Annotated in this window: 41 protein-coding genes, 1 tRNA gene and 1 riboswitch (1 of these 43 cut by a window edge); of the genes, 26 read left to right on the forward strand and 16 right to left on the reverse strand. The window is 38.1% G+C overall.

Translation table 11 applies throughout. From position 1 onward, the window contains the following. The 6 genes from murC to VKY50_RS02405 form a co-directional block, all read left to right on the forward strand. A protein-coding gene (gene murC, locus VKY50_RS02380; protein ID WP_324298465.1) for a UDP-N-acetylmuramate--L-alanine ligase crosses the window boundary here: on the forward strand, positions 1-995 show its 3' portion. The gene continues 358 nt to the left of window position 1, outside the view; only the last 995 of its 1,353 coding nucleotides appear in the window; its start codon lies beyond the left edge, outside the window; the stop codon is at positions 993-995. Further along, the gene (locus tag VKY50_RS02385; protein WP_324298467.1) at positions 979-1,698 is read left to right on the forward strand and encodes a cell division protein FtsQ/DivIB; all 720 of its coding nucleotides are present in this window, start codon (positions 979-981) and stop codon (positions 1,696-1,698) included. Before murC ends, VKY50_RS02385 begins: the two co-directional genes overlap by 17 nt. Positions 1,699-1,701: 3 nt before the next feature. Further along, a complete protein-coding gene (gene ftsA, locus VKY50_RS02390; protein WP_324298469.1) occupies positions 1,702-3,069 on the forward strand; it encodes a cell division protein FtsA in 1,368 nt (455 codons plus the stop codon). A 66-nt stretch (positions 3,070-3,135) separates the two neighbouring features. After that, complete coding sequence (gene ftsZ, locus VKY50_RS02395) at positions 3,136-5,073, forward strand: cell division protein FtsZ (protein WP_324298471.1); 1,938 nt, start codon at positions 3,136-3,138, stop codon at positions 5,071-5,073. 97 nt (positions 5,074-5,170) lie between these two features. Then, a complete protein-coding gene (locus VKY50_RS02400; RefSeq protein ID WP_324298473.1) occupies positions 5,171-5,620 on the forward strand; it encodes a GatB/YqeY domain-containing protein in 450 nt (149 codons plus the stop codon). 23 nt (positions 5,621-5,643) lie between these two features. Next, positions 5,644-5,717 (forward strand) — tRNA-Arg (locus VKY50_RS02405). A gap of 280 nt (positions 5,718-5,997) precedes the next feature. On the opposite strand, the gene VKY50_RS02410 is transcribed toward VKY50_RS02405, so the two are convergent. The 4 genes from VKY50_RS02410 to VKY50_RS02425 all read right to left on the reverse strand — a co-directional run bounded on the left by VKY50_RS02410 (position 5,998) and on the right by VKY50_RS02425 (position 9,995). Continuing rightward, positions 5,998-6,444, reverse strand: coding sequence for a DinB family protein (locus VKY50_RS02410; protein WP_324298475.1), 447 nt, complete (start codon positions 6,442-6,444; stop codon positions 5,998-6,000). A gap of 149 nt (positions 6,445-6,593) precedes the next feature. Beyond that, entirely contained in the window at positions 6,594-7,871 is a 1,278-nt protein-coding gene (locus tag VKY50_RS02415) for a retropepsin-like aspartic protease (protein ID WP_324298476.1), read from the reverse strand. 51 nt (positions 7,872-7,922) lie between these two features. Then, positions 7,923-8,462, reverse strand: a complete 540-nt coding sequence (locus tag VKY50_RS02420; protein ID WP_324298478.1) for a DUF6609 family protein — start codon at positions 8,460-8,462, stop codon at positions 7,923-7,925. A 1,215-nt stretch (positions 8,463-9,677) separates the two neighbouring features. Next, entirely contained in the window at positions 9,678-9,995 is a 318-nt protein-coding gene (locus tag VKY50_RS02425) for a winged helix-turn-helix transcriptional regulator (protein WP_324298480.1), read from the reverse strand. A 156-nt stretch (positions 9,996-10,151) separates the two neighbouring features. Between VKY50_RS02425 and VKY50_RS02430 the strand changes: the two genes are divergently transcribed. From VKY50_RS02430 to VKY50_RS12700, 3 genes are all read left to right on the forward strand, one after another. Continuing rightward, positions 10,152-10,700 carry an NADPH-dependent FMN reductase gene (locus VKY50_RS02430; protein WP_324298482.1) on the forward strand — a complete coding sequence of 183 codons (549 nt, stop codon included), beginning with the start codon at positions 10,152-10,154 and terminating at the stop codon, positions 10,698-10,700. Positions 10,701-10,843: 143 nt separating this feature from the next. Continuing rightward, on the forward strand, positions 10,844-10,930 hold the full coding sequence (locus VKY50_RS12695; RefSeq protein ID WP_414652275.1) for a hypothetical protein: 87 nt from the start codon (positions 10,844-10,846) through the stop codon (positions 10,928-10,930). Between the two features lie 124 nt (positions 10,931-11,054). Further along, positions 11,055-11,180 (forward strand): heme-binding protein, encoded by a 126-nt coding sequence (locus VKY50_RS12700; RefSeq protein ID WP_414652277.1) that lies wholly within the window; start codon positions 11,055-11,057, stop codon positions 11,178-11,180. Positions 11,181-11,184: 4 nt separating this feature from the next. Here VKY50_RS12700 and VKY50_RS02440 read toward each other — a convergent pair whose 3' ends face one another. After that, entirely contained in the window at positions 11,185-12,000 is an 816-nt protein-coding gene (locus tag VKY50_RS02440; RefSeq protein ID WP_324298486.1) for a DUF1853 family protein, read from the reverse strand. Between the two features lie 599 nt (positions 12,001-12,599). On the opposite strand from VKY50_RS02440, the gene VKY50_RS02445 reads away from it, so the two are divergent. Continuing rightward, positions 12,600-12,758, forward strand: a complete 159-nt coding sequence (locus VKY50_RS02445; protein ID WP_324298488.1) for a hypothetical protein — start codon at positions 12,600-12,602, stop codon at positions 12,756-12,758. A 435-nt stretch (positions 12,759-13,193) separates the two neighbouring features. Next, positions 13,194-14,192: a metal-dependent hydrolase gene (locus VKY50_RS02450; protein WP_324298490.1), complete on the forward strand. Its 999-nt coding sequence runs from the start codon at positions 13,194-13,196 to the stop codon at positions 14,190-14,192. Between the two features lie 93 nt (positions 14,193-14,285). Here the strand turns inward: VKY50_RS02450 and VKY50_RS02455 are convergent, their stop codons facing one another. Next, a complete protein-coding gene (locus VKY50_RS02455) occupies positions 14,286-15,086 on the reverse strand; it encodes a GIY-YIG nuclease family protein (protein ID WP_324298492.1) in 801 nt (266 codons plus the stop codon). An 839-nt stretch (positions 15,087-15,925) separates the two neighbouring features. On the opposite strand from VKY50_RS02455, the gene VKY50_RS02460 reads away from it, so the two are divergent. Then, on the forward strand, positions 15,926-16,090 hold the full coding sequence (locus VKY50_RS02460) for a hypothetical protein (protein WP_324298494.1): 165 nt from the start codon (positions 15,926-15,928) through the stop codon (positions 16,088-16,090). Here the strand turns inward: VKY50_RS02460 and VKY50_RS02465 are convergent. From VKY50_RS02465 to VKY50_RS02475, 3 genes are all read right to left on the reverse strand, one after another. After that, entirely contained in the window at positions 16,067-16,912 is an 846-nt protein-coding gene (locus VKY50_RS02465; RefSeq protein ID WP_324298496.1) for a phosphatase PAP2 family protein, read from the reverse strand. The two genes, VKY50_RS02460 and VKY50_RS02465, sit on opposite strands and share 24 nt — an antisense overlap. Positions 16,913-17,069: 157 nt before the next feature. After that, entirely contained in the window at positions 17,070-18,983 is a 1,914-nt protein-coding gene (locus VKY50_RS02470; RefSeq protein ID WP_324298498.1) for a sialate O-acetylesterase, read from the reverse strand. A 61-nt stretch (positions 18,984-19,044) separates the two neighbouring features. Further along, complete coding sequence (locus tag VKY50_RS02475) at positions 19,045-20,175, reverse strand: glycoside hydrolase family 43 protein (protein ID WP_324298500.1); 1,131 nt, start codon at positions 20,173-20,175, stop codon at positions 19,045-19,047. 286 nt (positions 20,176-20,461) lie between these two features. Between VKY50_RS02475 and VKY50_RS02480 the strand changes: the two genes are divergently transcribed. The 7 genes from VKY50_RS02480 to metE all read left to right on the forward strand — a co-directional run bounded on the left by VKY50_RS02480 (position 20,462) and on the right by metE (position 35,612). Beyond that, positions 20,462-23,545: a SusC/RagA family TonB-linked outer membrane protein gene (locus VKY50_RS02480; protein WP_324298502.1), complete on the forward strand. Its 3,084-nt coding sequence runs from the start codon at positions 20,462-20,464 to the stop codon at positions 23,543-23,545. A gap of 13 nt (positions 23,546-23,558) precedes the next feature. After that, positions 23,559-25,511 carry a RagB/SusD family nutrient uptake outer membrane protein gene (locus tag VKY50_RS02485; RefSeq protein ID WP_324298504.1) on the forward strand — a complete coding sequence of 651 codons (1,953 nt, stop codon included), beginning with the start codon at positions 23,559-23,561 and terminating at the stop codon, positions 25,509-25,511. 241 nt (positions 25,512-25,752) lie between these two features. Further along, positions 25,753-27,144, forward strand: coding sequence for a M16 family metallopeptidase (locus VKY50_RS02490; RefSeq protein ID WP_324298506.1), 1,392 nt, complete (start codon positions 25,753-25,755; stop codon positions 27,142-27,144). Continuing rightward, positions 27,141-28,529 carry a M16 family metallopeptidase gene (locus VKY50_RS02495; protein WP_324298508.1) on the forward strand — a complete coding sequence of 463 codons (1,389 nt, stop codon included), beginning with the start codon at positions 27,141-27,143 and terminating at the stop codon, positions 28,527-28,529. Before VKY50_RS02490 ends, VKY50_RS02495 begins: the two co-directional genes overlap by 4 nt. A gap of 135 nt (positions 28,530-28,664) precedes the next feature. Continuing rightward, positions 28,665-29,591, forward strand: a complete 927-nt coding sequence (locus tag VKY50_RS02500) for a malate dehydrogenase (RefSeq protein WP_324298510.1) — start codon at positions 28,665-28,667, stop codon at positions 29,589-29,591. A 157-nt stretch (positions 29,592-29,748) separates the two neighbouring features. After that, positions 29,749-32,736 carry a protein translocase subunit SecDF gene (secDF, locus tag VKY50_RS02505; protein WP_324298512.1) on the forward strand — a complete coding sequence of 996 codons (2,988 nt, stop codon included), beginning with the start codon at positions 29,749-29,751 and terminating at the stop codon, positions 32,734-32,736. Positions 32,737-32,973: 237 nt separating this feature from the next. Beyond that, a riboswitch (cobalamin riboswitch) is annotated at positions 32,974-33,156 on the forward strand. A gap of 140 nt (positions 33,157-33,296) precedes the next feature. Then, a complete protein-coding gene (gene metE, locus VKY50_RS02510) occupies positions 33,297-35,612 on the forward strand; it encodes a 5-methyltetrahydropteroyltriglutamate--homocysteine S-methyltransferase (protein WP_324298514.1) in 2,316 nt (771 codons plus the stop codon). Positions 35,613-35,696: 84 nt separating this feature from the next. Here the strand turns inward: metE and VKY50_RS02515 are convergent, their stop codons facing one another. Together VKY50_RS02515 and lgt are read right to left on the reverse strand one after the other, a co-directional pair. Next, positions 35,697-36,140, reverse strand: coding sequence for a DUF192 domain-containing protein (locus tag VKY50_RS02515; protein WP_324298516.1), 444 nt, complete (start codon positions 36,138-36,140; stop codon positions 35,697-35,699). Between the two features lie 44 nt (positions 36,141-36,184). Continuing rightward, positions 36,185-37,027, reverse strand: a complete 843-nt coding sequence (lgt, locus tag VKY50_RS02520) for a prolipoprotein diacylglyceryl transferase (RefSeq protein ID WP_324298518.1) — start codon at positions 37,025-37,027, stop codon at positions 36,185-36,187. Positions 37,028-37,324: 297 nt separating this feature from the next. Here lgt and VKY50_RS02525 point away from each other — a divergent pair, with 297 nt between their 5' ends. Both VKY50_RS02525 and VKY50_RS02530 read left to right on the forward strand, forming a co-directional pair. Beyond that, positions 37,325-38,773 carry an MBOAT family O-acyltransferase gene (locus VKY50_RS02525; RefSeq protein WP_324298520.1) on the forward strand — a complete coding sequence of 483 codons (1,449 nt, stop codon included), beginning with the start codon at positions 37,325-37,327 and terminating at the stop codon, positions 38,771-38,773. A gap of 11 nt (positions 38,774-38,784) precedes the next feature. After that, positions 38,785-39,744, forward strand: coding sequence for a hypothetical protein (locus tag VKY50_RS02530; RefSeq protein ID WP_324298522.1), 960 nt, complete (start codon positions 38,785-38,787; stop codon positions 39,742-39,744). On the opposite strand, the gene VKY50_RS02535 is transcribed toward VKY50_RS02530, so the two are convergent. Further along, on the reverse strand, positions 39,713-43,525 hold the full coding sequence (locus VKY50_RS02535) for a glycosyltransferase (protein WP_324298524.1): 3,813 nt from the start codon (positions 43,523-43,525) through the stop codon (positions 39,713-39,715). The two genes, VKY50_RS02530 and VKY50_RS02535, sit on opposite strands and share 32 nt — an antisense overlap. Beyond that, complete coding sequence (locus VKY50_RS02540; protein ID WP_324298526.1) at positions 43,522-44,811, reverse strand: glycoside hydrolase family 2 TIM barrel-domain containing protein; 1,290 nt, start codon at positions 44,809-44,811, stop codon at positions 43,522-43,524. Before VKY50_RS02540 ends, VKY50_RS02535 begins: the two co-directional genes overlap by 4 nt. A 248-nt stretch (positions 44,812-45,059) precedes the next feature. On the opposite strand from VKY50_RS02540, the gene argS reads away from it, so the two are divergent. Further along, positions 45,060-46,841, forward strand: a complete 1,782-nt coding sequence (gene argS, locus VKY50_RS02545) for an arginine--tRNA ligase (protein ID WP_324298528.1) — start codon at positions 45,060-45,062, stop codon at positions 46,839-46,841. Between the two features lie 139 nt (positions 46,842-46,980). Here the strand turns inward: argS and VKY50_RS02550 are convergent, their stop codons facing one another. After that, on the reverse strand, positions 46,981-47,331 hold the full coding sequence (locus VKY50_RS02550) for a DUF6686 family protein (protein WP_324298530.1): 351 nt from the start codon (positions 47,329-47,331) through the stop codon (positions 46,981-46,983). 394 nt (positions 47,332-47,725) lie between these two features. Between VKY50_RS02550 and VKY50_RS02555 the strand changes: the two genes are divergently transcribed. The 4 genes from VKY50_RS02555 (at position 47,726) to VKY50_RS02570 (ending at position 52,394) form a co-directional block, all read left to right on the forward strand. Next, complete coding sequence (locus VKY50_RS02555; protein WP_324298532.1) at positions 47,726-48,493, forward strand: membrane metalloprotease; 768 nt, start codon at positions 47,726-47,728, stop codon at positions 48,491-48,493. A 62-nt stretch (positions 48,494-48,555) separates the two neighbouring features. Continuing rightward, positions 48,556-49,926, forward strand: coding sequence for an MATE family efflux transporter (locus VKY50_RS02560; RefSeq protein WP_324298534.1), 1,371 nt, complete (start codon positions 48,556-48,558; stop codon positions 49,924-49,926). A 184-nt stretch (positions 49,927-50,110) separates the two neighbouring features. Then, positions 50,111-51,439 (forward strand): signal recognition particle protein, encoded by a 1,329-nt coding sequence (gene ffh / locus VKY50_RS02565; protein WP_324298536.1) that lies wholly within the window; start codon positions 50,111-50,113, stop codon positions 51,437-51,439. Positions 51,440-51,500: 61 nt separating this feature from the next. Beyond that, positions 51,501-52,394, forward strand: a complete 894-nt coding sequence (locus VKY50_RS02570; protein WP_324298538.1) for a bifunctional 5,10-methylenetetrahydrofolate dehydrogenase/5,10-methenyltetrahydrofolate cyclohydrolase — start codon at positions 51,501-51,503, stop codon at positions 52,392-52,394. A gap of 47 nt (positions 52,395-52,441) precedes the next feature. Here VKY50_RS02570 and VKY50_RS02575 read toward each other — a convergent pair whose 3' ends face one another. Continuing rightward, complete coding sequence (locus VKY50_RS02575) at positions 52,442-53,509, reverse strand: AI-2E family transporter (RefSeq protein WP_324298540.1); 1,068 nt, start codon at positions 53,507-53,509, stop codon at positions 52,442-52,444. Positions 53,510-53,738: 229 nt separating this feature from the next. After that, a complete protein-coding gene (gene rho / locus VKY50_RS02580; protein ID WP_324298542.1) occupies positions 53,739-55,502 on the reverse strand; it encodes a transcription termination factor Rho in 1,764 nt (587 codons plus the stop codon). Between the last annotated feature and the right edge of the window lie 52 nt (positions 55,503-55,554).

The following is a 55,554-nucleotide window of genomic DNA, read 5'->3' on the forward strand; positions in this document are numbered from 1 at the left end:
ATGGTAAAACAACCACTAGTACTATTTTGGCCCATTTGCTGCACGAGACTAAAACGCCTATAACGGCGTTCTTAGGAGGCATATCTGAGAATTTTAATAGCAATTTTCTCATTGAAGGATCACAATATACGGTCGTCGAAGCCGATGAGTTTGACCGCTCTTTTTTACAACTTTCCCCAACGGTAGCCTGTGTGACATCTATGGATGCCGACCATCTGGATATATATGGTGATAAGGAAAGTCTGACCAAGGCCTTTAATGAATTTGCAGCGCGATTAAAAGATGGGGGACAACTATTTGTTCGATATGGCTTACCGCTAAAGGGAGCGACATTTGGATTTGAAGATGAGGCTGACTATTCAGCTCAAAATATAACGATAACTGACTCAACCTACCAATTTGATTTTAAAACACCCTATGAAACATTATCAAGGGTGAGGTTTAACAAGCCTGGTAAGCATAATTTGTTAAACGCACTGGCAGCAATGGCAATGGCGACAACTCTAGGCACCCCCCTTGGTCACATTGCCAAAGCTTTAGAGACCTTTAAGGGAATTAAACGCAGGTTTACCTATCATATCAATGAAAGGGATCTTGTTTATATTGATGATTATGCACACCACCCCACGGAAATAGAGGCGGTGCATCAAGCTGTGAGATCCGCTCACCCCGATAAGAAGGTTACTGTGGTATTTCAACCACATTTATATAGTAGAACAAAGGATTTTGCCCAAGAATTCGCCAAGAGCTTAGCCGATTTTGATGAAATAATCTTACTGGACATTTACCCTGCCCGAGAGCAACCCATAGAGGGCGTAGACTCCGATTGGCTCCTTAACTTAATCAACCACAGTTGTAAGCATAAGGTTGCAAAGGAGCAACTTTGCGAGGTACTGCATAAAAGTACATCCAAAGTTTACCTCACTTTAGGCGCAGGAGATATAGGACAAGAAGTTAATTCCATAAAAAAAGTGTTAAGTGAAAAAGTATATTGATTTTATAAAAATATCCCTTGCAGTTCTCGGACTTGTATTTCTGTTTTCTTTCTCAAATATAAGAAATAATAACAGGGTATTGCCGATGAAAACTTCGGTGGAATTTTTAAATGATGACGCTCACTTTATTACCCGTAGTACGGTTAATAAATTGTTGATACAAAATAGGGACTCTGCTTCGGTGATAACCAAAGATCAATTAGTTTTGAGTAAAGTAGAAGAATCGCTCAATGCTCATAGTATGGTAGAACATGCCGATGTGTATGTGACTATAAATGGGGAGATTGGAGCCAAAGTACGTCAACGCACCCCAATTGCAAGGGTCATTGGCGAGCAGGGGTATTATATGGATTCGTATGGAGAAAAGATGCCATTATCACCAGTGCATTCGGCAAGAGTTCCACTAATTACTGGGGATGATGTTGATAAGTCATGGTCATCTTTGTATGAATTGGTGAAATATATCCATGAAGATGATTTTTTGAAAAAGACAATAACGGGGATTCATTTAAAAGACCAGCATTTTGAATTAGCGCTTAGAGAGGAAGATTTCACTCTTTTTATCGCTAGAGTAGATAAATTGGATTTAAAGTTTAACAACTTTAAAGCCTTCTATCAAAAGGGTAGAAATGACAAAACTCTAGCAAAGTATAAAATGGTAAATCTCAGTTTTGATAATCAGGTAGTGTGTACCAAAAAGTAAGATATGGAAAATACTAAATACGCGGTAGGATTAGATATTGGAACCACAAAGATTGTGGCGATGATAGGTCGTGAGAACGAATACAGTAAGATTGAAATACTTGGTATTGGAAAATCCAAAAGTTTGGGTGTTCATAGAGGGGTGGTTAATAATATAACGCAAACCATTCAGTCTATTCAACAAGCAGTGCAGGAGGCAGAAGGTGTTTCAGGATTAAAGATTAAGGAATGTGTGGTTGGCATAGCTGGTCAACATATCCGCTCTTTGCAGCACAGCGATTATATCACGCGACCAGATTCTGAGGAGGTGATCAATGAAGGTGATCTTGATAAGCTTTGCAACCAGGTCTATAAACTAGTAATGTTGCCTGGTGAAGAAATCATTCACGTCTTGCCACAGGAGTATAAAATTGATGGACAAGCAGAGATCAAAGAGCCTATGGGGATGTACGGGGGTCGTTTGGAGGCAAATTTCCATGTGGTGGTTGGACAAATCTCCTCTATCCGAAATATTGGCCGCTGTGTGAAAAGTTCAGGGCTAGACTTAGCCGGTATTACCTTAGAGCCGTTATCCGCAGCAAACGCTGTTTTAAGTCAAGAAGAAAAGGAGGCAGGAGTTGCTTTAATAGATATAGGCGGGGGAACAACAGACCTGGCAATTTTTAAAGACGGTATTATTCGTCATACCGCAGTGATACCATTTGGTGGAGGTGTTGTGACGGAAGACATTAAGGAAGGCTGTTCTATTATCGAAAAGCAAGCAGAGCTGCTAAAGATAAAATTTGGGTCTGCCTGGCCAGGGGAGAATAAAGAGAATGAAATTGTTTCGATTCCTGGATTAAGAGGAAGGGAGCCAAAAGAGATCTCACTTAAAAACTTGTCAAAGATTATTCATGCACGTGTAGTGGAGATTATCGAACAAGTGTATGTGGAAATTAAGAACTATGGTCATGAGGATCAGAAGAAAAAATTAATCGCTGGAATTGTATTAACTGGTGGTGGAAGTCAGCTAAAACATTTAAAGCAACTAGTGGAATACATCACGGGGATGGATACTAGAATAGGGTACCCGAATGAACATCTAGCAGGAGATTCAGATACGGAAATTGCGAGTCCTGTATATGCCACAGCTGTAGGATTGGTGATGAATGCACTCCAGCAACAAAAGCGAAATGCAACGATTAAAGCAGGGGCTACTACACTTCAACCACAACAGGAAGAGCAGCATGATCCTAGTGACGACAATCTGAGCAACCAAGAACATATTGATACGAAATCACCCCCCAAGCCTACCGAGCCACCACGAGAACGTAAATCGTTCCTAGAAAAGTGGTCAGAGAAGTTAAAGGATTTTTTAGATAATGCAGAATAAGTCATTGTCAAAAAAATTGTAAAAGAATTAAGTAGAAAATAGCAAAATAGGGTAAAACAACTTATTATGAGTAGCAAAACAACAGACTTAGGGAATATCTCGTTCGATTTGCCGAAGAATCAAAGTAATGTAATTAAGGTCATTGGCGTTGGAGGCGGCGGTAGTAACGCTATTAATTACATGTTTCAACAAGGAATTAATGGTGTGGACTTTGTGGTTTGTAACACAGATTCACAAGCGCTTCAAAATTCTGGTGTACCAAATAAGGTTCAGTTAGGGGTCTCTTTGACAGAAGGACTAGGGGCTGGTGCAAATCCAGAGGTTGGTGAGAAAGCCGCCATTGAAAGCCTGGAAGAGTTACAATCGATGTTAGATTCCAATACTAAAATGGTTTTTATTACTGCTGGTATGGGTGGTGGTACTGGTACAGGGGCGGCACCAGTAATTGCCAAATTGGCCAAGGACATGGACATCCTTACTGTGGGTATAGTAACGATTCCTTTTCAATTTGAAGGAAAAATGCGTAATGAGCAAGCACAACGTGGGGTTGAGAAATTAAGAGCTCATGTGGACTCGCTCATTATGATAAACAATAATAAATTAAGAGAGGTTTATGGTAACCTTGGTTTTAAAGCCGGGTTCTCTAAAGCAGATGAGGTATTGGCTACTGCTGCCAAGGGGATAGCAGAGGTAATTACTCACCACTACACCCAAAACATTGACCTTAGAGATGCCAAAACTGTACTATCTAACAGTGGGACAGCCATCATGGGATCTTCTCAAGCCTCGGGTGCCAACAGAGCATCCGATGCGATTATGAAAGCATTAGACTCCCCATTATTAAATGATAATAAAATCTCAGGAGCACAAAACGTACTGCTACTTATCGTTTCTGGTGCCGATGAAATTACCCTAGATGAAATCGGTGAAATCAACGATCATATTCAAAATGAGGCTGGTCATAATGCCAACATCATTATGGGTGTTGGTGAGGACGATAGCCTTGGAGATGCTATTGCCGTTACTGTAATTGCAACTGGTTTTAATGCTGAACAACAGCATGAGATTGTCAATACAGAAGCTAAAAAAATTATCCATACCCTAGAAGATGAACAAAAAGCGGAACGTAATTTGTTTTCCAAAAATCCAATGGGTACTTTAAATAGTGTACAGGAACCAGAAACACCTCCCGCTCCAGCTCCTGAGCCTAAAGAGGAAGAGCCGGTTGTGCGTCATACCCTTGAACAAGAAAATGATTTGGAGCTAATTTCTACATCTGAGATTATCAAGAATATGAATGTGATCTATGAGGAGGTTAGTATAGAAAATGAGGAAGACTTTATTATCATCGATACCACACCTAAGATTCGTGAAATAGAGGTTTCTGAACCAGAAATTGTCAAGCCTGTTACACAACAGCAAACAACCCTGGCTTTCGATATGCCTCTTGATGATCATTCTCAAGAGGAAGAGAAAAGTAAAACAGTAACCTTTGATATGGAGGATAATGTTTCCCATTACGAGGTTAAGGATGCTGTTGAAGTAGTTCCGGTTACTGAGGTGTCTCAGGATGGCACAAAACGATATAGCCTTGATGATTACATGGAGGTTGAGGACCGACTAAACAATGCGAAACCATCCGTTCAAAAACAGGAGCCTACAATTGAGAAAGAGCTCCAGTTTGAAAAGAAAGTTATCGAGCAACAACCAACTGAGGAACTGGAATCTGAGGAGATTGATCCGATGAATAGTTCTATTGAAGAAAGTCTAAGAAGTAGAGCTGATGAGCGTCGTAGAAAACTAAAAGATTTTAATTATAAATTTAATAAAAACAGTCACTGGGTTGAGGAGATAGAGAAACAGCCTGCTTATAAGCGAATGGGGATTGATATAGACTCTAGAAGGACTGATGACCATTCTTCTAGAATGAGTGTTGGCTCAGATAGCAATGATGAAATTCAACTTAGAAGCAATAATTCATTTTTACACGATAATGTAGATTAAGATTTAAATACAGTTTATAAATTACCCGAATCTTAGTTAAGAATTCGGGTAATTTATTTATCTTCGCACAGCATTTTTTACATTATATACCATCGTTATGAGTTTACAGGAAAAAGTAATGGCAGAGATGAAATCTGCAATGAAGGCAAAAGATTCAGTAGCTCTTGAATCCTTGAGAGCTGTAAAATCAGAACTACTTCTTGCAAGTACTAGTGCTTCATCTAAAGATGGTTTAACAGAAGAGGAAGAGCTTAAGCTTTTGCAAAAACTTGTTAAGCAGCGTAAGGATAGTGCAGCGATATATAAGGAACAAGGACGGGAAGATCTCGCTGCTCCTGAGCTTGCTCAAGCGGAGATTATCTCGAAATTTCTTCCTGAGCAATTGAGCGAAAATGAGATCGAGTCTGTTGTTGAAAATGTTATTTTACAGCTAGGTGCTAGTGGAATGAAAGATATGGGTAAAGTAATGAGTGCCGCCAACAAAGCGCTTACTGGACGTGCTGATGGTAAAACCATATCTAAAATCGTAAAGGCAAAATTGAGCTGATAAAATAGCTTAATAATATACTAGGCCCCTTAGCTCAACTGAATAGAGCACTGGATTTCGGCTCCAGCGGTTCGGGGTTTGAATCCCTGAGGGGTCACTTGACGGGACAAGGTGGAAAAATCCATTTTTGTCCCGTTTTTATTTTAGGGTAATTCATTGTTAATGTGGTAGATAAGTCGTACAACTTTGTTAACCCCAGCGATTCGAAAAGTAATATTATAGACAAGCAAAAAAATGCGTATTTGTCCTGGTTTCATACAAATAACCCAACTCTGAGAGATTACTCTGTTTCAAGTATCCACCCCCACAAAATGTAGGTGAGGGGTGGATGTTTGACACTTTTTGGGATATTCCTAGGTGTTTTTTATGAGGGTATTTTACTGGCGCTTATAAAATATGTAGTCAGTGTTTAAAGGATCAAGCCCTTTTAGCCTAAACTCTGTTGTAATTTGCCCTCTGTGATATGTAGAATGGTTAATAATATGGAAATAGATGTCCTGGATTCTATTGTTAAAGGTGTGTCCTTTCGTGTTTGAATACCCAATAGAGTCGTCCAAGACAAATTTTTCAAGAATTCGCAATGATTGCTCGTAATTTATTCTATCAATGTTCTTTATGTCTTGGTTATCGTGCAGTTCCCAAACACCAAATGAAGCCTGTTCATGATGAATTCTGTTGTTCCAAATTTGATGGGCATTCAAAATATGATTAAATAAATTCACCGCCTTTTGCGATGTCTTGTCAGGGTTCTCTATAAAAATGTCTGATAACATTTGGTTAAAATGGTGATTATATTCAAATAACTCCTTAAAAAATCGTTTCATCGTGTCTACTTTATTGATTTTAACCTACTTATACTATTGACCTCTTTCCAACAATGCTATTATGGATTTCTCTTATGAAACGTTACTGTTTCATAGATGATTCATTGCTATGTTATTTTAATATTCGTGGGTTAAGTAGATATGGAGTTTTAACGAAATAGCAGTGATGTATATTTAAAACTGATGACCATTGTGTCGAACTGTTGAATAAAATCTTGTCCCAGATTACCGTCCATTCTATCTACATTTCCAATTTTATCAGGATATAACTGCACACTGTCCAAGGTTGCTTGGGAATCACCTATGCTTAGCTTAAAGTTGTTGATAACATAACCCTTCATTTGAGAATGTCCTCCAGCACCTCCAGTTTTCAGAGTTACTTTTTTATATTTTGATTTAATCTCTTGATTATATTTCTTAAAAAATGAAGAAAACAAAGCTGTTTGTTGTGCACCTGTATCGAAACTAAAACGTAGCTCATCCCCTTTGTATATTGTCTTTACAATTGGCACATACTCATTTAAAGCAAAATTGTTTAAATTATATTGTGTAGGGCTTTTTGGGACAATTAGTTGTCCATTCATTTTTATTTGGATTTCTTCTAAAGCGCGAATTACAGGAAACCCAATTATCCCCTTAATTTCATAATCAATGGAAGGGAATGAAAGTGCTGCATCATCGAAGACCAGAAAAACTATATTTTTTAAAGTGATAGTACCTAGTTCTAATTTTTCAGCAACTGCCAGGTCACTTTTTACTTCTAACCCCGTAATCGCTTCAACATTGAAATTGGCAGGAATTATTTTCATCCCTAACCCTTGTGCCACAGATCTTTGAATAACTGAAAAATTTGCACCCGTATCAAAGACAAAATTCATAGTAGCATTCCCGAAATTGGTCGTAATTGTTGAAAGTCCTGCTTTGTCTTTTTGTATAGGCAAGCTTACATCCATTTTTTTAATGATCTCCTGAGGGGGTACATCTTTTAAGGCGTCCCATATTTTGTAGGTGTTATTCAAGTCCTCCAATGCTACTGAATCCATGTAGGGTACATATTTTTGTCGAAGGATCTCATTTACCTCCTTTGCTTTAGCATATTCAGAAAGATGAATGTAGTTATTCAGTTTTATTTGAAGTAATTTTATGCCTAGGGAGTCATTTTCAAGTGAATTCTTAAAAAATTCATCGATTAGCTGATTTGATTGTTTTGGCCGATTAAAAGCATTTTCCAAAATTGCCTCAAAATACAAAGCATCCGTTTTTGGGAGAGTATTCTTGCATGAGCTGAATTCCTTCTTCAGCCTAAAGTAATCTAGTTTTTCGATTAATTGGTGTAAGGACTCCGTTTCTTTTGAAATGTCTCCTATTTTATCCGTGGTATTACATCCACTAGCTATTATAAACAGTATCCAAATTATATTTTTCATAGTACTCTTTTGCTTTTATTTTTGAACACTTGAGGGAATCAAATGTCCGTATTATCTTCTTTTAATACCAGTGAATAAAATTCCGCCTATCTCCAGTTTTAGCATTCCATCAATTATTCCAAATACTTCGTAAGGAAATTGTGGTATCAATAAACCAAGAGTAGCATTTACAAGACACCCCGTACCCAAAATAAGCATTATACTTCCAAAGCTATAGGCCATTGGTAAAAAATGGATTCCGACAATTATAAAACCATACAACCACATATTCCTTTCGCTTGTACCTTGAGGCACTATATTTATTAACAATATTGATAATATGAGTTCCAACAAAAGTGCAAAACCTAAGGCAATAATTTGATGTCTTGAGGGTCTTCCATGCGAAAAATATTTAACCGTAAAAAACGATAAAATCGATATTGTTATTCCAATCACAAAAATCATTTGGTTTACAAGATTCCCATCTGCGAACACCAGTGACAATAATAGTGTGATTCCTACCAGTATAAGAAATAGCCCGCCAGAACGCCTTATAGGGTACTTGTTCAATAACGCTTTGTTAGAGGTAACTGTTGGTTTTATTTTTAGCACCAAATTACTTTTTTATCAAGTTATACCGCAACTACCTTGTAAAACCAACCCATTTGGCTTCAGCTATTTTAAGATCTACACGGTTTTGTCTTTCCTATCGAATAATCGGATTCCACTTCCCATGAAAATTGATGAGATGGGAATAAAGAATTCAACAAAGTCTTGTTATAAGAAATTGTTACATCGTGATTATTCGAACATCATTTTTATAGGTAATATAACACAAAAATATAAAAATCAATATCTTTAGCTACTTCCTATTTTGAATTCTAAAAATCGACATGAATTCGACTTCAAGGAGTTTAATTTTTATTATCAAAAATTTGTGTACTGTTTATCGCTTCTCTACATTTTCATTGCCTCTTTTTAATTGAGTTTAAATAGGGCAATTCTGTTTAAAAAAACCGATTTTTATTTCCTCTTTCACTAGAGGTATTTAAGATATGGAATGAAACGGTCGTAGAAACCAGGTTTTCGTTTGTAGCCCTATGACGAGTATTTCTCAAAAGGATGAAAAAAAACTCACCTCTACTTCCGCTAGCCGAAAAGTGGATTGATTTTTTTTCAAAAATCACAACGTAGCGTATAATCAGCTGATATTCAACAGGTAGTGTTTGTGATGTCGATTAAAGATAGCGATTTAGGCCGTTTACTGCACTATTTCGACTTAATTGAGTGTCCACCTTTTCTCTGCGAGTCGCTCTTAGCGAAAGTATAATCATTTTTTAAGCACAAACCTCTTTATTCTTCAGTATCTGGCACTTACTCTTTTAAACCTGCCCTGATATATCTGATTATAACTCTTTTCAGAAATCCATCTACTGGTGTACGTGCTTCAATTTTATTGTTGGCTTCAATTCCATCAACATATTGATCCCATTGTGGAGTCCTTATTGGTAATAAGGAAGGGAGGTCATCTAGAGCAACTTAATTTTCCTTATCTGCAGTAAAAGCAAAGACTCTCAAAGAAATTGCCGATGTTACTACTAAAATTATAAAGTCTGCTCATTTAATGATTGTCTTTCTTTGTGCTCATAATAGAATTAGATTATCATTGCCGCAACAATACTTGAAAAAAAACCCTCTTATTAACAACCATAAACATTTCAAAAACGACAAAAGTCTGGGATCATATCAATAAAATAAAAATCCTTTGCCCATGATTCCGACCTAGCAAAAGGTGATTTAATTCCTCTTAAATAAATATAAATGAACTTAAGCGTACTTTTCTGCCCATGAGCCAATTTCTACAATAACATTTTCAAGTGCTTTGCCTTTTTCAGTAAGTGAGTATTCCACTGTAGGCGGGATGGTAGCATAGGCCTTTCGCCTAACAATTTTTTCTTTTTCTAAAAACTTTAGTTCTTTAGAAAGCATACGGGTATTAACTCCAATAACTTCTCTTTCTAATTCTTTAAAGCGCTTCGTTCCATCTAAAAGTGTGTGAATAATACACATAGACCATTTACCCTTTAATAAAAAAATTCCTTTTAGGGCTGGACATAAATCTTCAAAATTTAATTTCTTTTTCATCGCTAAACCATTGCTTTATCACATTACTTTACAAAAGTAAACTAATTTACAAAGTTGTAACTACTTTCAAAAGTATATTTTTTAAAATATCTTCGTTGCAGATTAAAACCAGAATTACGCAATTAGTAATAACGAACTAAATTTAAATTATCAATCATGAAGATTACAATTATTTTAGCATCTGTACGAAGCGAACGACAAACGGATAAACTGGCAAAATATATATACAGTAAATTAAAAGAACGTACAGATGTATATTTATTGGATTTAAGATATGAGGTATTACCCCCATTTGGTTACCCATATCAAAAGGATAATATTATAGAAGAAGTACAAATGCTTTTAGAGGAGTCAGATGGATTTATATTTGTGAGTCCTGAGTATCATCAAACCTATTCCGCAGTTTTAAAAAATATGACAGAGTACTATTGGCGCGAATTTAATAAAAAGCCAATTGCTGTTGCTGCTACATCTGCTGGTAAATTAGGGGGTGTTCAAGCTTCTATACAAATGCAATCTTTAGTATTAGCATTAGGAAGTTATCCTATTCCACAAAGATTATTGATATCTGAGGTGCACGATGGATTTGACGAAAATTCGAAACCTTTAAATGTCCACATTGAGAATGATGTAAAGACATTTCTAGATGATTTCATTGATTTTTCTACGGCTTTATACAATTATAAAACGAATCTTACTGCATAGAAATCATAACTTGTTCTTCATTAATAATAAGAAAGATGTGATTTATAAATAAAAATAAATTTTAACTAATAACTTTAAAAATGAATATTCCTTAAAATCAAGCCGAAAGTATTATAACAAAAGCCATAGAAGAAAAAATAGATATTTCGGTCGTTGATGCAGGGGCAAATCGAGCGGCATTTGTTAGAATGGACGGTGTATGGATGGGTAGTGCAGATATTGCCTTCTAAAAAAGCGAAGACGGCCTTTTTTTTGACATGTCAACGGGACAAATCGGGAAACTTTCCCAGCCAGGAGAGAGCCTCTTTACAACATAGAACATTCCAATGGCGGACTTATTTCATTTCCAGGTGGGTGTTAATTAAAAACAGTAAAGGTGTAATTATAGGTGCTATCGGAGTCAGTGGTAGTAGCGCAGAAAAGGATCACACAGTTGCAGTGGCAGAATCAAGGCACTATAAATATTTAACTTTTGAGTGACCAGTTACCACCAAACGACAAAGAACTTTTCCAAGGTTCCGTTAGGATATTTTATCCAACACAGTGGTGACATTCTTTGACAGGTGAGCTCGGTTACCTCCTCATAAAAAGAGTGGTAGGTTAACCAATCCACCTGCGGATGGACATCTATTAGCCAATCCCTTTTTGATGGTATGTAGAATTTACAATTAGTAAACTGATCAATTTCTGATATATTAACATAAAACCCATATATGCAGGCTTTATTTAATTGCTCAAATTTGATGGAATCCATTTTATGAGGGACAAACAATTGTGCTTTAAATAACACCAGTTGTTCTATGTTTTCAGCTTTTAAATGGAGCTCTTCTAAAACTGTTTTAGTATGTGGATTAAATAGTAGTGGTAGCTGCTTTTCTTTGAGTTTGATAAGTTTCTTTAACAAGGTGTCTTTTCGATTTGGGCCTATCCAGTGCCCAATTTCTGAATCCCTTTGAGCAACGTCATATAAGTAAAATTTATAAACGACTTCTACATGAATAGGGGTCTTGTTATATTCCAAAATACAGTCTAATTCGCCAATAGTTTGTTTTCCATTCTGAATTTGAACATTTTCCAGTAGAATAGAAATTTCTTTAACTGCGCTGAGTTCTGCACTTACAAATTGTTCTACCAATTTTCCAAGGCGTATATTCTTAGTTGTCCTTCTATTAAAGATGCTTGTCCTTTGCTTGGGTACTTGTAACTGATGTAAGCCGAAAATAGATTTTTTATCCCATAACAAAGGTGTTTGGAGGTATCCCTGGTATTGTTGCTGTAATTGTCTCGATTTGGTATCCATTAGTACGAATGTACATAATTTGCTAGATGTTTGCCAGTTTTAGGATTCCTGGTACTTTAAGCGGACACTTTGGAATAAGTTGGCATTTTAATATTCCATAAATGGCATAATGTTTAAACTAAATCGAATTTTTTACTTGGATAAATATTATAAAGAACCTGAAGCATCACATTTTAATTCTTATAAAAGTGGTAAGGATAAGTGAGGTTGTTTTTTTACTTTTAGTAGGCGCCATACCGCATACAATTGGGCTCGTTTTTATGACAAGGCTACAACCGCTTTGAAAAGGGGTGGGTGTAATTATTACTTTTAGATTTATCAGGCATAATATACACTTTCCAAGGGCCAATCGTTAAGGGAAAAAAACTGGTAATTAATAAAAGTTATTTAAGACTTCTACTCACTTTCGTTTTTGGAAGCCGGTCCGTTTTTAAAGAGGGCTAAGGGTTATTAATGTGTAGTGAAATTAAAAATTGACATCTTGCGAATGACTCATAAAGCACTCCTATAGAAAAGAATGGCCAAATCTCAACAAACATACAATAAGAGAGAAAAAGAAAAAAAACAATTAAAAAAAGCGTGAAGACAAAAGAAGGACGATGGCCGCCCGAAAAACTAAATCTAAGGATTCTGATAAAAAAGGAAATCAATTTGCCTTTGTGGACCACAATGGAAATTTAACAGATACACCACCAGATTCATCACTAAAAGTTGAAGTTGATATTGAAGGCAGTGAGATTAGCGTTCCTAGAATATAAGAAGAACATCTTGAGAAATTTGACCCTTTTCGAAAGGGAACGTTAGCTTTCTTTGATACATCGAAGGGATTTGGTTTTATAATTGATGACTAAGACCAAGAGAAATACTTTTAAAAATGTAAGTGGCATTACTGATGAAAATTGATAAAATGATAAGATTACCTTTGAACTTGAAAAAGGACCTAAAGGCCTAGATGCCGTCGAGCTTGGGCATCAATAATAATTCGAGTGATGGGGACTTCCATAGCGCACCCTGGTTAATTTTTAGCCCTCGAACTCACAAGTCTTATTACCACTTAATTTAAGTTACTCGATTATTTTATTTACTTGATCAAAGTTAGCTTATCTACTGTGGTGAGCACAATTAAAATAAAATCATGGTATTCGATTTCGGATGAATATATGTAGGATACATAGCCTATATTTGTAAAACATATGGATTCACTCACTCAGATTGTATTAGGAGCAGCCGTTGGAGAAGCTGTTCTGGGAAAGAAAATTGGTAATAAAGCGATGCTCTATGGGGCGATAGCAGGGACTATACCCGATTTGGACGTATTTGTAAATTCTTTTACTGATACGGTAAGCGCTTTAGAAATCCATCGAGGGGTCACACACTCTATACTTTTCTCGATATTTTTTGCCCCAATTTTTGGTTGGCTAGTGTCTCGCTTTGAACGCTATAAAAATGTAAAAGACTGGTCATGGCTATTCTTTTGGTGTTTGCTGACACATCCACTTTTGGACGCTTTTACTACCTGGGGTACACAACTATTTTGGCCCTTAAATATAAGAGTTGCATTTAAGACTATATTTGTTATCGATCCGCTTTATACGGTACCTTTTATGGTGTTTTTAATTCTAGCAATGTTCCAAAATCGAACTTCGAAAAAGCGACGCTTTTATAATAATATGGGTCTTGTATTTAGTACTGGCTATCTGGCCATTACATTGCTCTTGAAATGGTATACATATACAAAATTTGAGGAAGCCTTAAAGGAGCAAGACATTGCCTATACGCAAATTGATACTAGACCATCGCCTATGAATACCATTTTATGGAGTGCGAATGTGGCTACCGAAGATGCATTTTTAATCGGGAGTTACTCCTTATTTGATTCCCAGCCTATTGTTTTTAATTCCTATCCAAAGAACCATGAATTGATAGCTGATTTCGCAGATCACGATAAAATGCGACGGATGATTTCCATATCGAAGCAGTGGTATTTAATTACAAAGAAAAACGACGCATTATATTTTAATGATTTACGTTTTGGTTTATTGAGTATGGAGCCTGATGCGCAAGATTTTGTGTTTCAGTATAAGGTGGAAACTAATACTAATGGTGAGCTTTATTTTACAGAAACTCAAAAGGATAGAGGTGATGCTGAAAAGCTATTAAAGCAACTATGGGAGCGAATAAAAGGAAATTGAGTTATTGTGACTAACAGTCATTTAAAAAAGTGAATTGATCGCTACTGTTAGAAATATATTATGAGTGGTTTAAAATAAATTACCTCCACTTCTTTATACTTCTGAACTATGGATTTTTTCTCGAACTAAATACCGTTTAAGGATTCTACGGATATCTCTATTATCCTCCTTGTAGGATATGAATTCTATAAGTTTCTTTTTAGGGGTGTCGATTGGACAAAATCCAAATCCCTTGTACACACCGTTTTCTATATATACAATACCTATTTCACTTTCTCTTCTTCCTGGCAGTTTGCAGAGTTTGGTATCCATCTTTGGGTAATAATCAAAGATAAAGTTGTCAACTCTTTGATTGTATAATTCTGCGGGTTCTTCATTTATACATGCACCATGGCATGTATGTATTTGATATTGAAAACAAGAAGTAGAGGATTTATAAAGGCCGTTGATTTTTTGACACAGCTTATAGTTCTCCGTGATCTTATATAACGCATCTTTACCTTCTGCAAGAGAAGTGAAGGTGGTGAGCTCCTCTTTATCTTGATTGATTTTTTGGATATTTAGACCTTTATATCCATTTATCCAGTTGATATACAGACCATACTGGTATAGCGTACGACGTTGTGCTCTGTTATAAATAGGTTTGTGTTTTTTAATTAGATCGGATTCGTAGAGAAGCGCAATGAGTTCACTCCCTGTGATCTCACAGTGGATCCTTTTAGTGAAATGTTGAATTTTAATGGACTTCCTATCCTTGCCACTGAAATGCTGTTTTACCCTTTTTCGAATATCAATGCTTTTTCCAATGTAAATAAGGCGATCCTCCTTATCGTAAAAATAGTATACTCCAGGGAGGCTCGGAAGGTCTGATATTTGTGAATTTATACTAATCAAAAATATTTTGGGAATGTAGATTATCTCAATTGCAAAGTTAACTTTTTCCTTTTTAACGACCATTGTTGTTATCCACTACGATCATCCCAATTGGTGATTATTGAGAACGGTAATTGGAATATCTTTCGACTATAAGCTAATCTTGTAGTGTCAGCACAAAGTTTTAATCAACCTAGGACAAGTTAAAGCAAATGGGGGGTACTCGATGTGGAAAGCTACTATAGGAACGCTAAGGCTTACAATTATATCACACAAAGCTATCTAAGATGCCCAATATTTTTTTAAATTGTTGTCGCTAGATTTAATTTGGTTTATAAAAGAATTAAGGGCCATCACTCTAATCGAAACCTTGATAGCACACGTGCTTGTTAAAGAACATCTTAAAAGGAAAGTTCGAAAATGGTCAACATTCCATCAACTACGGTTGTTAGTTTTCGTACAAGACCAGTGCTCTTTCTTTAGTTTATTTTATAATATGGAGAAATCGATACCTTAGAAGCAGAAGTCTGACAGGTTTTCCTTTGGTGAATTTAGATTGAAATACTTAGTAGTACCTAATACCTTTCTTATTGGGTAATATTATGTTTTCCGTTAACGGAAAATAACAATTAATAACGATCATTATCAACCAAAAACTACCGAAAAATAACATAGTTGTTACCTCATCCGAAGATCGATATAGGCAACGTTAATTTTTTGAAAAATAAATTATTTCTTTACCATAACCATATGCTCGGGTTTCCTTTACCAAGGCTTAGGACAGCATATTACCTTTAAAGGATGTAAAAATATAGAACCCAGTCCTACGCAAGTACTAACAAAGACTGGTTCGATTATCGATGTCGGAATTACACGATGTTCTTATTAGGAGTGATCCTGACCATAGCGAGTATGGAGAAGCCATGATTATTCAATGGAATGCCACCGAGGATAGATGGGAGGTTCTTCGCAAAACTATTGATTCTGAAGGTTATGAGTTTTTAAAAGTTTACACTCACCCCTAATTGTCCCGGAGCGAACTGAAGATTCCAGGTATATTTCTTTTGATTTTGATTGTACTTTTGATCATATCGACTGTCTAAATACTTATCAATCGCCTCCACAGTCGCGATACTTATGGCGACACCTACAACCACATCTGTGAGCCAGTGAGCTCCCTCCCATAGTCTTGAAACCCCAGGGACTAGTCCGACAGCATATAGGCCACCTTTAACCCAAGGACTTTTGAATTGTTTCGCTATAGCATAGGCATTGGTAAAGGCTAGAATAGCATGTCCAGAAGGGAATGAGTGGTAGTCCTTATCGGATGAAAAAGGATAAAAACTGTTATAATTATCACCGCTTCGAGGTCGTGCTCTACCCAAGGCATATTTACTGGCTTGTTGTAGTAGTCCAGCAGCAGAGGCAGAGGCGATTAAAAGCACTCCAGTTCTTCTTAGTTTTTCATTTTTAAGAGCCAATCCTGTGGCATATACCCCAGCGGTGAGCATGTAGTTATTCTGTGGACTTCCGTAGTACCAACCGTAATCACGAACTACTTGAGGGATGTCATCTGCTTGATCCATGAAAAATTCGGTGGTTTGATCGTCAAATAGGTATAAAATTGAAGTGCCCGCCGCTACACCCCCAAATTGCATCCACTGTTTCTTTTTCCAGTGAAACGGTCGACTGTATGAATGGATAATCCCCCCAAAAATACTTCCAGTATCATATTTGAGCATTTGCCAGCGGGTGGCATCCTTAGTAGGTGCATTACTGTACTGTGCTCGAAGCCCAAGTGAGGTTCCAAAGAGCAATATAACCAAGGGTAATAGGAGATTTTTCATAACCGTTGCGTTGAGACTGCAAATTTAGCAATATTCCTAGAACCCCTTATATTAATTTTCACCAGTCTAAACTGGTTTATAATTGTTTAAAAAAATAATATAAGGGGCTTATGCAATCGATTGTGTAAAGTAACTCTTTTCTAATAAAAATAGTTGTTTAATCTGTTTTAAATGGACTCGCTGGAAGCCCTTGCTCATTGTACAAATTTGCATGCTCTGGATTGTCTGCCCATGCATATCGAACATATTTTGGATGGGTAATCTCAGGGCTCCAGACCTCAATCTTATCTCCTTTAATTTCGGCTTTGGCCCACACAAATTTCTTATCCTCTCCAGCAATGGCAAATTCTTTAAGACGCCCTTTGGAAGTAAGTCCCGAACCTATATGGTCAAAGCTTAATATGATTTTCTGCCCATCGATTCTTTGGGATTTAAACTGCGGACCACTATAGATAATATTCTTTTCTCCATAGGCTAGGTGTTTTGCAGCAAGGGCAAGGCGATGTCCGACATCTTTTTTATTTAAGGGGTGGATATCATTCCATTCTCCAATATCGATAGCTACTGCCATTGCTGTGTTATCTACCTCCAGGCTTTGAAGTTGAGCATCTCTTAATGCGGCCCAGTTACTTTGAGAAGGCTGGTTTTTGGCTTTCATAAAGTTTGCCAACTGAACATATAGGAAAGGAAACTCGCCTTGATTCCAATCTTCTCTCCAAGTTTTAATTAGGGTAGTGAATAATTCCTGATACTTTTCCGGCTCATCAGTGTCTGACTCTCCCTGATACCATAAAGTTCCTTTAATTCGGTACTTAAGTAAGGGTGCAATCATTGCATTGTACAATCCTCCTGGTTCCCAACGGACGAAGGTTTGTCCTGCTAGAGGCGTAGCTTTGGCCCCTTGTCGAATGCGCCAAGTACCCTTAAGATCTACTTCTTGGTTTCCAACCACAATTTTGTAATCTTTCTCAGGTGTAAATCCACCATGACCTCTTTCGTTAATCACCTTTATTGCAATGGTATTGATTCCTTCTTTTAAGAGGTTCTTAGCAATGGTGTATCGTCTAGGAGGATATTGATAGGTGGTATGTCCGACATAGTTTCCGTTGATAAATACCGAGTCCGCGTCAACTATGGTCCCTAAAAGTAATTTAGCTTCTTTGCCTGAGGATGCTTTAGAAATTTCAAATTCTTTTCTTAACCATACAACTCCTTGTTGTAATTCTGGGTAAGTGGTAGTCCAAAATCCTGGCATTTGAATTTTGTCCCAGTTCTCAATGTGGAGGTTTTTCGCTTCCCAGTGGTCTATAGTACCTCTATCTCGTGTATTTACAGATTGATACCAGTTTTGAATTCGTTTTTGGTCGGCTAGTTTTATGGAATCGACGTAATGGTCTTGTTGAAAAATTTTGTATTGTTTGTGTGCCTCTGGAAACTTTTTAAGCGCTTTTTCGCTCAGCCACGCGTTCACTGGAGAACCTCCTAAGGCTGCGTTTATCAGGCCAATAGGAATGTTGTAGGAGTTGTGAATTTCGTGGGCAAAGAAATATGCTACTGCAGAAAATTTTAAGACGGTTTCAGGGGTGGTTTTCGTCCATTGTCCGCCTTCAATACGTTTTTGAGGCGCCTTAAAATTATATGTTTTGGGTACTTCAAAGTATCGGATGTTATTGAAATTTGCATTTTTGATCTCCTTTGGATATATGGGGCTTGTTCTGTCAAGGGATATCTCCATATTGGATTGTCCCGAACACAGCCAAACATCTCCAATTAGAATATCCTCGATGGTTACACTACTATCTGAACTGCTAATAGTCATTTGAAATGGGCCACCAGCTTCGATTGGAGGCAGTGTAGTAGCCCAATTACCTGTATTATCGGCTATGGCTTGGTAATTACTATTGTTGAACTTTATCTCGATGGTGTCTTGTGACTTTGACCAACCCCATATTTTCAAGGGAATCTCACGCTGTAATACCATACCATCACTAATGAGTTTTGGTAATTCCAATTGACAATAAGCATTGATACTGCATATAAACAGCAGACACGTAATCTGTAATGACTTCATCAAAAATATAGTTTAGCTGGGCCTTAGCCCAGCTGTTAGTTTAATTGGTTAAAGGGGGAGACTATGGCTGTTCAACCATAGCATCGATGGTTTTAATTGTACCATCTGCGTTATACTCTAATGGAGCAACTTTCATACTTCTTAGGTACGTTTTTCCACCTGAGAGTGAACTATCGTGGAAGAATAAATACCACTGTCCATCGAATTCAACAATGGAATGGTGATTAGTCCACCCCAATACAGGCTTTAAGATCACTCCTTGATAGGTGAAAGGCCCATAAGGAGAATCGCCAATACCATAGGCGATGTTATGCGTATCACCAGTGGAGTATGAGAAGTAGTATTTTCCGTTGTATTTGTGAACCCAAGCAGCCTCAAAGAAACGACGATCGTTATCTCCCGTTAATAATGGATTCCCGTGCTCATCAAGTATCAGAACATCTTTAGGCTTTTCAGCTAAAGTGACCATATCCTCATTTAACTTGGCAATTTTAGCAGTAAGTGCTGGCTGGTCATCTGCTGGATAAGTGTCGGTTCCAACATAAGTTCCGTTATCCCAGCGTTGCAGTTGACCACCCCAGATCCCTCCGAAGTACATATAATAATCATCGCCATCTTTAAAAACGGCTGGGTCGATACTATAGGTGTCCGCAATCGGTTGATCTAATACTGTAAATGGCCCATGTGGCGTTGGGCTCGTTGCGACTCCCATTCTAAAAACTTCTGAAGAGTCCTTGGCTGGAAAGTAAAGATAATAAGTGCCATCTTTCTCAGCGGCATCAGGTGCCCACAATTGTTTTTTAGCCCATTTCACATCTTCTAAATCCAATACTTTTCCGTGGTCCTTTACAGGCGCACCAACGCTATCCATTGAATACACGTGGTAATCCTGCATGTTGAAATGATTTCCAAGATCATCTTCAGGAACACCAGAATCCCAGTCGTGAGAAGGGTAAATGTATATTTTGTTTTCAAATACATGGGCCGATGGATCTGCTGTATAATGATCCGTTATAAGAGGTGGGTATTTATCTTTTTGTTCACGCTCTGCCGTGATGGCTTCTGAGGCTTCGGTAGTGCTTTTAGACTCCTTTTTAGTGTTGGTATTGCAACTGAAGCAGATGGCGGTAAGTGCCAGGGCTGCAAAGAAATGCCTCGGGTGTTGCTTAGTCAGAAATACTGATTTGTCCATGAGTTGGTTTTAATTTTTGGTTGTACTTTTATTGAATTATCTGCACGAATATATAAAAAAATAATCTCAATCGTTTTCTAAAGTAAATTTTATTTTTAATAAACTGATTATAAGTTATTTAACACCCACAAATTTTTTTGTAAATTTCTTTTTTTACTCCATATTTATAAAAATATTGCGCAACCGATTGCGCAAATCGAATATTTACGTATATTTAGCCAATCAATTTTAGAATAAATTAACCAATTACACATTAAACTAACTTATTCATTAAACATTCTACAAAATGACTCACCAATTTTTATTTAAAATTCATTATGAAAGAAGAATGCTATTCTGTTTTCTTCTGTTCTTGTTCTTTGTATTTGGTAATGAGCTTTACGCACAAAACCAAAATGTTTCTGGTGTGGTTTCTGATCAAGTGGGGCCGATGCCAGGTGTAACTGTAATCGTCTCTGGAACTAATTCTGGAACCACAACGGATTTTGATGGAAAGTACTCGCTTTCTAATGTGCCTGCCGATGCAGTTTTAGAATTTAGTTACATTGGTTTTGCCGTTCAACGAGTAAATGTTAACGGTAGAAATCAGATCAATGTGACCCTTGAACAAGACACCCAGCAATTAGACGAGGTTGTAGTAGTGGGATATGGTACCCAAAGGCGCGAAGCCGTTACCGGTTCTGTAGCTTCTATTAAATCAGAAGCCATTACAGAGGTACCTTCTCCAAATATATCCCAAGCCCTACAAGGTAGAATTGCCGGGGTTGAAATGACACAAACCTCTTCCAAGCCAGGGGCCTCGATGCAAATTCGAATTCGTGGTACACGTTCTTTGAATGCAAGTAACGATCCATTAATTGTACTTAATGGTATTCCATTTGCAGGTTCTATTGGAGATATCAATCCAAATGATATTGAAAGTATCGATATCTTGAAGGATGCTTCTTCATCTGCTATTTATGGTTCTCGTGGTGCCAATGGGGTCATCCTTATAACTACTAAAACAGGTGCTGTAGGGCAAAAGGCTACCTTTACTTATAATGGGTACTCGGGTATCTCCACCTTGTTTTCAGAATTTCCGATGATGAACGGAGAAGAGTTTGTGAAACTTAGAGCCGCTGCAGGACAGTATCAGAACACACTTGATGAGTCTGATGATATTTATACAGACTGGCAAGATCTGATATTCCAAACAGGGACATTAACCAGTCATGATGTGGGTGTTACTGGAGGAACTGAAAGTGGAAGTTATAATTTTGGATTGGGATATTACAAAAATGAAGGTGTTGTTCCCTTACAGGAATATGAGCGTATTTCCATGCGAGCTAATTTTGATCAAAATATAGGATCCTTATTACGAGTTGGACTTACTACAAATAATAACTATGCCATTACTGATGGTAGTAGTGTGCCTGCAGTGGGAATGGCCCTTGCACGCTCTCCTATTGCCAATCCATATAACGAGGATGGTAGCTTGAAAGAGACTATTTTAGAGCAGACATCGGGTGCACAATGGGTGCCAACTAATGATCGTTTCTATTCCTTAGGGGATAAGTACATTAACCAAAATAGATCATTTAGCTCTTATAACAGTTTATTTGGGGAGTTGAAGATTCCATTTATCGATGGATTAAAATATAGAATTAACGTAGGGCTTAATTACAGGCAAAGTAATGATGGAAATTATACAGGGGAAGGTGTTTTTAACGGAAATCCAAACAACCCTTCTTCAGCCTCTGTAGCTAATTCTCACACTACCAGCTGGACCGTTGAGAATCTATTGACTTACGATAAAACTTTCGCGGAAAAACATCATATTAATGTAACAGCATTGTATTCTTCTCAAGAGGAGCGTTACAACCGTTCTTATATGTCTGCTCAGGATATTCCTGCTGACCATTTTCAGTTTTATAACTTAGGTAGAGCGGAAGGAGAAATTAAAGTAGACCCAAGTCAACAATGGTATTCCGTATGGGGGCTTATGTCATATATGGGAAGGGTAATGTATTCTTTTGACGATCGTTATATGTTGAGTGCGGCATTTCGTTCTGATGGTTCCTCCCGATTGGCGGATGGTCAAAAGTGGCATTCCTATCCAGCGGTGTCTGCAGGATGGAATATTGGAAGTGAACCTTTCTTAGAGAATAGCGATGTTGTCAATCAATTAAAGCTAAGAGTAGGATATGGACAAACGGCTAATCAGGCGATTGATCCGTATAAAACATTGGGACTTCTTAATACAAGGCCTTATAACTTCGGAGAGGAATTCTCCACAGGATATTATGTGTCAGAATTACCAAATGAAAATTTAGGTTGGGAGTATTCTGAGACGTATAACGTTGGGGTGGACTTCTCTCTTTTTAACCACAGACTCTCTGGTACAGTAGAATATTATGTTCAAGATACAAAAGATGTGCTGTTAGGTGTAAATCTACCTTCCACCTCTGGTGTGAATAGTTATACTGCTAACATAGGACAAACGCAAAATAAAGGGGTCGAAGTTTCTCTAAATGGTTTAATAATAGACAATCCGGATGGATTTAGCTGGGAGGCTGGAATTAATGTGTATGCTAATAGAAACAAGCTTGTTAAGCTAGCCTCTGGGCAAGAGCTTGATGAGTCAAATTGGTGGTTTGTGGGCCACCCAATTGATGTGATCTATGACTATGAAAAAGTAGGACTTTGGCAAGAAGATGATCCGTATTTAGATATTTTAGAACCAGGAGGTAACCCAGGGATGATCAAGGTGAAATACACTGGTGGATACAATGCGGATGGAACCCCAGAGCGTGCTATTGGACCAGAGGATAGACAGATCATGAGCCTTGAACCAGATTTCCAAGGTGGATTTAATACGCGATTCTCTTATAAGAATTTTGATCTAACAGCAGTAGGAGCATTTAAAAGTGGAGGTGTGCTTATTAGTTCCCTCTATAGCTCTTCTGGGTATTTAAATACCCTAAACGGCCGTGCTGGAAATAACGTACGTGTTGATTACTGGACTCCAGAAAACACAGGAGCTAAATATCCAAAACCAGGTGGTGTTCAAAGTAGTGATAACCCAAAATACGGAAGTACCTTAGGATATTTTGATGCTTCATATCTTAAAATAAGAACCTTGTCTTTGGGATATAATTTTGATCAAGAGTTCTTTTCTGATCTTGGACTTGAGAAGTTCAGACTTTACCTAACTGTTCAGAATCCACTTGTGATGTTTTCACCATACCACAGAGAATCTGGAATGGACCCAGAGACGAATTCTTATGGGGATGAGAATGTTGCCGTAGGTGGACAAAGAAGGTTACTGATTATTGGAACCAATACTCCTGCAACTAGAAATTTCTTGGTAGGATTAAATCTAACATTTTAAAAAAAATAGAAGCATGAAACGTATTTATAAAGTAACATTTATAGGAATAGGACTGCTGTTGTTTCTTATGGCTTCCTGTTCTAAAGATATATTAGAAGAACAACCCAGGAGTATATATGAACCTGGGTATTTCCAAACGGAAAACGGGGTACTTGGAGGGTTGACAGCTATGTATGCGCATTTGCGTTATATCTATGGTCAAGCATATTACTATAATTCTTGTCTTACAGGAACTGATGAGGCCACCTATGCACAAAGTGCAGATGGAAACTTCAAAGACATGGATCTCTCTGGAGTTGGACAATTAACCGCGTCAACCAGTAGATCAGATGTACTCTGGGGAACAGCCTTTACCAACATCAATACTGCAAGTGGTATTATTGAAAATGCGGCGGTTGTAGGAACTATTCCTGAGGCTCTTATTGCAGAGGCGCGATTCTTTAGAGCCTTTGATTACTTTTTATTGGTACAAACTTTTGGCGGTGTGCCTCTTGATCTTGGGGCAGGTGAATTAAAGTTTAACACATCAACGGCCAGAACTTCGGTTCGAAATACCGTTCCAGAGGTGTATACTAAAGCCATATTCCCTGATTTAATCACCGCTGTAAACGATCTTCCCGTAGAAGGACGTGTTACAGGTGGGGCTACCAAAACACTTGCTAGACTATACTTAGCCAAGGCTTACCTTACCTACGCATGGTGGTTAGAAAACCCTGGTAACATTCCAACTTACCCAGAGACAGCCAGAACCGATCCTGATGGGCACGATGCGCAGTGGTATTTCCAACGGGCTTATGATGTGGCTATGGAAGGAATCCAAAACCCAGGACCATTTGGATTGCAAGAAACCTATTATGATGTGCATTTAGCCTCCAATGATAGAAATAATGAGATCTTACTTTACGCCGATCATACCGAGGATAGTGAACTCTACAATGGAGGTAGCTTAACCTACGGTAGTGGTGGGGCACCAGATAACTTTGCAGTTTGGATGATGACTTGGAATTATACCAACTTGAAAAGCTCCTTGGATCCAGATTGGACAAGTGAAGCGAGTTCTGTTCAAAGGGAGGCAGCTCAAGCATATGGTCGTCCATGGACTCGTATGTGTCCAACCATTAATGTGGTGGAGGAAACCTTTGCAAACAAGGTAGATGATTCCAGATACGATGGAACCTTTGTGACGACTTATAGAGCAAATTGGCCAAAGGGTGGAACAGATGCTCAGGTGATGTATGGAGCTAATTCTCTACCAATCTATCCTGGCGATGCTGTATTGACATTTTTAGATGAAGAACCTGCTGTTTCGATTGATTATTCAAACTCCGAGTACAATAGTGGAATTGGAGCAGGGGTGTTGCCAGGTCGTGCGGATTTTGTGATCTCCCCTAGAGGAATTAGTAGATTCACTTATCCAGGACTATGGAAGTTGGGTACCTATAGAACAGATAACGGCGATGGTTTAGGTTCGCCTAATGCGGGTTCTACAAGACCATTTAATATCGCGAAGTTTTCAGAATTGTATTTCATTGCTGCAGAAGCGGCCGTTAAAGGAGCTGCCACTTCAGGGCAAAGTGCTAGAGATTTAATAAATGTAATTAGAGCTAGAGCCGGAAAATGGCGTTGGGATAACAATGGTAATGAGGAGAAAATCGAGGATCACAGTGCTGAAATGGTCAGTGCGACACCTGGAACAATTACCATTGATTATATACTTGCTGAGCGTTCTCGTGAGTACTATGGAGAAGGGTACCGTTGGTTTGATTTGGTAAGAACTCAGAAATGGCAAGAACTTGCCGGTAGCTATGAAATCGCTGGCCCAGAACTTGGAAATCATACTCCAGAGACTTTTACTCGTACCATTGAGGATTATCATTATTTGCGCCCAATCCCACAGGGACAACTCGAGGGAATGGAGATGACAGAGGCGGAAATAGAAGCATATCAGAATCCAGGGTATAGATAGTATATAGTTAAAAAGAGTTTTGAAAAGAAAAACAGTTGACTGTTTTTTAATGTTAGTTTGCGTAAAAGAGGGTATTGTGCTTGCCCTCTTTTATTTTTTACACCTGTGATGATAGATGAGCCTTTTATGGTTGGTCTTGAGGATGTTACTCATCGAATTAGTAGGTGGTTTTAGTTTATGAGTGATTTGTTTTTGTATTTTAGTTGGGACCATCAACGCTAAAAACTAAAAATAAATTCTTATGAAACTACAACTTTTGTTGCTTCTGTGTCTTTTTTTTCTGTCTTGTAATGAGCAGAAATCAGGTGCAGATAAAGAGGTCCCTACCAGCACCTACTCGGTGCCTGTGGAGTACTTTAAACTTGACAATGGGCTAAAGGTTATCCTCTCTAAGGATGATACAGCTCCAACGGCTATTGTCGCCGTGTACTACAATATTGGTTTTAGAATTGAGCCGAAAGATAGAACGGGATTCGCTCATTTATTCGAACACATGATGTTCCAAGGTTCTGAAAATCTTGGGAAAATGGAATTTATTAATCTAGTACAAAAGAATGGTGGAATTTTAAATGGTTCCACTCGTTTTGATTTTACTAATTATTTCGAGATTGTACCTGCGCATAAGTTAGAAACCATGCTCTGGGCTGAAGCAGATCGTATGAGAGGCCTAGACATCACTCAAGAAAATCTTACCAACCAACAAGGTGTGGTTAAAAATGAAGTGAAGGTCAATGTACTCAATCAGCCATACGGTGGATTTCCTTGGCTTGATATGCCTCAATATGCCAATGAAAATTGGTACAATGCTCATAATTTCTACGGAGATTTAGAAGATCTAGATTCTGCGAACCTGCAAGATGTTGCTGATTTCTTTAAAACTTATTATGCGCCTAATAATGCTGCATTAGCTGTTGTTGGTGATTTTTCCACACAAGAGGTAAAGGATTGGATTCAAAAGTATTTTGGCGATATTCCTTCTGCTGAACTTCCTGCAATGCCTGATATTACAGAACCGGAGCAAACCAAAGAAAAGTTTTTTATAAAAGATGATTCTTTGGCCAATAAGCCTGCACTTGCAGTAGCTTACAAAATGCCTGAGCGCAATACTCCGGAATATTACGCAATGGGACTTTTAGATCAGATTTTAGTCCAAGGGGATAATTCATTGCTACGGCAGAAACTTGTTAATGAAAATGGGTTTACATCTCATGTCAGTGGGGGGATTAATTACCTGGGGAATATGTTTAACTACAAAGGCCCTATGCTTTGGATGTTTAATTTAACCTATGATAACAATACCTCAAAGGACCAGGTGATGACTGCGGTGGATTCCGTTATTACCAACCTAAAGTCACAGGTTACAAAAGAGAGCGTAGCTGGAGCCTTAGTAAAGATGAGATCAAGTCTATATGATGAACTTGGGGGATCCTTCGGACTAGGGAGAGCGGACTTGTTGTGTAGTTTTGCTTTATTTGATGATGATCCAGCTAGAATCAATACGCTGGAGGAGGAATTTAAAAAAGTAACACCAGAGCTTATGCATGCAACCATAGATGCCTACTTGCGACCAACCAATAGAACAGTATTGGTAGTAAACCCATTGTTAGATAATTCTAAAACGAGCCAAAGATGAAAACCGTATACGTATATATTTTGATGCTTTGTTTTGTGTGCACACTAGCTGCACAAGAGAAACAACTGCCCCCAGAGGGTGGAGAGCCTCGGGCATTTACCCTTCCTGAAAAACAAGTAGTACAACTGGATAATGGATTAGAACTTGTCATGGTCCCATATGGTGCTATTCCTAAAGCTACTATTAGTATTCAGGTTAAAACTGGAAATATTAACGAGGGTAAAGACCAGGTGTGGCTCTGTGATCTTTTGGCCGATTTAATGGAGCAAGGGAGCCGTTCGATGGATGCAAAAGTACTTTCAGATACCATGGCTGCTATGGGTGGAAATCTAAATATTTCCGTCAGTCCACATGTGACCTCCTTAAATACAAGTGTGTTGTCTGAATTCACCACATCTGCAATAGAAGTGATGGCTGAGGTGTTGCGGTATCCTAAATGGCCTGAGACGGAACTTGATCGCCTTAAAAACGATATGAAAAGGAATCTGGCTATAAGTTTGTCAAGGCCAAGCGCTCAAGCCAATGCCGCTTTTTTTGATAAATTGTACAAGGATCATCCTTACGGGAATTTTTACCCTACTGACACGATGATCGCTTCGTACGACTTGCAAGATATTACTGCGTTTTACAATGATAATTTTGGCGCAAAAAGAACGGTCATCTATGTGGTGGGTAAATTTGATCCAGCCAAAGTAGAAGAGGAAGTTCGAGCGGATTTTGAGTCTTGGCAAGCTGGACCCGAGGTCAATTATCCGATTGCTGAGCCACAAACGCAACATTTAGTTCAAATAATTGATCGACCAAATGCACCACAATCTACCATAATTTATGGATTGCCTACCATTGATCCTTCCAATGATGATTACTTGGCTTTGGATATCACTAACTCCCTTCTTGGTGGCTCCTTCGGATCACGAATCACCAGTAATATACGTGAAGACAAAGGGTATACATATTCGCCTCATAGCAGTTTGACGAGTAACTATAAGTCTGGAGTGTGGTATGAATCGGCTGATGTTACCTCTGAATTTACAGGAGCATCCTTGCAGGAGATTAAAAAAGAAATTATCAGACTTCAAGATTCGGTCCCTAGTACAGAGGAGCTCGATGGAATAAAAAATTATGAGGCCGGGGTGTTTGTATTGCAAAATTCTTCACCAGGTGGTATAATTGGTCAACTGAGCTTCTTGGATTTGCACGGACTCCCAGAGTCTTGGTTGGTGAACAAGGTGGATAACATAATGGCCATTACCCCTGAGCAGATAAGTGAAATGACTAAGAAGTATATCAGACCAAAGGATATGACCCTGATCATTGTAGGAGACAAGGAAAAAGTGAAAATGCAAGTCCAAGAAACTTTTGCAAATGATGTGATAATAGATTGAATTAGAATCTGCTTTTTTAACCATAAAGGTTAAAAATTCAACTTATTTTATAAAATTTCAAAGCTACTGATTGTGTTAAAATTAGTAGCTTTGTGTTTTTAACATTCAACGTTTAAATATAAATCTTTAAAAAATATGAAAGTTACAGTTGTTGGTGCGGGATCAGTAGGTGCGAGCTGCGCCGAATACATTGCTATTAAAAACTTCGCATCGGAGGTCGTTTTATTGGATATCAAAGAAGGATATGCAGAAGGGAAAGCTATGGATTTGATGCAAACAGCCTCTTTAAATGGTTTTGATACCAAAATTACAGGGGTTACTGGAGATTATTTCAAAACTTCCGATACGGATATTGCCGTGATTACCAGTGGTATACCACGTAAACCTGGCATGACTCGTGAGGAACTTATTGGAATCAATGCTGGGATTGTTAAGGAGGTAGCTGATAATTTGATTAAACACTCTCCAAATGTGATTATTATAGTGGTTAGTAATCCAATGGATACCATGACTTATTTGGTTCACAAAACAACTGGTCTTCCTAAGAATAAAATTATCGGAATGGGTGGTGCTTTAGATAGTGCTCGTTTTAAATACAGACTAGCAGAAGCGTTAGAGGCTCCAATATCTGATGTTGATGGAATGGTTATAGGAGGTCATAGTGATACAGGAATGATACCATTGACCCGATTAGCGACTCGTAACAGTCTTCCAGTTCATAAAATTCTCTCTGAAGAGCGTCTTACTCAAGTAAGTGAGGAAACTAAAGTTGGAGGGGCTACACTTACGAAATTACTAGGAACATCTGCATGGTATGCGCCTGGAGCGGCAGTTTCTGGACTTGTTCAAGCCATCGCTTGTGATCAGAAGAAAATGTTTCCGTGCTCTGCACTTTTAGAAGGGGAGTATGGAATGAGTGACATCAGTATAGGAGTGCCAGTTATCCTTGGTAAGAACGGAATCGAGCGTATTGTTGAGATCGAGTTGACGGAAGCCGAAAAAGCTAAAATGGAAGAAAGTGCTGCAGGTGTTCGTAAAACCAACGGCCTATTAGAATTGTAAAAATTACCATTCTTTTATCGAATTAATAAAATATCCTACGAAGTTTACACTTTCGTGGGATTTTTTATGGATTAAATGTTGGAAAAAATAATTGTCAGTTCATATCGTAAACGCTATATTTGTCCGTTTTTATAATTGACCATTAAAATAAATCAGAATGCAGAATAAAGGACTTGTTAGGCTATTTGCCGTTTTGTTCGCTCTTGTAAGTATTTATCAGTTGTCATTTACCTTTGTTGCAAATAAGGTAGAAGCAGATGCAGAGGAGTATGCTTACAATAAAATCTCAGATCAAGAAGAGGACTATGTGGCGAAGCGTGAGAGCGTGGAATCTAGATACTTAGATTCACTTCAAAATGAAAAGGTATTTGATCTTGGATTTACAGACTTCACATGGAAGGAAGTAAAGGAGAAAGAACTTAACAAAGGTTTAGACCTTAAAGGAGGGATCAACGTAACCCTTCAGATTTCCGTTAAGGATATATTGAAAGGTTTGGCAAATGATTCTAAAGATCCAGTGTTCAATAAAGCCTTGGATCAAGCAGATGAAGCTGCTAAAAATAGCCAAGCTGACTATGTTGATTTATTCTTCCAAGAGTTTACAAAACTCAGCGGTGGTACAACCAAGTTGGCCTCCCCTGATATTTTTGCCAATAAGTTATTAAGCGAGGATATTAATTTTCAAATGACCGATGCGCAGGTTCAACCAATTTTGCGTAGAAAAATTGATGAATCTATTACTTCAGCTTTTGAAGTTTTGCGTCAGCGTATCGATAAATTTGGAGTTACTTCTCCAAACATTCAAAGACTTGGAACTTCAGGACGGATTCTTGTAGAATTACCTGGTGCTAAGGATGTGGATCGTGTAAAGGGTCTTTTACAAAGTACTGCGCAATTAGAGTTTTGGGAAACCTTCAAGGCAGAGGATGTAAATACCTTCATGATTGCAGCTAACAATAAGTTAATAGACATTCTAAAGGTTAATGATACTACTACCACTGAAGAAGAGGAGGAGGAGGTTTCAGAGATCGATTCTTTGCTTTCTGATGCTGTAAAGGATTCTGCTGATGTGGCTACTCAAGTTAATCCATTGTATGACCTTATGGTTAGTGGTGGAATGCAAGGGTCTCCAATTATAGCTAGAGTGGCTATTAAGGATACGGCAAAATTTAATCAGTATATCAATATGCCTGAGATTCGTCAGTTATTACCTGCGAATCTACAGTATGTTGAATTTGCATGGGGTATCGCTTCTAAAGATTCCCAGGTTTTGGATCTATATGCTCTAAAAGGAAATCGTGAGAGTCAACCTAATATGAGTGGGGATGTGATCACCGATGCACAGCAAACCTACGATATGGCTGGTAGACCAGCGGTATCCATGCAGATGAACAACCGTGGTGCTAAAATATGGGAAGAACTTACAGGAAAAGCTTTTAGAGAGGGTGGTAATATTGCAATCGTTCTCGATAATGTAGTATACTCAGCGCCCGGTGTTTCTAAAGGTGCTATTACTGGTGGGAATTCCGAAATATCTGGGGACTTCACCCTTAATGAAGCAAATGATTTAGCAAACGTTTTAAGAGCAGGTAAACTGCCAGCATCAGCTGAAATTATTCAATCTGCAGTTGTTGGACCATCTTTAGGGCAAGAGGCGATCGATAGTGGAATGTTCTCCTTCTTAGTAGCTGCTTTCTTAGTGCTTCTTTGGATGATTACCTATTATGGCAGAGCAGGCTTATATGCCGATGTTGCTCTTGTTCTTAACATTGTTTTGATATTTGGGATACTTGCTGGACTAGGCTTTGTGCTTACGCTTCCGGGTATTGCCGGTATTGTACTGACCATTGGTATGTCGGTGGATGCAAACGTGATTATATTTGAACGTGTTAAAGAGGAATTACGCGCTGGTAAAGGGCAGATTCAGGCAATCGCTGATGGTTTTGGAAATGCATTATCTTCAATTCTTGATGCGAACATTACCACTGGATTAACGGCAATTGTACTTTTGATGTTTGGTTCTGGACCGATTCAAGGTTTTGCAACTACCTTAATCATTGGTATTCTTACTTCTTTATTTACCGCGATATTTGTAACCCGACTAATGTTAGAGCGTGATTTTTCAAAAAGTAAAAAGAATTTCACCTTCACGACATTTATTACAGATAAACTACCTAAAAACCTAAATATTAATTTTCTAGGGAAAAGGAAAATTGCGTATATCATTTCAAGTATTCTCGTACTTATCAGTATTGTTAGTTTAACTACCAAAGGACTTGAAGGTGGGATTGATTTTGTCGGTGGTCGTTCTTATCAAGTTCGATTCGTAGACCCTGTGAATCCTACTCAGATTGGGGAAGAACTAAGTGCTGTTTTAGGAAGTACTGAGGTAAAGACTTTTGGAGATGCCAATCAGGTTAAAATCACCACCAAGTATAAAGTTGATGTTGAAGGTAGTGAAGTAGACAACGAAATTCAAGGCTTGTTATATGATAATCTTAGTAAGTATTATCCAGAGAATTTCACCTATGAAGATTTTACTTTAGGTGCAAACGCTTCTGAAATCGGTATCTTACAAGCCGTTAAAGTAGGCCCTACTATTGCAGATGATATTAAAAAAGATGCACTTTGGGCTGTTCTTGGTTCTTTAGTAGTGATCTTTTTATATATTCTACTTCGATTCCGTAAATGGCAGTTCTCCTTAGGAGCGGTTGCCGCCCTAACCCACGACGTTATAATCGTTCTTGGAGTATTCTCCCTGACCTCGCATTTGATGCCTTTTAGTATGGAGGTAGATCAATCTTTTATCGCGGCGATCTTAACGGTTGTAGGGTACTCTATCAACGATACGGTGATTGTATTTGATAGGATTCGAGAAGAAACTCAAAAGCGTGGTTGGAGAGGTACGGCCATTGTTAACAGCGCTTTGAATAGCACCATAAGTAGGACTTTAAATACTTCCTTAACGACCTTGGTAGTGCTTATCGCCATCTTTATTTTTGGTGGTGAGTCCTTACGTGGATTTATGTTTGCCATGATTGTAGGTATTACCATAGGTACGTTCTCATCTATATTTATCGCGACTCCCATTATGTTTGATACCACTAAAGATAAAGGAGAACAGGATAAAGCTTTAGATGCTTAGTTAAAAGTAATTATTTTAAGATTATAAAAAAGAACTGTCAGCAAGGCAGTTCTTTTTTTATGACCTTGTCTTTCAAGTAGCTATTTTTTCTGTATTACTTTTACTTTTGGGTCTTGGATGCATTCAACATCGATTTCCCTAACAAATCTTCTTGCATTATAACCTTTTGTTAGGGACTTTTCAGCCCCATTTCGATAAATTATTACGTAATTTTATTGCTTTAAAATGTTCTTTACATAGGAATCAGTCTAGTACGGTTTGGGGGAATCCAACTAAGAGGGAATTGTGTGAAAATCACAAGCTGTCGCGCAACTGTAAGTAACCATATTAGTTTTTACAAAGAAATCCACTGTCTTTAATGATGGGAAGGAAGTGAAAATGTTACAAGCCAGGAGACCTGCCGCTACTAAAATGATAATGCTTTCGCGATTTGAAGCTATATCACGTATTGATGGTCATCTGCCTTGTTGAGAAGGCAAATTCGCATTGATACTAGTTTTAAATCAGCAAGGCGTCTTAAGTCTTGAACAATACTTGTTTAACTGATTTAATTCACACAGATGATTACACACAATCTAGGGTACCCGCGTATTGGTGCCAAAAGAGAACTTAAGTTCGCTTTAGAGGACTATTGGTCAGGTAAAATTTCCCAAGACACACTACTTCTAAAGGCGAAGGAACTTCGAAAAGAGCATTGGCTTATTCAACAGCAAAAAGGAATTGAGCTTATTCCCACCAATGATTTCTCTTTGTACGATCAAGTACTGGACCTCAGTTTTATCTTGGGGGCTATCCCGCCTCGTTACAAAGAAAGCTTTAATCTTAAAGATCGTAATTTAGATCTATACTTTGCAATGGCCAGAGGTCAACAAAGAGAAGGAGCTGACGTTATTGCCATGGAGATGACCAAATGGTTCGATACGAATTATCATTATATCGTTCCCGAGTTTTACATGGATCAGGAATTTGAACTCAGCCCTGATAAAATTCTTAATGAACTCCAAGAGGCTATAGCCATTGGTATAACACCTAAACCAGTATTAATTGGACCTTTGTCTTATTTGCTATTAGGCAAAGAGAAAGAGCCTGGTTTTAACCGATTAAGCTTACTGGAAAAGCTACTACCAGTTTATATTAAGCTCCTACAGAAAATTAAGAATTCAGGAGCAAGTTGGATTCAAATTGATGAACCTTTTTTGGTAATGGATGTTGCTAAAGACCTAGCGGATCAATATAAAGAGGTTTTTAAACGCATTGCTAATGAAGTCCCTGGCTTAAAGGTGATTTTGGCGACTTATTTTGGTGATCTGGATCAGTGTGCTCCATGGGTAGCAAAACTTCCTGTATACGCCTTGCATATTGACCTAGTACGTGGAAAAGAAGGGCTTGATAAGGTGTTAGAATCTTTGGACCCTAATACGAGCCTCTCTCTAGGAATCGTTGATGGGCGTAATATTTGGAAAAATGATTATAAGAATTCTCTCGAACTTATTGAAAAAGCAACAGGCAATTTAGGAGCCTCAAGAGTATTGCTTGCACCTTCGTGTTCTCTTTTGCATGTGCCTTTTGATTTGGATCAAGAGCATCACACTGATAGTTTACCCAATGAGGTTAAAAATTGGATGGCTTTTGCAAAACAAAAACTAAAAGAAGTTGTCCAATTGTGTGAATTGGCTCATGAACCGTCTAAGCATGTAAGTGTTTTAGAAGAGAACACAAAAGTGATTCATGATAAATTACATTCTGAATTGATTCACAAAAAAATAGTGAAACAAGCTATGGATGATTTGGTGGATTCCAAGGCGCATCGCTTGAGTGAATTTAAAATTAGGCAATCACTTCAAAAAGCGCATTTAAGGCTTCCTTTGTTTCCTACCACTACCATTGGGTCTTTCCCACAAACAACTCAGGTCAGGGCTTTGCGTTCAAGGCTAAGAAACAAGCGAATTTCTCAAAGTGACTATGATTTAAAAATTGCACAAGCCATCAAAGAAGCTGTTTTATGGCAGGAGGAAATAGGATTGGATGTCCTAGTGCATGGGGAATTTGAACGCAATGATATGGTAGAGTACTTTGGGGAGCAATTGGAAGGATTTGTTTTTACAAAATTTGGCTGGGTTCAAAGTTATGGATCTAGAGCGGTCAAGCCTCCTATAATTTTTGGAGATGTCCACAGACCACATCCAATGACTGTGAAATGGACCTCCTATGCACAAGGGCTAACAGGATTACCTGTAAAGGGTATGTTAACAGGTCCTGTCACTATTTTACAATGGTCTTTTGTACGGGACGATCAGCCTTGTGAAGTTACGGCAAATCAAATTGCACTTGCCATAGGAGAAGAGGTAAGAGATCTAGAAAAAGCGGGTATTAAGATTATTCAAATTGATGAACCTGCCATTCGCGAAGGACTTCCTTTGAAACGAAAGGATTGGGAAGTTTATCTCGATTGGGCGATTAACGCATTTAGAATTAGTGCCTACAGGGTAAAGGATACCACACAGATTCACACCCATATGTGTTATTCCGAATTCAATGATATTATAAAGCACATCGCAGCTATGGATGCTGATGTAATTACTATAGAAACTTCTCGTTCTCATATGGAATTACTCGAAGCCTTTGTAGATTTTAAATACCCTAATGAAATAGGTCCTGGAGTCTATGATATTCACTCTCCAAGGGTGCCCTCTGAAAATGAGATGATAGTCTTATTAGAAAAAGCCGCGAATCTAATTCCTATAGAAAACTTATGGGTGAATCCTGACTGTGGGTTAAAAACTAGAGGATGGCAGGAGACTAAAGATGCTTTAATAAAAATGGTCAATGCTGCTAAAGCATTACGTAAAAGACATAAAACGGATCTTGTCCATTGAAAGAGGTTTCTTTAAAATTAAGAAAGGAGCTGTAAATATTATGCAGCTCCTTAATTCTATTGTTTTACCTGGTGTGATGTTTACTTATTTCTGGGTGAATTCAATGCGGTCACCGCTTTGTAGTTTCCACATCTGAATCATTCCAGCATTAAGTTCTAATACATATTGAGCCGCTCCCTGTGATCGCAAGGATTCTTCTGACAATGGAGCTGCATTTTCAATGGTATTGATAATGGTGTTATTGCTATCTATAAATAAGATATCTAGTGGAATACTAGTGTTTTTCATATAAAAGGAACGCGGTTGCTCGTCTTCGAAAATAAAAAGCATTCCTTGATTTTGCTCCATAGAGGTCCTATACATAAGGCCAGTTTGACGCTCGTATTCATTGTCAGCAATTTCGATATCAATATTTCCTATCTTTAGGGAGTCTCCTTGGTAGATGCTTAATTCACCTTCCTTTTTAAAACTAACTTCGGTGGTCTTGATTTCTTTTTTGGTTTGTGTTTGACAACTAACGAAAGCCATACAAAGAAGAATGATTAGGACTAAAGTTCTGATTATAAAATTGATCATGTTGTTTTAGATGATGTTGAGGTTTGCGCAGTTGATCTAAACATTAAGTAAATTCCGATAATTATAAATGGAATACTGAGCCACTGACCAGTGGAGAGTAATCCGAGTTCACTCTCGAATCCTCCCTGTGATTTTTTATAAAATTCTGCAACAAATCGTACCGTCCAAAGTAGCACTAAAAAGAGCCCGAATATATAGCCTGATTTATTTTTCTTATCTGTTTTCCAGTAAAAATACCACAAGATTATAAAAACAAGAATATATCCTGCTGCCTCATAAAGTTGTGCAGGGTGCCTTGGAAAAGATTCTCCTAATTGAGCAAAGACAACTCCATAATCCGAATTGGTCGGTTTACCGATGATCTCGGAATTAAAAAAGTTTCCAATTCTGACAAAAACACCCCCTATAGCAACCGGGATCACTATTCGATCTAGTATCCAAAGAATGGGCTTTTTTATGATTTTTTTGCTATAGTAATACATGGCGATGATGATTCCAATTGCAGCACCATGACTGGCCAGTCCTCTAAACCCTGTGAATTCAAACTCTGGAGTGAATTGGAACGGCAGAATGATACTTAAGGGGTCTGTGATAAAAACACTGGGTTCATAAAATAAGAAGTGGCCTAAACGCGCTCCTATAAGGGTAGCTAATACGGTGTATATAAAAAGAGAATCTAAAGCTTCTTCTGTTTGATTTTCATTTTTGTAAATCCTTTTCATGATAAACCATCCTAACGAAAAAGCGATCACAAACATTAAACTGTAGTAACGTAGCTGGAAAAACCCTAGGTCAAGTAACACTTGATTTGGATCCCATGTAAAACTCAATAGATGCATCTGTTTTTATTTAATACCTGGTAAATATAAACATAAAGTTGCTTGTGACCTTAAAGTGGATAAATAAACTTCAGCAGTAAGGATTTCATCGCGGTGGTTTCTAAAGGGGAAGCATCAAGTAATACCGCGAAGATTTTAGCGCTTTATAAGTGTCATCTCAAAATCCATTGATCTGAAGTACACGGGAGAAAAGCAGGAAGCCTCTTTGTTAATTTCAACAAATATTTAGGTGTTTAGTCGTTTGATTTCAACTAATTATTAATAACAATACTAGTTTTAATGATAAACCAAAACCTAATGCTGTTTAATTCATTCGATTTCCTGTTTTTCTTCCCAATTGCAGTATTTGTCTTTTATTTCTTAAAGCATCAGTACCGATGGATGTGGCTGCTATTTTGTAGTTATTTTTTCTATATGTATTTGGAACCTATGTTATTACTTTTGCTATGGACCTCTACCATTATAGATTATTTCTGTGGTCTTAAGATGGAAAAACACAGTGATCTAAAAATCCGAAAGCGATATTTATATTTAAGTATCCTTACTAACTTAGGACTGTTGTTCTTTTTTAAATATTTTGTTTTTTTTACCCAAAATGCTGTAGAGGTTCTGGCTTTTTTTGGAATTCATATGGATGCAGTTGCTGGAGAGCACTCAGACTACGTTAAAATACTTCTGCCTATTGGGATTAGCTTTTATACCTTTCAAACGATGAGTTACAGTATCGATGTATATAGGAGAGAAATTCCGGCGGAGCGGCATCTTGGAAAGTATGCCTTATTTGTTTCTTTTTTCCCTCAGCTTGTTGCAGGTCCTATAGAGCGGACTAAAAGGTTGCTTCCGCAGTTTAGTAAAGAGGTTCATTTTGATGCCGATCGCGTGAAAAAGGGGCTCATAATGATGGCGTGGGGATTCTTTTTAAAACTTGTGGTGGCTGATCGATTAGGGGTGTATGTAGATGATCTGCATTATAATGCGGCAGACTATAGAGGTTTACCGCTACTAATTGGTAGTTACTTTTTTTTATTTCAGATATATTATGATTTTTCTGGCTATTGTAGCATCGCAATTGGGGCGGCCCAGATTATGGGATATAATTTGATGCAAAATTTTAATCGCCCTTTTTTTTTAAACTCCATGGGGGACTTCTGGAGAAAGTGGCATATTTCTCTTATGAAATGGTTCAGGGACTACCTTTATATTCCTTTGGTGCGAAAGTTTAAGTTTTCTAAGGTATCTGCGATGATGGTCGTTTTTTTCTTCACTGGTTTATGGCATGGTGCAAGTTGGACCTTTGTGGTTTGGGGGGTATTATGTGGAGTGTTGTTTATTGCGGATATTAAAACTGTACCTACTAGAAGAAATATTTTAAGTGCATTGGGCTTAAGCTATAAAATGAAAATTATCAAAGTCCTTAACGGAGCTATGTTATTTACCTTAATAGGCATTGTTACCATATTTTTCAGATCACCAAATATTGGTCAAGCAGGAATTTATCTTAATAATATGTTCTCAACCTCCTCGAGTACCGTGAATGTATATCACGATCAGTTAGAGCTCTTGCTAAGTTTATTTCTAATTGTTGTAGTTCAAATCATTCATTTTTATAAAGGAAATGATCGTGTGTATGAACTTGTTTGGAACAGACGACGTTGGGTGCGATGGGTCATATACCTACTATTCATTATAGTAATGGTACTCTTTAGTGTGAATCGCCAGAATAACTTTATTTATTTTCAATTTTAAGCTCTTTTACAATGAAAGGAATATTGTGGAAAATATTGATTTTAGCACTCTTTCTCATCGGTTGTTATTACTTTTTTATGGGGGTGCTTGCACGTGGGTTTGTAAATGATAATTATTCTAAATTTACCCATCAATCCTCTAGTTTGATAATTGGTTTATCCAGAGCCCATAACGGTATTTCACCCAAGATACTTGATAGTATTCTTGTAGAGATACCATATCAAGGAGGGTTCTTGAATTTTGCTTTTGAAAAGACACAATCTCCTTACGGAGGGGTGTATTTGGAAGCCATCAAGAAAAAGATACCTCAGCAGACCAAACAAGGTATTTTTATTTTGAGTGTTTGCCCAGGATCTTTTATGAGACCAATTCAATTAACCTCAGCTCAAGAGATCGATAACTTAGATAAAAAATCGCTGGTTGGGAAAATTAATCAACTCAATAAAAATCCCAACTATGAATATATAAGGAAAGGCTACGGAGGTTCACTTTATAGAGGTCTGATCCCTCATAATGCTCAAATCACGACCGTATTTCATGATGAAGGATGGGAGGAGTTTCGGCTTTCTGCTGAAGGCTATCAAGTTTCTAAGGAAGATGTGGCTCATTGGACCTCTCAAACCATTGGAGGGTATAGACGCATGATGAAGACAAATCCAGAGGTCGTCTCTACCTATCGAATTGAGCGTTTTAAAACACTTATTTCGTATTTGAAACAACATGGGCAAGTTTTTGTAGTTCGGATGCCATTAGATCCATTAGTATTAGGTATGGAAAATCAATGGTGGAAAGAATTTAATACCGAAATGACCCTTATAAGCGCCTCTTTTGATGTGCCCTACTTCGACTTTTCCGATGCAAGGGAATATAAAACCTATGATGGATCTCATCTGAGTTCGCCCTACGCTAAAGAATTCAGTGTCAGGCTGGCCAATGAGATTAAACGCTACTATCGGAATCCGATGATGTAGCCTGTGTGTTTAGGGATTCAACAGCGGTTAGAACATGACCGTTATAGTAGTATTTCAGAATGATTTTGTAATTCAGAAAGTCTTCAGGTATAGTAATGTGAACCTTGGAATTATTACCAATTGATTTCATTACTAAAGGGTTTCCATATACATCACATTTTACTAAGAACCATTCGAGTTTACTGTTTTCGGGATTTGGAACCTGGTAGCTCCAGGGGGTTTCCGAGGTTTTAAATACAGCTGAATAGTGGTACGGGTAATCTGTTTTTAAACGGGATGCTGGTTTTAATATGTTGATTTTAAGGTCTTTTGATTTGTATTTGTGGTGATTTAAAAAGGATCGAACTTGGCCAAACTCTGGTTTAATAGCACCTTTAAAATCAATAAGTCCATTTAAGTCCATATTATTACTCTCATGTCTGTCTTGATAGTTGGCGATATAAAGACTTTTATTGTCTTTGTAGAGCTCTACTATTTGGGGGAGCGTTTTAGCTGGTACGGCTCCAAGCTGATAAGCAATGTTATGCGCTTTAGCATAAGCTACAAATTGATTTAAATAACAGCTATCTTTCTCCCTTTTTATACTTATGGCTAGTGCGTCAATAGGGGGCGCATTAGAGAGTAACGTAGCAGTATTTTTAATGATATACTTATTTAAATCCAATGAGACTATAATTGGCCGTGAGGCATCTTCAGCCTTTATTTTTATCATTAGGCTTTTTAGCCACTCAGCGTACTGTTGTTGTTTAGAATTAACATGTTCCAACTTATATGTATTTGCATAATGACTGAGTAAGTCATTGGAAAAATGCCAGGATGATATAATTTGTTCATTTTTTAATTTGCGTACTTTTTCTAATATCTGCTCTTGTAAATCATTGATAGAATTATTGGTGAAATCCGCTATCTCTGGCAGCCAAAAACCATAATCGATTTGTAGGTTGTACTGTTTTGCTGTTTTAAATACGTTGTAATTGTATATAGGACTACCAAAGTACTTAATATGGGTAAATCCAAGTGATCGTATCTGGTTTAAGTCTTTCTGAAGGGTGTAAGTATCTAATGTGTAATAGTTTTTATACCAGTTAATACCTTTGTTATATATAATTCCTCTGATGTTTTGAGTGACTTCATGAAGGGTTGTATTGTGTTTGGATAACCCTAGGGTATCGGTAGTAATGGCGCTGCAATTTTCCTGGCGAATTTCTGCCTCCCAAAGGGTGTTTCGCAGGTGGTCATAATCTGTGATTTTCCAGTTTAATATGGGGGTGTTGAGCTGCTCAGGTACGTTTCTATCGATCGAACTGTTGAAAATTACAAGATGAGTAATCTCTGGAAAATTGACCGCGATGCTTTCTACCCCTTGGTTAATCCAGGTAGTTTGGTTTGCATTAGTGGCTAAGCTACCGAACTCGGCTAGGATGATAGGTTTTTGGATTCCTTGAGCGCTAAGGGTACTTTTAAATGGCGCATACAGCTGCTCAAAACTGGGTTGATTCCCATAATTTAGGGCAGTAAGACCTACATAATCAACATAGGTGTCACCAGGGTAATATAGAGCGATGGACGCTGGCTTCCAGGGATTCCAGACCCATTGGATATTATCAACACCCAATTCTTTGAATATATTCCATATATAAATCCAGGCCTTTTTAAATTCCTCAGGTGTGTTGTTTCCTGTGTTGGACCAAGGGTAAAATGGGTTGTCAAACTCATGAGCAAACCTAAGGTAAACCGTATTTTGATAAGCTTTAAACGCATAGGCGGTCTGTTTAATATAATTATCGAAATCGCCCTGTAGAATATGCTTAAAAATATTTTTGTTTTCTTGATAGGTTTTTTTCTTATCACTAAAACTAAAGTCACTGCTCCACGGTTCCCAGCTTATCATAGGAGTATGGATTTTTTGATCGAGGACTCTCTGAAGATTTTTGAATTGGTAGGTGTCTCCCCATGGGATGTAGTGGGCGCTAATATCGAAGGCTATATTTAATTGTTGCTCTACTTTTATTATTTCTTCAATATTGCTTAGACCATTATTATAGAGTGGATTGTAAATACCTAGGTAATGTTCAGATAGATGTGCAGGATTTACATTTGAGTTAACGCCGTCCCATTTTCTGTATTGTTGTTTATTGATAGATATTAGTGAAAAGCACAAAATTAAAAGCAGCAGTGGCATACCAGTGCGACGCACCAGGCTATAGACCGTGTGACGGAAGCGCCACAACTGTACCTTGACGCTGAGATTGGTTTGGTAAGCTTTTTTGGAAAAATTATTCTTTATCGTTGCGAGTTGGCGAGATTTATGGAAGCCTAAATAAATAGTAAAAAACATGAAAAATGCATTTAATAGGGCAAATCCAGCCATAAATAAACTAAATGGTGTGAGGTTTTTTTGTAACCCATAGACAATGGCAGCTAAAGAGATGACCCCTACTAGGATGTTTGGTGCAAGTAGTTTCCAACTGGTTTTGTCCTCTCCTGTTTTTGGAGTAGGTAGGTAAGGGATCTTTTTGGAGAAAAGTGTATAAATGCATCCCAAACAAAATATCCACCAAGTGCTGATTTGCAATAATCCTCCCACGGCGTGAAATCCTCGTTCGGTTTCTTCCATCACCCAGCGTTGGACATAGTTTCTAATGATTATTACTGTAGCAATCAAGGGAAACAAACTCAGTCCGAACTGCAAAATATTACCCTTCCAGGGAGTAATGGAAAGACTTAATGAAATGATAGGGATTAAAAAATTGATCATGTAGAAAAAGCCGATGATATAATGCAGGGGAATCAAACCGTAATGAATGCGCTGCCTCCAATTGAATTGCTTGAATAATTTGGGATACACATGTGCCAGCAAATCTGTAGTGCCTCTGGCCCACTTTAATTGTTGTTTGTAATATGCTGTTAAGGAAGAGGGGACCAGACCTCTGGCTAGTATTTTTGGTACATAAACCGACTTCCATCCTTTTGCGTGTAATTGCATCGCAGTATGCATATCCTCTGCTAAACCAGGAGCATGACCATTAATGCTATCGAGCGCCGCACGTCTAAAGGTACAATTTGCTCCAATCGCATTGACCGTACCGTAGCTGTTCATGCACATCATAATGGGTCCGTAGAATTGAAATGTTTGTTGCGCTGCACCTTTTGCAACGTAAGATTCATGGAGGTTTTTATATGCCTGGACTATTTGGACAAAACCTATTTTATCATCTGCGAAATAGGGCAGGACGTGATCCAGAAAATCTGGTGCTGGGACGTGATCAGGATCTAGGATTACGCAAATTTCACCTTGGGCAACTTTTCGCAATGCATTATTGATGTTTCCTGCTTTGGCATCAGCTCGATCTGACCTAGATATATGACGTATACCGTGCTTTAAACAAAAGGTTATCAAATGAGGATCATTGGCCTCATCGCATAAAATGGTCGTGTGGGGATAGGTAATGTTTTTTATCGCTAGCAAGGTGTTTTCAACCATTTCATAAGGCTCTCCAGGGAAATACGTTGTCAGTATGTCCACCGTGAAATCTCTTGCTATTGGCTGGTTCTTGGGAACGGAGATGTCCCAGTAGTGATACCATTCGTACAGTATCCTTATTAGGCTATACCCTAAGGTGATACAGAGAAGGAGGTAAAGAAATTTGTTTCCAATTTTATCAATGGAAAAGAAAATAAACATAAAATAGATCAGTGAAAGACAACCAACAACGATCATAAACCGCAAGGTGAATTTTTCTTTTTTAGTAGGTGCTTGTATGGTAATAGGTCTTCTCATTTTAAAACATAGAATGGAATGTTAGCAGTGGTGAAATTTTTATGTGAATCATATAAGTAAACAAATAAGCGATATGGACCCTGGTTCTCTGGGGCTTTAAAAGTGATGCTTTGTAGGTCCTTAGATAGCGGGTAAGAGGTTGGTTTGACCTCTTTTTTACCTGGTTGAACATTCCATCCTTCTTCTACGATTTCCCAATGTATGTCCAGGCTGTCTGAGCCCGTGTATGCTACGAAAGCCGTACAAGTACTCTTAGGTTGTATAATTATATCAGCCCAACTGTTTTGAGTATTTAAAAGCATCGAATCGATACGCGGCGGATTGTCTATTTCCAAAGCCACTCCTTTAAAGTACCGAGCCACGCTGTGAGCCATATTGCTTTGTCTCCCAATAGTATCTAGTAAACTAAACCAAGTATGCGTAGTTTCTTGCTTTTCTCCCCAATAGAAAACAAGGTCTCCTAGGTTTCTATTTGGAAATGCATGAAGGTATTGCGTGTATACTTTCTCGATTTCTTGTGCTTTTTGATCATCGGTAAGTTCAATGGTTGCATCCCATAAAGTTTTTCTAGGAACCCATGGGCCTTCGGCACCCCATTCACTAATTAAAAACGGCCCATCCCAAATGGGACTTAATTTGGCAATTTGTGTATCCATCTCATGAATTTGCCCAAAGATGTTTATGGAAATGAAATCAAGGTTCGGGCTTCTTCTCTGAATGCTAAATATTCTTTTTTTTGCAATAGAAGCAATACTGGTTGAAACTGGATGGTTAGGATCTGTCTGTTGAATTAGATTTAAAAGAGTGTTGAAAAATGCAATAAAACTCCTCTGTTTATTGTCCAAAAAATAGTCAGAAGGAAATTGTAGCTCATTGCCCAACATCCAAAATAACAGTGCTGGATGATCCTTGTGGGTCCTGATAAGCTTTTCAATCCTGCTATAGGCAGTGTCCCGATTGGTGCGAGACTCGTAATAAGTACTTTGATAATTCGCCATAGGAATATCCACCGCAACTGCTAAATTGTGTGCTAAAGCCTTGTCCAATACCGTCTTAAGATCTGTAGTGTCGTAGACCCGGATGGTATTTGCCCCCGCCTGAGCTAAGGATTCAATATAGTTTGGAGAACCTGCTGCCCCCTTAATTTTAAAAGGTTGCCCGTTTCGCATCAGGGAAAACCCATCAGCAGTTTTAGCGACATATACTGTGCGCTCATCTGAAAATTCAGAGGGTGTGGAGGAGCAAGCAAGCAGTGAGAGAATGATAAACAATAGTATTAGGCGCATATGTTTTTAAGATTCTTAGCTAAAATTAAACCATGGGTGTAATTCTACTATTGAAATGTAGTTCAATGCCTTAAAATTCAGATGAATGGATGAAATTTCAATTCCTTGAGAGGGTAATTTTTACGTTAAGGGAGCGCCTAAAATTTGTTGTATGTAAAATTTGCTTTGATCGGTAGGGTGATTTGTCACTAGTTCAGACTTTAAAACATGCGCTAAATACTTATCTTTGCAGCTAAATTTAAAAGTTGATGAATATTCAAGAGCTTATTATATCCAAGGTTAAGGAAGCCGTAGCAACCATTTTTGAAAAAGAACTCGAAAGCGTTGAACTTCAAACTACTCGAAAAGAATTTGAAGGTGATTTAACAGTTGTGATTTTCCCAATGCTTCGCACCATAAAAGGAAACCCACAGCTTATAGGCGAAGAAATAGGAGCTTACTTAGAGCTAAAAATGGATCAGGTGATCCGTTTTAACGTGGTGAAAGGTTTTTTAAACTTGGTTATTTCTGAGACTTATTTCTTAGACTTTTTTAATGGGATTAGAACCCAAGCACATTATGGGTATGTAAGCCCTGAACCTGGAAGTGATGCCGTTATGGTTGAATATTCATCTCCTAATACGAACAAGCCATTACACCTAGGACATATACGCAATAATTTGTTGGGGTATTCCGTATCGGAGATCCTAAAAGCCTCTGGAAAGAAAGTTTATAAAACGCAAATTATAAATGATCGTGGGATCCATATCTGTAAGTCTATGCTTGCTTGGCAGAAATATGGGAATGGAGAAACTCCTGAGTCTACTGGACTTAAAGGGGATAAATTGGTGGGGAATTATTATGTTGAATTTGATCGTGTTTACAAAGCGCAAATCAATGATCTTATCGCTAAAGGAGCTGATGAGAAACAGGCCGCAAAGCAAGCTCCTATAATTCAACAAGCGCAAGAGATGCTTCGCAAATGGGAGGAAGGAGATACCGAAGTGGTTCGCCTTTGGAATACCATGAATGGATGGGTTTACGATGGTTTTAATGAGACCTATAAAAATTTAGGAGTAGACTTTGATCAACTCTATTACGAGAGTAACACCTATTTATTAGGAAAAGATATAGTAGCAGAAGGTTTAGAAAAAGGGGTTTTTTATACCAAAGAAGATGGCTCGGTTTGGATCGATCTTACTCAAGAGGGCTTGGATGAAAAGATCGTACTTCGCGCCGATGGGACAGCCGTTTATATGACCCAAGATATTGGGACTGCCATTCAAAGAATTAAGGATTTTCCAGATGTGGGTTCCTTGGTATATACCGTTGGAAACGAACAGGATTACCATTTTAAGGTACTGTTTTTAATCTTAAAAAAGCTAGGGTATTCATGGGCAGAACATCTTTATCACTTGAGTTATGGGATGGTTGATTTACCTGACGGCAAAATGAAAAGCCGTGAAGGAACGGTGGTAGATGCCGATGAACTTATTCAACAAATGGCCGATACTGCTGGGGAAATCTCTGCAGAGTTGGGGAAACTAGAAGGGTTCAGTGATCAGCAAAAACAAGCGCTCTATAAGACCATTGGCCTAGGGGCGTTAAAGTATTATATATTGAAGGTAGACCCTAAAAAGCGTATTTTATTCAATCCAAAGGAATCCATCGATTTTCAAGGGAATACAGGACCTTTTATTCAGTATACCTACGCACGTATACAATCCATTATCAGAAAGGCTGATTTCGACTTTAACGCTAATGTAAGCGCTTCATATCATCTACACGAGAAAGAACGGGAACTTATCAAATGGATACAGCAATTCCCAGAAGTGATTCAAAATGCGGCTTCGAATTACAGCCCAGCACTGATTGCTAATTATGTGTTCGATTTGGTAAAAGAATTCAATTCATTCTACCAGAATGTTTCGATCCTCGGAGCGGGTCAAATGCAGGAGAAGATTTTCAGAGTACAACTTTCTAAAAAGGTAGGACAAATTATCGAAGATGCACTTGCATTATTAGGTATCCAGGTACCCGAGAGAATGTAGTTCTATTTTAAATATACAACCTTTAAAAAACCCCGAATCCATTGTTGATTTCGGGGTTTTTCTTGATTTGGAAAAAATTAAATTAACTAACTCAAAACATATATGCTTTTGTTTTAATATAGGGCATTTCGGGGTGAAGTTAATTTGGCAGCCATTTATAATTTATCTCGGATGCTGTAAGGAGTTCTTGATTGTTCTGTTGCATGGCGATAAGCTGTTTTAACTCCATTACTTCTGCTTTGTTGAGTAAAATCAAAAGATTGGATTGAATGGTCGGTATTGGGATGCGTTTGTCATAAATGGAATGTTTAAATTCTTGCTCCCAGTAATCGGCTTCTAAGGTGTACATATAGCGCTGGAAACTCTCAAATTCATCTTGTGTGAAATTAAAGTTAAGATTATTAAACAATAATTGATACATGTGATTATGTTGACAAAAAATGAGCAATCCGTTCTTTGATCTGCTTAATATTTTAAGGTGTTTACACATGGTCAATTGGTTTTAATATGATTCTCTTAAAACAAAATTATAAAATTTATTTAGATTTAATAAAAATAAAGTTATATTTGTGTATCTATTAACCATGAAAATAGGTAACCAGCCTTTTTGTTTTGTAGAATGTAGGGCTGGTCGAACAAAAATTCAAAAATTTTTAATGGATGTATCAGTAATTAGTTGACTTTGTGTAGCTATAAGGGAAATTAAATTATGAGTTTCATCATTAAATTCATGTGATGGAGGGGCAAGTCGTTGCAGACTGCCCCTCTTTTACTTAAGTAACGGATGGGGTTTTTAAGGATGAGAAGCGTTCTGGTCCTAACGATGTCTATTAAGGGGGGGGTAATTGTAAAAATTCGATATATTGCAAAAAAAATACACCCATATGTCTAAATTAATTTACGGGTTACTCTTCTTTTTGATCTTAACTTCTTGCACCGATAATGATGACGCTGATCAGCTTGCTAACTTCTCGGCCTCAAATCGATTGTCTACTGGGGACTCAGCGAGGGATTTCTTAAGTGAAGACCGATATAAAGAACTTGTTATAGAGGTGGTATATGTGGAAGAATTTCCCCCTTCGGATGAAGCTTTAGGTAGTTTAGTGGATTTTATAAATCAATATTGCCACAAATCAGCAGGTATTGAAATTGCTAAAAGAGCTATTGCATCACCAGCCATGGACTATTATACTATTGCTCAGGTCGATAGTCTGGAAAAAGAGCTTCGTGGACAGTACAACAGTGAGGGGCGTATGGCTTTGTTTGTATTTTACCTCGATGGTACTTATAAAGGCATCGAAACTTCTAAATCCAGCGGTTTCGATGTTGTTCTAGGGGTCTCTTATCGAAATACCTCCTTTGTGGTATTTAAGCGAAGTATCAATTCCTTGGCTCCTTCGAAATCTTCTGGGCTCGAGAGCATTGTTTTAAGGCACGAATTTTCACATTTACTCGGACTAGTGGATCTTGGGACACCGATGCAAACAAATCATATTGATCCAGAAAATGGACATCATTGTATTGTGGAGGATTGTCTAATGAATTACAAAATTGAAACTGGATGGGAATTTTCAACCTCGAATACTTATCAATTATTACCACAGCTCGATCCCTACTGCGAGGCAGATTTACGAGCCAATGGTGGTAAGTAAGTTAGTGTAATTCTAAGGTGTTCTATAGTATGGCCTACCGTAATAATTCTTAATTTTGTGGAGTGAGGCAACAAAGAACACTATTTTCAACGGAAAACAAACACATCCTAAATACCATACTTAAACTGGCATTTCCTATTATAATTGCCAATATTTTGCAAACCATGTATCAGCTGGTCGATACCTTTTGGTTGGGACGACTCAGCGCCAATGCGGTTGCGAGCGTCAGTTTGAGTTTTCCAATTTTATTTTTAGTGGTTTCCTTAGGCGGAGGTCTTACTCTTGCGGGAACGGTTATCGTGGCGCAACACAAAGGCTCAGGTGATCAAAGGATGGTCAACTACGCTTCTTCTCAAACCGTCATGGTGGTCTTTTTTATTTCCATTATTTTAGCCCTTATTGGTTATTATGCTGCAGGGACTTTGATGAACCTTATTGGTGCAGGTGAGGAGTTGATTGATGATGCTGTGATATACTTTAAGGTGTCTTCCTGGGGGTATATTTTTATGTTTATGTTTTTTGTCTATCAATCGCTAATGAGAGGAATTGGAAATGTAATTATACCCATGTACATTGTTCTTGGAACCGTGATTTTAAATCTACTTCTAGATCCATTGTTTATCTTTGGTTATGGTGTCATTCCTGGGTATGGCGTTGCTGGGGCAGCCGTGGCTAGTATTTTTACCCAAGCTATTTCTGCTGGCATTGGGTTATATATTTTGTTTAAAGGAAAAAAAGGAATTAAGATTCGCCTTGTTTATATGCGTTGGGATTTTAAGTGGATTAAAAACTTATTTTCATTAGGACTTCCAGCGAGTTTGGATCAATCTAGTAGAGCGGCAGCAATGGCGGCTATGGTAATGTTAGTCACTAGCTTTGATAGTGAAATTGTGGCTTCTTATGGAGTGGGAGCAAGAATATTGAGTTTAGTGGTCGTTCCCGCCTTAGGTCTTTCTATCGCGACCACGAGCCTTGTTGGCCAAAACATTGGCGCAGGGCGATTGGATCGAGCGGAACGGGTAGGAAACATAGGGATGTTGATCGCTGCTTTTGGACTTAGTTTTTTAGGAATCATTTTATTTTTTCTTGCCGAGCCACTAACACGTTTCTTTGTTCCTGATGACCCAGAGGTAATTGAAGTAGGGTCAAAATTCATAAAGATTATGGCTCCTACATTCGGTCTTTTAGGAATTCAACAAGTACTCAATGGAGTATTTAATGGGGCGGGTCTTACAAAAGTTTCGATGCTTATTTCTGTGATCGTACTTTGGATGGCTCGATTTCCAGTTGCGTTTATGCTTTCCAATAATACCAGTTTAAGCTATGAGGGAATATGGTGGGCATTCCCGATTTCAAATGCCATCGCCGCCACGATTGCCTATGTGTATTACAAAAGGGGTAGTTGGAAAAAAATTCAACCGCAGCTCGTGTAATTCCCCAAATTTTAAGGGAACTGATTTTAATTTTAAGCTACTGTAAATCCCTTAATTAAGAAGTCTAAAATAACTTTCGAACTTCGAGTTCAAATTCTTAAATTTGCACTTCTCTGTGAATTTGCAATTGAATTTGTTTAGAGAGCATTACCAATTCTATAGTGAGTAAAAGCAGTAAGACAATATGTTTGATAATTTAAGTGAAAAATTAGATAAGGCCTTTCACGTCCTTAAAGGGCATGGGCAAATTACCGAGGTTAACGTCGCAGAAACTCTTAAGGAGGTTAGACGCGCATTGCTGGATGCGGATGTGAATTTTAAAACAGCCAAAGAATTTACCAATTCAGTAAAAAGCAAAGCCCTTGGACAGGATGTATTAACATCTTTAAAGCCTGGACAGTTGATGGTGAAGCTTGTAAAAGATGAGCTTACCGAGTTAATGGGAGGGGAGGCTGCTGGAGTGGATCTATCTGGAAATCCTGCTGTTATTTTAATGGCTGGTCTACAAGGGTCTGGTAAAACCACCTTCTCAGGTAAATTAGCTAATTTTCTAAAAAATAAAAAAACAAAAAATCCTCTTTTGGTAGCCTGTGATGTTTATCGTCCTGCGGCGATTGATCAGTTGCATGTGGTTGGTGAGCAAATAGGAGTTTCGGTATATTCTGATAGGGAGACCTCTGACCCAGTTTCCATTGCAAAGGCAGGGGTGGATTATGCAAAGGCCAATGGTCATAATGTGGTTATTGTGGATACCGCTGGTCGCTTGGCTGTCGATGAGCTTATGATGAAGGAGATTTCTAACATCCATAATGCTATTAATCCAAATGAAACTTTATTTGTAGTGGACGCTATGACAGGTCAAGATGCTGTAAATACAGCAAAGGCTTTTAATGATGTCTTAGACTTCGATGGTGTTATTCTTACCAAACTCGATGGAGATACTAGAGGTGGGGCGGCGCTGTCTATTAAATCTGTGGTAAACAAGCCGATCAAATTTATCGGTACTGGGGAGAAAATGGACGCAGTAGATATATTCTATCCTGCTCGTATGGCTGATCGTATTTTGGGAATGGGGGATGTTGTGTCTCTTGTAGAGAGAGCTCAAGAGCAATACGATGAAGAGGAAGCTAGGAAACTCCATAAGAAAATTGCCAAGGATCAGTTTGGTTTTGATGACTTTTTGAGTCAGATACAGCAAATCAAAAAGATGGGTAGTATGAAAGACTTGCTCGGGATGATTCCTGGGGCAGGGAAAGCTTTAAAGGGCATAGATATAGATGATAATGCATTCAAGGGTATTGAGGCTATAATTCATTCTATGACTCCAGAGGAGCGTACTTCTCCCTCCATCCTCAACGGAAGTAGAAAAAAACGTATTGCAAAGGGAAGTGGAACTTCAGTTCAAGAGGTAAATCAACTCTTAAAGCAGTTTACTCAAATGAGTAAAATGATGAAAATGATGCAAGGAGGCGGTGGTAGAAAAATGATGCAGATGATGCAAGGACTTAAGTAAGTCTTGTTATAAACTACTACCTTTAAAAAGAAACCAAGCTTAAAAATAATAAACCTGTATAATGGAACTTCTAGACGGAAAGAAAATATCCAATCAAATTAAGGACGAGATTGCAGAGGTCGTTCAAAAGATAAAAGCAAGAGGCGAAAAGGTGCCTCACCTCGCAGCAGTAATAGTAGGTAATGACGGTGCAAGTTTGACCTACGTAGGAAGCAAGGTTAAGGCCTGTGAGCGCGTTGGATTCGAATCTACTCTTGTAAAGCTACCGAGCACCACTAGTGAATTGGAGCTTTTGCGCAAGATTGATGAATTGAACAATAATAAAGATATCGATGGATTTATCGTACAATTACCATTGCCTGAGCAAATCAACGAACAGCGCGTGCTAATGGCAATTGACCCGAATAAAGATGTGGATGGTTTTCATCCCACAAATTTTGGGAAAATGGCCTTGGATATGAGTACTTTCATTCCTGCGACCCCCTTTGGAATCCTAGAATTATTGGAGCGATATAATGTAGAGACCAAAGGGAAGCACACCGTGGTTATAGGACGCTCGCATATCGTGGGACGCCCTATGAGTATTTTGATGGGCAGAAAAGGGTTCCCTGGAAATTCAACGGTAACTCTTACCCATAGTCATACTAAAAATATTACGCAAATCACCTCACAAGCCGATATTATCATCACAGCTTTAGGACAACCGAATTATCTCAAAGCTGAAATGGTGAAGGATGATGTGGTTGTGATTGATGTAGGAATCACTAGAGTCCCAGATGAGGATTCTGCAAAGGGTTACCGAATTACTGGAGATGTTGATTTTGAAAACGTAAGTAAAAAGGCAAGTTTTATCACTCCAGTTCCAGGAGGTGTTGGGCCCATGACAATCGCGATGCTACTTAAAAACACCCTCCTTGCAAGAGAGCGTCACCGCGTGAATTCAGCTTCGAAATAGGCCTAAAAAGATATATTGCTAATAAGGTTATGCTAATCTTACCCTGTTTAACGATGGGGTAAGTTGGTGTCCTTACTTCCGTATTCATTCTTGTATATTTTCACAAGCAGTAAGAAGAGACTCAGTAATAAGGGACCAAAAACTAACCCAATAAATCCAAATAAAGGAACACCAATTACCACCCCTATTAGGGTGATAAGCGGATGAAGGTTAGCTAGTCTTCGCTGTACAACCATCCGGAAAACATTATCAGTGGATCCTACTACGGCTATTCCATAAATTAATAAACCGATAGCTTGCCAATGATCCCCTTGTGCGTAAAGCAGTAATGTCACTGGTACAACACCAAGAGCAGTCCCTACAAAAGGAATCATCGAGCCTATCACAGTCACAACAAACCAAAAGATAGGATCTTGAACCCCAAAAATATAGTAACCAATAAGTGCTACGATACCCTGTAAAAATGCAACTAATGGAATTCCGATAGCATTTGATTTTACAACCTCACTACTCTCCTTTGAAATTAACCGGATGTTTTCATCACTAAGTGGGAGGAAGTTTAACACTCTTTTCTGTAGATTATCTGAATCTATAAGTAGAAAATAAAGGATGAAATACATGATCGTTAAAGCGATCAGCGCATCAAAAGTTCCTCCAGCCAAACCTTGAATTTGCGTGGATACCCAGCCTGTAATTTCTTTTGAGTTTAATTCTGTTGATAAACTGAAGCCGACAAATTGTTCAATCTCCAGAATTTTAGCTTTTATAATAGCAATGAGCTCTTCGGAATTGGCTACTGCCTTTTGGATCTTAGAGGAAAGTAATAAGATAATTAGGGTCACTGGAATAATGATGATCACTATTGAAATTATAATAATAATCGTCGCGGCTACCCAGCGTCTACACCCCAGCTTTATAAGACGCTTCATAAGCTTCTTGAAAATCACATACATGGTAACTGCTCCCAGTATACCAGAGAGGTAAGGCACCAATTCCTCTATAATAAGATAGCCTAAGAGTACTATGGATAGCAATACAAACAATTGCCGTATGAGGCCTGGACTTAGTTGGTCTTTATACATTTGTAAAGATTCATGATAGTCAAATTTAATCATTGCTTTTATGAATCTACTATTTTATAGCATATTTTTATTATAATGTACTAATTTAATGGGAGTAAGGACTATTGTAGTCCTTATATAAGAGTCTTCTTGTATGGTATTAATGCGATGGGTAGTTTGTTGCGGGTGAAGGTTGTCTGAAATTTTTGGAGATCAATTTATTTGATTATAAAAAAAAAGCCTGTACAAGTGTACAGGCTCCCTATGGGATACTTGCGATAAATTATTGATTCATCGTCATTAAAAATTCTTCATTGTTTTTTGTCATACGGATACGTTGATCCATGAACTCCATAGCTTCAACAGGATTCATATCTGATAGGTATTTACGTAAAATCCACATTCTTTGAATCTCATTTTCATCTAGTAATAGATCGTCTCGTCTGGTGGATGAAGATATCAAATCAATCGCAGGGAAAATTCGTTTGTTGGCAATACGTCTGTCGAGTTGTAGCTCCATATTACCTGTTCCTTTAAATTCTTCGAAAATAACTTCGTCCATTTTGGAACCTGTATCGGTTAGTGCAGTAGCAATAATCGTTAAAGAACCACCACCTTCTATATTTCTTGCCGCCCCAAAGAAGCGTTTTGGTTTGTGTAAAGCGTTGGCATCAACCCCTCCACTTAATACTTTACCGCTAGCTGGTTGCACGGTGTTGTAGGCTCTTGCTAAACGAGTGATAGAGTCTAAAAGAATCACTACATCGTGCCCGCACTCTACAAGACGTTTGGCTTTTTCTAAAACGATATTAGCTACTTTTACGTGGCGGTCTGCAGGTTCGTCAAAAGTAGAGGCGATTACCTCCCCTTTTACATTACGTTGCATATCGGTCACCTCCTCAGGACGCTCATCAATTAAAAGGATCAATTGATAAACCTCTGGGTGGTTTGCAGCAATTGCATTGGCGATATCTTTCAAAAGCATGGTTTTTCCAGTCTTAGGCTGAGAAACAATCATACCTCTTTGCCCTTTTCCGATAGGAGAGAAAAGATCCACAATCCTAGTGGATATGGTGCTTCGGTTTTCAGCTAATCTGAATTTTTCCTCCGGGAATAGCGGGGTTAGGTGCTCAAAAGATACACGGTCACGAACAACCTGTGGGTTTAGTCCGTTAATTTGGTTTACCTTAATGAGGGGGAAATATTTCTCTCCTTCTTTGGGTGGGCGCACTGTCCCGCGCACGGTATCTCCCGTTTTTAAACCAAATAAGCGTATTTGTGATTGTGATACATAAATATCATCTGGCGAAGAAAGGTAGTTGTAATCACTACTTCTTAAAAAACCATAGCCATCTTGCATGATATCTAAAACTCCTTCACTCTCTACAATACCGTCAAATTCAAAATCAGGTTCTCTGTACCTGTTTTTCTTTTCTTTGTCAAAATTGTCTTTGTCCTTAGGAGTATTGTTGTTATTTTTCTTGTGGGAGTTAGATTGATTGTTGTTAGGAATGTTGGAGTTCCGAGCATTGTTAGGGGCCTCGTTCCGCTTGGTATTGTTTTGCTGATTGTTGTTTGCACTACTGGAGGGTTGCTTTGATTCCGTTTTAGGTCCCTTTGCAGCTTCTGGTTTGGTGTCTTTATCAGTTTCTTTATTTAACGGAGGATTCTCGGCCTTTTTTTGTTTTGGCTGTGGTTGCTTTGGCGCTGTTTGTTTTGACTCCTCCACTGGCCGTGAGGATGCAGGGGTTGGGTTCGATGCTGTATTTGAACCACCATTGGTTTCTTCTACTTTTCCAGTAGATCTTTTTGTGGTGCGCGTTCTTTTTTTAGGCCTTTGCTGTGAAGGTGTTTCTTCACCATTAGGAGTGTCCTTTTTTGGAGTATCTATAGTGCTTACTGCACTTGGGCTAGCAGCCTGAACATCGAGAATTTGATAGATGAGGTCGTTCTTTTTAAACGTTTTAAATTTTGGAATACCAGCCACTCTAGCAATCTCATGTAGTTCGGCAAGCTTTTTTGCCTTTAAATCTGAAATTTCAAACATTGATTAAATAAATATATTATTATTTGGTCTGAGGTAAATTATGATTGTTGTT

This window comes from Galbibacter sp. (assembly GCF_035306585.1).
Classification (GTDB): domain Bacteria; phylum Bacteroidota; class Bacteroidia; order Flavobacteriales; family Flavobacteriaceae; genus Galbibacter.

Bases quoted from the DNA above. Each gene is read 5' to 3' on its own strand.
- VKY50_RS02495 (WP_324298508.1), top strand. From the start codon at position 27,141: ATGAAAACCGTATACGTATATATTTTGATGCTTTGTTTTGTGTGCACA.
- VKY50_RS02415 (WP_324298476.1), bottom strand. From the start codon at position 7,871: ATGAAAAATATAATTTGGATACTGTTTATAATAGCTAGTGGATGTAAT.
- VKY50_RS02485 (WP_324298504.1), top strand. From the start codon at position 23,559: ATGAAACGTATTTATAAAGTAACATTTATAGGAATAGGACTGCTGTTG.
- rho (WP_324298542.1), bottom strand. From the start codon at position 55,502: ATGTTTGAAATTTCAGATTTAAAGGCAAAAAAGCTTGCCGAACTACAT.
- ftsZ (WP_324298471.1), top strand. From the start codon at position 3,136: ATGAGTAGCAAAACAACAGACTTAGGGAATATCTCGTTCGATTTGCCG.
- VKY50_RS02540 (WP_324298526.1), bottom strand. From the start codon at position 44,811: ATGCGCCTAATACTATTGTTTATCATTCTCTCACTGCTTGCTTGCTCC.
- secDF (WP_324298512.1), top strand. From the start codon at position 29,749: ATGCAGAATAAAGGACTTGTTAGGCTATTTGCCGTTTTGTTCGCTCTT.
- VKY50_RS02530 (WP_324298522.1), top strand. From the start codon at position 38,785: ATGAAAGGAATATTGTGGAAAATATTGATTTTAGCACTCTTTCTCATC.
- VKY50_RS02460 (WP_324298494.1), top strand. From the start codon at position 15,926: ATGTCGGAATTACACGATGTTCTTATTAGGAGTGATCCTGACCATAGC.
- VKY50_RS02425 (WP_324298480.1), bottom strand. From the start codon at position 9,995: ATGAAAAAGAAATTAAATTTTGAAGATTTATGTCCAGCCCTAAAAGGA.
- metE (WP_324298514.1), top strand. From the start codon at position 33,297: ATGATTACACACAATCTAGGGTACCCGCGTATTGGTGCCAAAAGAGAA.
- VKY50_RS02400 (WP_324298473.1), top strand. From the start codon at position 5,171: ATGAGTTTACAGGAAAAAGTAATGGCAGAGATGAAATCTGCAATGAAG.
- VKY50_RS02440 (WP_324298486.1), bottom strand. From the start codon at position 12,000: ATGGATACCAAATCGAGACAATTACAGCAACAATACCAGGGATACCTC.
- ffh (WP_324298536.1), top strand. From the start codon at position 50,111: ATGTTTGATAATTTAAGTGAAAAATTAGATAAGGCCTTTCACGTCCTT.
- VKY50_RS02490 (WP_324298506.1), top strand. From the start codon at position 25,753: ATGAAACTACAACTTTTGTTGCTTCTGTGTCTTTTTTTTCTGTCTTGT.
- VKY50_RS02555 (WP_324298532.1), top strand. From the start codon at position 47,726: ATGTCTAAATTAATTTACGGGTTACTCTTCTTTTTGATCTTAACTTCT.
- VKY50_RS02410 (WP_324298475.1), bottom strand. From the start codon at position 6,444: ATGAAACGATTTTTTAAGGAGTTATTTGAATATAATCACCATTTTAAC.
- VKY50_RS02535 (WP_324298524.1), bottom strand. From the start codon at position 43,525: ATGAGAAGACCTATTACCATACAAGCACCTACTAAAAAAGAAAAATTC.
- VKY50_RS02515 (WP_324298516.1), bottom strand. From the start codon at position 36,140: ATGGCTTTCGTTAGTTGTCAAACACAAACCAAAAAAGAAATCAAGACC.
- VKY50_RS02480 (WP_324298502.1), top strand. From the start codon at position 20,462: ATGACTCACCAATTTTTATTTAAAATTCATTATGAAAGAAGAATGCTA.
- VKY50_RS02525 (WP_324298520.1), top strand. From the start codon at position 37,325: ATGCTGTTTAATTCATTCGATTTCCTGTTTTTCTTCCCAATTGCAGTA.
- VKY50_RS02450 (WP_324298490.1), top strand. From the start codon at position 13,194: ATGGATTCACTCACTCAGATTGTATTAGGAGCAGCCGTTGGAGAAGCT.
- lgt (WP_324298518.1), bottom strand. From the start codon at position 37,027: ATGCATCTATTGAGTTTTACATGGGATCCAAATCAAGTGTTACTTGAC.
- VKY50_RS02465 (WP_324298496.1), bottom strand. From the start codon at position 16,912: ATGAAAAATCTCCTATTACCCTTGGTTATATTGCTCTTTGGAACCTCA.
- VKY50_RS02550 (WP_324298530.1), bottom strand. From the start codon at position 47,331: ATGTGTAAACACCTTAAAATATTAAGCAGATCAAAGAACGGATTGCTC.
- VKY50_RS02475 (WP_324298500.1), bottom strand. From the start codon at position 20,175: ATGGACAAATCAGTATTTCTGACTAAGCAACACCCGAGGCATTTCTTT.
- VKY50_RS02445 (WP_324298488.1), top strand. From the start codon at position 12,600: ATGGCCGCCCGAAAAACTAAATCTAAGGATTCTGATAAAAAAGGAAAT.
- VKY50_RS02470 (WP_324298498.1), bottom strand. From the start codon at position 18,983: ATGAAGTCATTACAGATTACGTGTCTGCTGTTTATATGCAGTATCAAT.
- VKY50_RS02575 (WP_324298540.1), bottom strand. From the start codon at position 53,509: ATGATTAAATTTGACTATCATGAATCTTTACAAATGTATAAAGACCAA.
- VKY50_RS02570 (WP_324298538.1), top strand. From the start codon at position 51,501: ATGGAACTTCTAGACGGAAAGAAAATATCCAATCAAATTAAGGACGAG.
- VKY50_RS02500 (WP_324298510.1), top strand. From the start codon at position 28,665: ATGAAAGTTACAGTTGTTGGTGCGGGATCAGTAGGTGCGAGCTGCGCC.
- VKY50_RS02430 (WP_324298482.1), top strand. From the start codon at position 10,152: ATGAAGATTACAATTATTTTAGCATCTGTACGAAGCGAACGACAAACG.
- ftsA (WP_324298469.1), top strand. From the start codon at position 1,702: ATGGAAAATACTAAATACGCGGTAGGATTAGATATTGGAACCACAAAG.
- argS (WP_324298528.1), top strand. From the start codon at position 45,060: ATGAATATTCAAGAGCTTATTATATCCAAGGTTAAGGAAGCCGTAGCA.